The sequence below is a fragment of the Streptosporangium nondiastaticum genome, assembly GCF_003011965.1.
GTDB classification, from domain to species: Bacteria; Actinomycetota; Actinomycetes; order Streptomycetales; family Streptomycetaceae; genus Streptomyces; species Streptomyces nondiastaticus.
This window is the reverse complement of sequence record NZ_PXWG01000051.1, coordinates 1-42,249: the sequence shown is the minus strand read 5'-3', so window position 1 is coordinate 42,249 and position 42,249 is coordinate 1. Positions and strand designations below refer to the sequence as shown.

At 70.2% G+C, this 42,249-nt stretch carries 34 protein-coding genes and 1 pseudogene; 22 read left to right on the top strand and 13 right to left on the bottom strand.

The genetic code is table 11. The features are described from left to right. Positions 1 to 635, bottom strand: a 635-nt coding sequence (locus tag B7P34_RS19460) for a helix-turn-helix transcriptional regulator (RefSeq protein ID WP_146166860.1), incomplete at its 3' end; no start/stop codon positions are given. Positions 636 to 847: 212 nt separating this feature from the next. Between B7P34_RS19460 and B7P34_RS19455 the strand changes: the two genes are divergently transcribed. Continuing rightward, positions 848 to 1,657: a VOC family protein gene (locus B7P34_RS19455; RefSeq protein WP_106678132.1), complete on the top strand. Its 810-nt coding sequence runs from the start codon at positions 848 to 850 to the stop codon at positions 1,655 to 1,657. Between the two features lie 307 nt (positions 1,658 to 1,964). Further along, positions 1,965 to 2,750, top strand: coding sequence for a hypothetical protein (locus B7P34_RS36785; RefSeq protein WP_146166858.1), 786 nt, complete (start codon positions 1,965 to 1,967; stop codon positions 2,748 to 2,750). Between the two features lie 52 nt (positions 2,751 to 2,802). Here the strand turns inward: B7P34_RS36785 and B7P34_RS19445 are convergent, their stop codons facing one another. Then, positions 2,803 to 3,468 carry a TetR/AcrR family transcriptional regulator gene (locus B7P34_RS19445; protein WP_223268007.1) on the bottom strand — a complete coding sequence of 222 codons (666 nt, stop codon included), beginning with the start codon at positions 3,466 to 3,468 and terminating at the stop codon, positions 2,803 to 2,805. A gap of 312 nt (positions 3,469 to 3,780) precedes the next feature. Between B7P34_RS19445 and B7P34_RS19440 the strand changes: the two genes are divergently transcribed. From B7P34_RS19440 to B7P34_RS19410, 7 genes are all read left to right on the top strand, one after another. Beyond that, entirely contained in the window at positions 3,781 to 5,109 is a 1,329-nt protein-coding gene (locus tag B7P34_RS19440) for an MFS transporter (protein WP_106678127.1), read from the top strand. 119 nt (positions 5,110 to 5,228) lie between these two features. Then, positions 5,229 to 5,552 carry a TfoX/Sxy family protein gene (locus B7P34_RS19435; RefSeq protein WP_106678125.1) on the top strand — a complete coding sequence of 108 codons (324 nt, stop codon included), beginning with the start codon at positions 5,229 to 5,231 and terminating at the stop codon, positions 5,550 to 5,552. Positions 5,553 to 5,701: 149 nt separating this feature from the next. Beyond that, the gene (locus B7P34_RS19430; protein ID WP_106678124.1) at positions 5,702 to 6,415 is read left to right on the top strand and encodes an NADPH-dependent F420 reductase; all 714 of its coding nucleotides are present in this window, start codon (positions 5,702 to 5,704) and stop codon (positions 6,413 to 6,415) included. Between the two features lie 445 nt (positions 6,416 to 6,860). After that, positions 6,861 to 7,076 (top strand): VOC family protein, encoded by a 216-nt coding sequence (locus tag B7P34_RS19425; RefSeq protein ID WP_353620255.1) that lies wholly within the window; start codon positions 6,861 to 6,863, stop codon positions 7,074 to 7,076. Positions 7,077 to 7,291: 215 nt separating this feature from the next. Next, the gene (locus B7P34_RS19420) at positions 7,292 to 7,687 is read left to right on the top strand and encodes a VOC family protein (protein WP_189382899.1); all 396 of its coding nucleotides are present in this window, start codon (positions 7,292 to 7,294) and stop codon (positions 7,685 to 7,687) included. A 17-nt stretch (positions 7,688 to 7,704) separates the two neighbouring features. After that, entirely contained in the window at positions 7,705 to 8,892 is a 1,188-nt protein-coding gene (locus tag B7P34_RS19415; protein WP_106678121.1) for a winged helix DNA-binding domain-containing protein, read from the top strand. A gap of 145 nt (positions 8,893 to 9,037) precedes the next feature. Then, on the top strand, positions 9,038 to 9,799 hold the full coding sequence (locus tag B7P34_RS19410) for an alpha/beta hydrolase-fold protein (protein ID WP_223268006.1): 762 nt from the start codon (positions 9,038 to 9,040) through the stop codon (positions 9,797 to 9,799). A 336-nt stretch (positions 9,800 to 10,135) separates the two neighbouring features. Here B7P34_RS19410 and B7P34_RS19405 read toward each other — a convergent pair whose 3' ends face one another. Beyond that, positions 10,136 to 11,026 carry a terpene synthase family protein gene (locus B7P34_RS19405; RefSeq protein ID WP_106678119.1) on the bottom strand — a complete coding sequence of 297 codons (891 nt, stop codon included), beginning with the start codon at positions 11,024 to 11,026 and terminating at the stop codon, positions 10,136 to 10,138. A 426-nt stretch (positions 11,027 to 11,452) separates the two neighbouring features. On the opposite strand from B7P34_RS19405, the gene B7P34_RS38690 reads away from it, so the two are divergent. From B7P34_RS38690 to B7P34_RS19395, 3 genes are all read left to right on the top strand, one after another. Continuing rightward, positions 11,453 to 12,076: a transposase gene (locus B7P34_RS38690; RefSeq protein WP_353620254.1), complete on the top strand. Its 624-nt coding sequence runs from the start codon at positions 11,453 to 11,455 to the stop codon at positions 12,074 to 12,076. Between the two features lie 3 nt (positions 12,077 to 12,079). After that, the gene (locus tag B7P34_RS38685; RefSeq protein WP_223268005.1) at positions 12,080 to 13,036 is read left to right on the top strand and encodes a transposase; all 957 of its coding nucleotides are present in this window, start codon (positions 12,080 to 12,082) and stop codon (positions 13,034 to 13,036) included. Between the two features lie 410 nt (positions 13,037 to 13,446). Continuing rightward, a complete protein-coding gene (locus B7P34_RS19395) occupies positions 13,447 to 13,701 on the top strand; it encodes a hypothetical protein (protein ID WP_146166856.1) in 255 nt (84 codons plus the stop codon). A 73-nt stretch (positions 13,702 to 13,774) separates the two neighbouring features. Here the strand turns inward: B7P34_RS19395 and B7P34_RS19390 are convergent, their stop codons facing one another. The 3 genes from B7P34_RS19390 to B7P34_RS38675 all read right to left on the bottom strand — a co-directional run bounded on the left by B7P34_RS19390 (position 13,775) and on the right by B7P34_RS38675 (position 18,270). Continuing rightward, positions 13,775 to 14,671, bottom strand: coding sequence for an alpha/beta hydrolase (locus B7P34_RS19390; protein WP_106678117.1), 897 nt, complete (start codon positions 14,669 to 14,671; stop codon positions 13,775 to 13,777). After that, positions 14,650 to 15,018: a transposase gene (locus tag B7P34_RS39750; RefSeq protein WP_435693972.1), complete on the bottom strand. Its 369-nt coding sequence runs from the start codon at positions 15,016 to 15,018 to the stop codon at positions 14,650 to 14,652. Before B7P34_RS39750 ends, B7P34_RS19390 begins: the two co-directional genes overlap by 22 nt. Before the next feature lie 234 nt (positions 15,019 to 15,252). Beyond that, positions 15,253 to 18,270, bottom strand: coding sequence for a hypothetical protein (locus tag B7P34_RS38675; RefSeq protein WP_223268003.1), 3,018 nt, complete (start codon positions 18,268 to 18,270; stop codon positions 15,253 to 15,255). A gap of 946 nt (positions 18,271 to 19,216) precedes the next feature. Between B7P34_RS38675 and B7P34_RS19375 the strand changes: the two genes are divergently transcribed. The 3 genes from B7P34_RS19375 to B7P34_RS19365 all read left to right on the top strand — a co-directional run bounded on the left by B7P34_RS19375 (position 19,217) and on the right by B7P34_RS19365 (position 20,500). Then, a complete protein-coding gene (locus B7P34_RS19375) occupies positions 19,217 to 19,588 on the top strand; it encodes an RNHCP domain-containing protein (protein ID WP_106678115.1) in 372 nt (123 codons plus the stop codon). Between the two features lie 26 nt (positions 19,589 to 19,614). Next, complete coding sequence (locus B7P34_RS19370) at positions 19,615 to 20,034, top strand: RNHCP domain-containing protein (protein ID WP_106678113.1); 420 nt, start codon at positions 19,615 to 19,617, stop codon at positions 20,032 to 20,034. A gap of 103 nt (positions 20,035 to 20,137) precedes the next feature. Next, positions 20,138 to 20,500, top strand: a complete 363-nt coding sequence (locus B7P34_RS19365) for a GNAT family N-acetyltransferase (RefSeq protein ID WP_106678111.1) — start codon at positions 20,138 to 20,140, stop codon at positions 20,498 to 20,500. Positions 20,501 to 20,589: 89 nt separating this feature from the next. Here the strand turns inward: B7P34_RS19365 and B7P34_RS19360 are convergent. From B7P34_RS19360 to B7P34_RS19335, 5 genes and pseudogenes are all read right to left on the bottom strand, one after another. After that, a pseudogene (locus B7P34_RS19360) lies at positions 20,590 to 20,924 on the bottom strand (transposase); the annotation flags it as partial. 810 nt (positions 20,925 to 21,734) lie between these two features. Beyond that, positions 21,735 to 22,097 (bottom strand): DUF4190 domain-containing protein, encoded by a 363-nt coding sequence (locus B7P34_RS19355; RefSeq protein ID WP_106678109.1) that lies wholly within the window; start codon positions 22,095 to 22,097, stop codon positions 21,735 to 21,737. A gap of 1,535 nt (positions 22,098 to 23,632) precedes the next feature. After that, positions 23,633 to 23,992: a hypothetical protein gene (locus tag B7P34_RS37550; RefSeq protein WP_189382897.1), complete on the bottom strand. Its 360-nt coding sequence runs from the start codon at positions 23,990 to 23,992 to the stop codon at positions 23,633 to 23,635. Positions 23,993 to 24,770: 778 nt separating this feature from the next. Then, positions 24,771 to 25,499, bottom strand: coding sequence for an SDR family oxidoreductase (locus tag B7P34_RS19340; protein WP_106678105.1), 729 nt, complete (start codon positions 25,497 to 25,499; stop codon positions 24,771 to 24,773). Between the two features lie 248 nt (positions 25,500 to 25,747). Then, complete coding sequence (locus B7P34_RS19335) at positions 25,748 to 26,500, bottom strand: response regulator transcription factor (RefSeq protein ID WP_106678103.1); 753 nt, start codon at positions 26,498 to 26,500, stop codon at positions 25,748 to 25,750. A 633-nt stretch (positions 26,501 to 27,133) separates the two neighbouring features. On the opposite strand from B7P34_RS19335, the gene B7P34_RS19330 reads away from it, so the two are divergent. The 6 genes from B7P34_RS19330 to B7P34_RS19305 all read left to right on the top strand — a co-directional run bounded on the left by B7P34_RS19330 (position 27,134) and on the right by B7P34_RS19305 (position 40,123). Beyond that, positions 27,134 to 30,313, top strand: a complete 3,180-nt coding sequence (locus B7P34_RS19330; protein WP_106678101.1) for a DUF6603 domain-containing protein — start codon at positions 27,134 to 27,136, stop codon at positions 30,311 to 30,313. A 20-nt stretch (positions 30,314 to 30,333) separates the two neighbouring features. After that, entirely contained in the window at positions 30,334 to 32,550 is a 2,217-nt protein-coding gene (locus B7P34_RS19325; protein ID WP_106678099.1) for a hypothetical protein, read from the top strand. An 11-nt stretch (positions 32,551 to 32,561) separates the two neighbouring features. After that, positions 32,562 to 36,200, top strand: a complete 3,639-nt coding sequence (locus B7P34_RS19320; protein ID WP_189382894.1) for a hypothetical protein — start codon at positions 32,562 to 32,564, stop codon at positions 36,198 to 36,200. Then, on the top strand, positions 36,197 to 37,318 hold the full coding sequence (locus B7P34_RS19315) for a hypothetical protein (protein ID WP_106678097.1): 1,122 nt from the start codon (positions 36,197 to 36,199) through the stop codon (positions 37,316 to 37,318). Before B7P34_RS19320 ends, B7P34_RS19315 begins: the two co-directional genes overlap by 4 nt. Before the next feature lie 67 nt (positions 37,319 to 37,385). Continuing rightward, positions 37,386 to 38,981, top strand: coding sequence for a cell surface protein (locus tag B7P34_RS19310; protein ID WP_106678095.1), 1,596 nt, complete (start codon positions 37,386 to 37,388; stop codon positions 38,979 to 38,981). Between the two features lie 8 nt (positions 38,982 to 38,989). Then, positions 38,990 to 40,123, top strand: a complete 1,134-nt coding sequence (locus tag B7P34_RS19305; protein WP_106678093.1) for a hypothetical protein — start codon at positions 38,990 to 38,992, stop codon at positions 40,121 to 40,123. Positions 40,124 to 40,248: 125 nt separating this feature from the next. Here the strand turns inward: B7P34_RS19305 and B7P34_RS19300 are convergent, their stop codons facing one another. Together B7P34_RS19300 and B7P34_RS19295 are read right to left on the bottom strand one after the other, a co-directional pair. Continuing rightward, entirely contained in the window at positions 40,249 to 40,785 is a 537-nt protein-coding gene (locus B7P34_RS19300) for a hypothetical protein (protein WP_106678091.1), read from the bottom strand. 148 nt (positions 40,786 to 40,933) lie between these two features. Further along, the gene (locus B7P34_RS19295) at positions 40,934 to 41,614 is read right to left on the bottom strand and encodes a TetR/AcrR family transcriptional regulator C-terminal domain-containing protein (RefSeq protein ID WP_223268002.1); all 681 of its coding nucleotides are present in this window, start codon (positions 41,612 to 41,614) and stop codon (positions 40,934 to 40,936) included. Between the two features lie 80 nt (positions 41,615 to 41,694). Between B7P34_RS19295 and B7P34_RS19290 the strand changes: the two genes are divergently transcribed. Beyond that, positions 41,695 to 42,123: an ester cyclase gene (locus tag B7P34_RS19290; RefSeq protein WP_106678089.1), complete on the top strand. Its 429-nt coding sequence runs from the start codon at positions 41,695 to 41,697 to the stop codon at positions 42,121 to 42,123. The last annotated feature ends 126 nt before the right edge of the window (positions 42,124 to 42,249 follow it).

Below are 42,249 nucleotides of genomic sequence, written 5' to 3'. Positions count from 1 at the left end.
GGTGGGGTGCGGTGGCCGGTGGGGGCCGGGCCGGTGAGGCGGTCGACGCGGAAGAGCCGCCATGCGCCGGGCTCGGTGTCGTAAGCGACGAGGTACCACAGGGGGTCGGCGGCGACCAGGGTATGGGGTTCTACGCGGCACTGTCCCGTCTCGCCGCTGCCGGTGCGGTAGGTGAAGGTGAGGATCTCGTGGTCGCGGCAGGCGGCGGCCAGGACGGCGAGGGTGGACGGGTCGGCTCTCGGACCGGTGCTCCAGGGCACCGGAAGCGGGGCGGTGGTGGCCTGGATCGCCGTGACCTGGTGGCGCAGCCGGTGGGGAAGTACCTGTTCGAGTTTGGCCAGGGCGCGCAGGGCGGTCTCCTCGATCCCGGCGACGCCGGCGGCGGTGCGCAGGGCGACGGCGATGGCGACGGCTTCCTCGTCGTCGAGCAGGAGCGGGGGGGGGAGGAGGAGGTCGGTGCCGGGGGCCAGGCGGTAGCCGCCGGCGGTGCCGGTGGTGCCCTCGACGGGGTAGCCCAGCTCGCGCAGCCGGTCGATGTCGCGGCGGATGGTGCGCAGGGTGACGCCGAGGCGGTCGGCGGGTTCGGCGCCGGACAAGGTGCGGCGGGTCTGGAGGAGGGAGAGCAGGCGCAGCATGGCCGGGCAGGGCCTGCGTCATGGCGTGTCCTCGGTCATGCCCTTCAGGCTGCCAGTCCATGGTGACGCGAGATGTCCTAAAGGGGCCCTACGGTCGACACCAGAGCGGAACAAACCGCTCCGGCGCCCCGAGCGCCCTCCGGCCCGAGCACCCGCACACGGTGGTGCTGCGGCCTCTCTCCTCATCTGGCCCCCGTTGGAAGGAAAGCGTCATGGGCATGATGGATCCCGGCAGTGTGGTCTGGTTCGAGGTCGACACCACCGACCCGCAGGCCGTCAAGGACTTCTACGGCTCGCTCCTGGGCTGGACCTTCCAGACCGTCCCCACCCCCGACGGCCGCACCTACACCCTCATCAGCGCTGACGGTGCCCCTCTGCCGATGGGCGGTTTCTGGGAACCCGCCCCCGGCGTGGGGGAGGGCTTCGTCCTGGCCGTCCGGTCCGCCGATGTGGACGCCGACATCGCCCGCCTCAAGGACCACGGTGCCGACGTGGTTTCTGCGGCCGGCCCGGCTGCCGACGGTGGCCGCAGCGCACGCCTGACCGACCCGCGCGGCACCCACTTCTCCATCTGGCAGTCCCCCACCCAGCCCCCCGCAGCCGACGCCCAGCCGGACGCCGCTCCCGGCGCGCCGGTGCCCGGTTCCCTGGGCTGGTTCGAGATCGGCACCGCCGACATCGAGACGTCGAAGACCTTCTACGCCAACGCCTTCGGCTGGACCTACATCCACGACACGGGCGTGGCCTCCCGGACATACTTCGCCGCCGTCACCCCCGGCGACACGATGGGCAGCGGCGGCCTGGCCGACACCGGCACCTCCGATGGCGCCCGGGACTACGCCGCCCCGCAGTTCCTCACCCCCGACGTCCCCGCCGCCGTCGCCAGGGCCACACAGCTCGGCGCCACCGTGGAGTCGGGCCCGGAGACCACCGCCTACGGCCTGACCCACGCCCGCCTGACCGACCCCCGCGGCAACCGCTTCCTCCTCTTCACCCCGCCCCCCATGCCCCCGCAGGGCTGACCACCCGCTCACCACACTCCCAGTGGTACGGCGTTCCCCGGCCATGACCGTGTGACGAACTCTCAGGGGGCCTGCATCCGAAGCCGGATGACAGGCCCCTCTGCCGCCGGAACACCGGGAGGTGCTTCCCGGGCCGGCCGGGTGGATGTGTTCGTCACCCCGCAGACACATGACAAGACCATCGGATGAATGATGGGGATCGGGTGCAACCTAGCTCAGCGACAGCGAGTTCTGAGGCAGTCGCTGGTGCTGTCCTGTTGGGAGTCTGGAATTGCCCCTCGCCCGATCCGTAGCCCTTTCCGCCGTCGTGGCCGCTTCGACCGTGCTGCTGGGCGCATCGCCTGCCGCCGCCGGCGGCATCGTGGTCTTCGACTCACCCTCCACCGATAACACGTGCACCGCCCACCAGACCGGAGCGCACAGCACCACGCGGACAGCGCCTGGCACCGCCACAGGCAACGGCCTGGGGGTTCCCGTCGGCACGCTGCTCAATCACTGTGGCGGCGCGGATATTCGCTGCCCAAAGCTACCGGTTGACTTCACTTCCCCTCAGCTGCCCGTGAACCCCAAGCCGCTCACCGATGCACTCCGGACGGCCACAAAGGAAGCCATCTATACCTATGTAAGGCAGCAAGTTCGTGCTGCGCGGGCTACAGAGTCTGGGGCTTCGGCCGAACTCGCGGCGCAGGTACAGCGGGCCGTTCAGCGGTTGATTGCCGGCCAAAGCTCCCTGGGTACACCAGGGACCGAGACCGCTCCCCTTGATGCGCAACAGATCCTGAGTGCTGTTCAAGACGTCTTGAGTGAGCCGAGCGTGGGCGGCGTATCCAATGACGCGAAGATCGAGCCCGATGACAGTGACTTTCAGGACGCCGCGGAAAGGATTACGGATGAGGCGCTGGATAAGATCGACATTGGTAAGTACACGCCCCGGATTCCTGCGCTCATGACCGAAGCCGATACAGCCTGCGGAAATATCGTCAAGCAAAAGGCTTTTCAGAAGCACGAGAAGGACGCGCATAGCAACAAAAAGCGGCTGTCCGCTTCAGACGCTTTTAGGCTAGTTGAGGGTTGGATGAAGAAGGTAGGTTGAGGGTCCGGGGCGCGGAGCTGAAGCTTTCGCGCCGTGGCAGCTCACGTCTTCCCTACTGTCGACCTGGACCTTGCGTGCAAGTGCTCAGGGGCTGTGTCGTGGTCGGGAGGCTGGGGTTGGGGGTGAGGATGCGGCGGAGGGTGTCTTCGACTTCGTCGCGGGTAGGGGGCTGGGCGCCGGCGAGGCCGGTGAGGGAGAGGCCGTTCATGGCGGCGGTGGCGGCGCGGGCGGTGGAGGGGTCGACGTAGCGCGCGAGCAGGCCGGTGGTGGCCTGGGTGAACTTGTCGACCAGCGGCCGCAGGGCGGGGCGGCGCAGGGCGGCGGTGTAGAGCTCGACTTCCACGATCTCGTCGGCGCCCCGGTCGGGGCCGAAGCTGCTGACGAGGGCGTCGGCCAGCAGGACGGTGAGCTGCTCCGGGGTGAGGGTGGGGCGCTGGGCGGCCCATTCCTGGAGTTCGCCGGCGTACTGGTCGTAGGTCTGCTGGAGCGCGGCCTGGATGAGCTCGTCCTTGCTCGCGAAGTGGTGCGTGGTCGCGCCCAGCGCCACGCCCGCCTCCTCGGCCACGACGCGGTGGCTCAGCCCCTCGATGCCGCGGGCGGCGATCACGCGCTGCGTGGCCTCGACGATCTCGGCGATGCGCCGCTGCGGGTCGCGGCGACGCCGCGCGGGCGGGCTGGCCGCCATGGTGATGCACCCCTCTGCGTTCTTCGAAGTCACTGCCGGACGTTCGTACGGTACCGCACGGCCAGTCCGGTGCGGCAAGCCGGACCGGGCTGAGCCCGCCGCCTCATACATGGTGCCCCCAGTCCGTGCCTCGTGAGCCCGTGCCGATGGCCGAGCGCTATGGTACGGTCGTTCTGTAACGAGCTGCAGTGCTGTGCGCTGCGCTTCCTTTCTTGCCTGCTGCCGCTGAGCGGTCGTGCGGGCCGCCGGTCCCGGTTGACCTGATTCCGCAGGTCACAGCTTTGGGGCTGATGCCGAAAATCCACCTTCGCCTCGCTTCGCGAGCCCTACAGAACATGTGTTCTCATGGCTGAGATAGATCCTTCTGCTGATACTTCCGCTCCTCCGCCGGGCGGTCGTCTGCGGGCGTTGCTGCCCGATGCGTCGCCGCTGCGTTCCTCGCGTGACTTCCGCCGTCTGTGGCTGGCCGGTTCGATCACGGCGTTCGGTACGTACCTGACGCTGGTCGCGGTGCCGATGCAGCTCAAGGAGCTGACCGGCTCCACGCTCGCCGTCGGCGCGGTGGGCGCGGTCGAGCTGGTGCCGATGATCGTGTTCGGGCTGTACGGGGGCGCGCTGGCCGATGCGGTGGACCGGCGGAAGCTGATCCTTTGGTGTGAGCTGGGGCTTTCGGTGCTGGTGGGCGTGCTGGCGGTGAACGCGATGCTGCCGTCCCCGATGGTGTGGCCGCTGTACGTCATCGCCGGCCTGGTGAGCACGCTGGCTTCGCTGCAGCGCCCGGCGCTGCACGCGATGGTGCCGCGCGTGGGCGCGCATGACCAGCTGATGGCGGCGGGCAATCTGGAGTCGGTGCGCTGGCAGGTCGCCGCGATCGCGGGCCCGGGGCTGGCCGGCGTGGTCGCCGCGTTCGCCGGGGTGCAGATCGCCTACGGTCTGGACGCGCTCACGTATGTGGTCTCCGCCGTGTTGATGCTGAAGCTGGCGCCCTGCCCGCCGGCCGAGGACGCGGAGAAGGCGTCCCTGCGCGGTGTCCTGGAAGGCGCCCGCTACGCATGGCAGCGCAAGGACCTGCTGGGCACCTACGTGATGGACGTCGCCGCGATGTTCTTCGCGCACCCCGAGGCGCTGTTCGTGTTCCTGGTCACCGAACTGGACACGCCGTGGGCCCTCGGCCTGCTGTGGTCGGCCAGTGCGGTGGGCTCGCTGCTGATGGGCCTGGCCTCCGGCTGGACCTCCCGCGTGCACCGGCACGGCCTGCTGGCCGTGTGCATGTCCGCCGCCTGGGGCGCCGCGATCGCCGCCGCCGGCATGGTCCACAACATCTGGCTCGTGCTGGCCGCCCTGGTCGTGGCCGGTGGGTTCGACATGCTCAGCGGCCTGTTCCGCACCACCATGTGGAACCAGACCATCCCCGACGAGCTGCGCGGCCGTCTGGCGGGCATCGAGATGCTCTCCTACATGGCCGGCCCCCAGCTCGGCCAGGTCCGCGCGGGCGGCATGGCGGGCATCGTCGGCATCCGCGGCGCGATCGCCTCCGGCGGCCTGGCCTGCGTCACTGCCGTCGGCCTCGTCGCCCTGGCCCTGCCCAAACTGCTCACCTACGACGCCCGCACCAGCGAGGACGCCCGGCGCGTGCGCGAGCAGCAGGCATGCGCGGCCGAGGCCACGGCCTGAGCGCGGCGGACCCGCTGACCGGCAGGTCCGCCGCCACCCGGGCGACACCCCCGGCCCCCGGTGCGCACAACGGGCACCTGGAACACATAAGAAACGACGAAGAAGGAGGTGTGCGGGACATGGCCTACGACGAGGTGCTGGCCCAGCGGGTCGTGGAGCGACTGGAACCGGAAGGGGTCGTCGCGAAGAAGATGTTCGGTTCGATCACCTGCCTGCTGGGCGGCAACACGGTGGTCAGCGTGTACGAGGACGGGCTGTGGCTGCGCGTCGGCCCGGACGGCATGGATGACGCCCTGGCCGAGCCGGGCGTCCGGCCCGCGGTCCACCGCGGCAAGCCGGCCGACGGCTGGGTCATGGTCGCGGGCGACGTCCTCGACGACGACGTCCTCGACCACTGGCTCGCCATCGCCATGGACGCCACCGGTGAACTCCCGCCCAAGTAGGCCGCACCCCCGGTCCATGCGCCTCGCGTGACCGGGGCCGGCTCCGGTCCGCGAGGCGCGGTAACCGCCTCCGTCAAAGGACACACCCTGTCCTGAAATCCCCCTACGGTGGACCCGTTCCACGCAGAGTAAACCGGGAGGTATCCCCCATGAAGATCGCTGTTCTCGGCACCGGTGGCGGCGCCCGCTGCCACATCGCCAAGCTCGCCGGACTCGGCCACGAGGTCCACGTCGGCACCCGCGACCCTGAGGCCACCCTGGCCCGCACCGAGCCCGACATGATGGGCACCCCGCCCTTCAAGGACTTCCTCGCCGAGCACCCCGGCATCACCCTGCACACCTTCGGCGAGGCGGCGGCAGCCTCCGACGGCCTGGTCATCAACGGCATCGACGGCCACAACGCGGTGGCCGCCCTGTCCGCCATCGCCGGCCGGCTCGCGGGCAAGACGCTCGCCGACTACGCCGTCCCGTACATCTACAACCCGGACATCGAGCGCCCCTGGCCCACCCCGTGGGGCGTGAACCCGATTCTCGACCCCTGCGACAGCGACAGCCTCGGCGAGCAGATCCAGCGCGCCCTGCCCGCCACGAAGGTCGTCAAGGCGTTCGTCACCCAGGAACAGGCCACCGTCGTCGACCCCAAGAGCATCGGCGGCGGGGATCACACCATGTTCGTCGCGGGCGAGGACTCCGGCGCCAAGCAGCAGGTCACCGACCTGCTGACGTCCTACGGCTGGAGCGATGTCCTCGACCTCGGCGGCATCGTCGCCGCCCGCGGCATGGAGATGTACGCGCACATGCACGGAGCCATCGGCTTCGCCCTGGGCTTCGGCACCCACTTCGGCATCAAGGTCGTCCGCTGACCGACCGTACCCGGTGCCGAGTGGCGGGCCGCCGGTCCCGCCCGGGCCGGCCGCTGCGCGTCCGCGGCTGACGGGCGGGACCGGCACCTGATCCCCGCCGCCTCCGGGCCGCACGCCCCCACAGCCGTGAGGAAGAAACCCATGGCTTTCGTTCCCTGCATCAGCGTGCAGGACATCGCTGCCGGCCTCGCTTTCTGCAAGAAGCCCGGCTCACCCCGGACCCACCCGCCCCCGAAGGAGGAACCGCCATGATGTGCCTGGCAGTGGAAGACCCGCTGGCCACCGCTGCCCTCTACCGCACTCTCGGCTTCGGCATCCAGGGCGACGCGGACACCCAGCCCCTCAACCCCGAACACCCTCTGCTGATCATCACCCATGACGGCAAACCCGCCCTGATGGTCCAGACGGACACCAGCCTGCGGGAACTGCTGCCCACCATCAGCCCATCAACGGTGCTTCCGGCATCCACTACTTCATGGCCGACGACTTCGACACCACTGCCGACCGCATCCGCCCCCATGTCACCGTCGTCCACGACACCATGACCAACTACGACCGCACCGGCCGGGAGTTCTTCTTCAGTGACCCGGACGGCTACCTCATCGGCATCTTCGGCCCGCACGACATCACCCTCTTCTGCCCCGCCGCCGACACGCCGTAGCAACCTGCACCCTGCCCAGCACCCCCATCCGGCCGCAGCCGTCAGACGCCCACGCACCGACACGGTCCACCGCCATGAAGACCGCAGCTCCGGGCGCCGGTGGCGGCGCTCGACGCCACCTCGCCACGCCGCCGAACCAGGTCACGATGCCATCGCCGGCAGCGCAGCCCCTCCCAGACCACCCCAGCCCCCACCGAGCTCCTGAAGGCACTGCCATGAGCAACGAGAACACCAACTCCCTGTCCGGCACGGTCATGTGCCACGCCATGTGGGCCCGCGACGGCCGCGCCCTGGCCGACTTCTACGCCACCGCCCTGGGCACCGCCGTCTCCCAGAGCTACCCCGACGAGCACGGCAACGAGGCCGCCTGCGCCTTCTCCGTGAACGGGGCGATGTACCTCTTCTACACCTCCCCCTCCTACCAGGCCCCCCACTGGCCCGAGGACGAACTGCCCTTCCACATGGACCTTGCCTTCCCCGACGTCACGACGGCGGAGAAGCGGCTGCTGGAGATGGGCGCCACCAAGCCCGGCCATCAGCCGGGCGGCGAGCAGTGGACGGTTCTCCTGGACCCCTCCGGCCAGCCCTTCTGCATCCACCAAACCCACTGAAAGCCCCCGCCCGCCACATGACCGCCCTGCCCCGCATCACCGCCGGCCAGCGCCGCGCCCGCCTCGTCCGCCGCCACCTCCTCGCACCGCCGGTGCGGGAGAAGGCGGTTGAGGCAGTGGCCGAGGCCCTGGTCGGCCTGCATGCCACCGACCCTGCCACCGTCTTCCTCGCCGCGGCCGCCCGCATGCACACCCCCACCGTCGCCGCCGTCGAGCACGCCCTCTACAACGCCCCCGACGGTGCCCCGGTGCTGGAGCGGATCCGGTGCATGCGCCGCACCATGTTCGTCCTCCCCGCCCGCCTGGCCCCCACCGCCTGGTCCGCCACCGTCCGCGACACCACCGGACACCGCACCGACACCCTGGCCAAAATCCGGGACACCCTCGGCTGGGACGAACGCCGCTACGCAGCCGCCGAGCAAGCCACGCTCGCAGCCCTCACCGAGCGTGGCGAGGCCACCGCCGCCCAACTCGCCGTCGACGTACCCGACCTGCGCGAGCAGATCGTCACCTTCCCCGGGAAACCGTACGAGTCCCGCCAGCGCATCAGCTCGACCGTCCTGGCCGTGCTCGCGGCCGAGGGCCGCATACGCCGCTCCCGCCCCGCCGGCTCGTGGACCTCGGCACAGTTCCGCTGGGCCCCGGCCCGGCCCCTGCCCCGCATACCCGTCGCGGAGGCGAAGACCACCCTGGCCCGCCACTACATCAAGGCATTCGGCCCGGTCACCGTCGACGACCTCAAGTGGTGGACGGGCTGGAACCTCACCGACACCCGCAAGGCCCTGGCCGCCACCGGTGCCCAGGCCGTCGAACTCGACGAAGGCACCGGCTACCTCCTCCTCGAAGACCTCGACAGCCTCGATGACGTTGAGGACTCTGAGCCGGCGGTCGCCCTGCTTCCCGGTCTCGACCCCACCGCGATGGGCTGGCGCCACCGCGGCTTCTACCTCGACCCCGAGCACACCAAAGCCCTCTTCGACCGCAACGGCAACATCGGCCCCACCCTCTGGTCAGGCGGCCGCATCATCGGCGCCTGGGCCCAGCACCCCGACGGCCACATCAACCACCACCTCCTCACCGACCCCGGCCGCGAAATCCGCACCACCATCGAGGCGGAGACCACCCGCCTGGCCACGTTCCTCGACGAAACCCGGGTCACCCCCTGCTACCGCACTCCCCTCGAACGCCACCTCGCCACGCACTGAGCCCTGCCGGATACGGACGGCCCCTTTCCCTCGTGCTGCCCGCTGTGGGGGGCGTCGCGTTCGGCCCTGCCCGGTCCGCACCGGTACCAGCCATGCGCAGGACGCGCCGCTCGATCCGTAACAACTCCCTTTCGGGAGATGCCTCATGCCGCTTTTCCCGCAATCTGACCGCTCGCCCGAGCCGCGGGGCCGTTCCCCGCGTGCCAGGCGGCGGTGGACCGCTGCGGTGGCCCGTCTCCCGAGGCCCGGCTGCAGCCGGCCAGGGCGACGCGGTTCCGGGAACGCTGATGCCCACCGGCCCCACACAACTGAGCCTGGAAAGCACGCTGGGCGACGGCACCAAGATCGCCAAGACCACGCTGCACGGGGCGAGGTCGGGCTTCACCGGCAAGGTGTGGGTGTGGTGGCCCGAACAGTACGACGAGGCGAAGTACGTCAGGAGCGGCTTCCCGGTGCTGATCGCCCTGCCCGGCGGGCCCGGGGCCGACGGCAACTACTGGATCGGCTCCAACCCAAACTCCAGTCCTCCATCGCCGCCTGGTCCCGCGAGGGCAGGAGCCTGCCGTTCATCGTCGTCATGCCCGTCCTCAATCCCGGCACCGACAAGCAGGAGGACCACCACGACGGCAGCGACATCCCCGGCCGGCCGAAGATGGGCACCTGGCTCACCGAGGACGTCCCCGACTTCGTCCGCGCCAACTTCCGCACCTTCACCTCCCGCGACGGCTGGGCCTTCATGGGCTCCTCCAGCGGCGGCTTCGCCGGCCTGAAGTCCGTCCTGAAGCACCCGGACAAGCTCAAGGCCGTCACGCCTCCGGCCCCGACATCGTCCCCGACTCCCCGCACTGGGCCGGACACGAAGCCGCCAAGCAGGCCAACAACCCCAACCAGCTCGCCCGGCAGCTGATCCACACCAAGGGCCCCGACGTCTGCCTCGCCTTCCAGTACGGCACCAGGGAACACCCCCTCACCACAGGCGGCGTCAAGGAATTCGTCCGCACCTACGGCAACCAAGGCCCCGTCCACACCACCGTGACCGAAATACCCGGAAGGCCGCCACAACGCCGCCGGCTACGTATGCGGCATGGGCACGGGCCCCATGGAATGGATCAGCCAGCACATGCAGGCCCCCATCGCCCAGCCATGACCCCGGCGAGCCGGACGCCCCTCTCTCCGCGAGTGACCGGTGTGAGAAGCTGTGTCACATCCTCTTTCCCCAGGTCACGTGGCTATGAAGCACAGATCAGGCACACCGGAGCGGGTACCGGCCTGATTCCCGGCAGAAGGCAAGATTGCCGCCCGCCCACAGGCCCAGGTGATCAGCCCACTCCAGCAGAAGACCTTCGGCAGTGGGCCCCTGGTGGGCCGCAGGCACCAGCGCAGCGCGGAACTCAAGGAACTGCCGGGCGCGGCCGGTGATCCGGTCGGCTGTGTCCTGGGCGGCGTGCTGCAGGCTGATCCGGTGATGATGGGCAAGCACTGCCAGGAGGTTGTTCGGTTCCCCCCGGGAGAGCTCCTTGGGAGCGGAGAACAGATCGTTTGTCCAGGCGATGACGTCGGCAGCGCAGTCAACCACGTCATGATGCAGGGTGCCGGCCAAGAAGTCGTCCGGCAGCTCGAAGCCGTGAGCGTACTCGACCAGGTCGAAGTGCCAGATGAGGGTCGAGGAGACGCGGCGCCAGGGGACGTACTCACCCAGCACGGGCGGCGGGCCGGAGCGTGCGCGGCGGAATCCGGCCTGGACGTTGGCCTGTTCCCACTCGGCAAGGTGGGCGCGGAAGCGTGAGCACCAGACCGGGCTCATGGGCTCCTCGATGACCTCCAGCAGCGGAGAGGCCGTGAGCGGGCGGAGCCGGGCAGCGCCCTCGTCGGCGTGGTCATCATCGAGGAACATCATCAGATCCAGACAGGCGAGCGTGTCCAGACGGCTACGGGGTGCGGTGGGATAGACCCAGGCGGCAAACCGGTCGCACAGTTGACGGTAGGCCCGGTCGGCTACCTGCGGTGTGGCATACAGGCCGGTACGGGCAGCCCACGCCCGCGCATGAGCGGCGGCCTCGGCAGCTTCGGAATGGAGCTGCTGGGAGAACGGCAGCACCAACGGCGGCAGAACAAACTGAACCCCGCTGTTCATAACAGGACCTCACCGCCCTGAGAACGTCCTCATCTCAGGACAGCACGGACCCAGGGGCTCATACCAGGTGTATCGGCAGCCAAACACCGCACAAGCTCTGCCTCGAAGCACGGACAAACTCCCTTCACACACCTTCGCGCCCCCCGAATCGAACGGCAACGAGACGCTCCACCACCTCTCAAAAACGCCGTGACCTGTGGAAAGGTGATGTGACACAGGTTCTTGACTCTGTCGGTGATCTTGGAGTTTCCCGGTGCCGCAGCGCGGCCAACGGGCATGCTCGGGTGGTTCTTGTCGACCGACGAAGCCGTCGAGGTACCTGTTGTCCCTGCGCCCCCGTTCCGGTGAGCATGTTCCGCCTCTGACCGCGCAGGTCGCGCGGGCAAGCAACCGAGCGGCACGACGGCGTTATGGGTACGGGATCGGCTGGGCGGGCTGTGGCGTGACGAGGACTTCGCCGACTGGTACCCCAGGGACGGACGTCCTGGTCTTTCGCCCGCTCAGCTGGCCACCGTCTGCGTGCTGCAGTTCCTGCTCGGCCTGTCGGACCGGCAGGCCGCCGAGGCGGTCCGCTGCCGCATCGACTTCAAGTACGCCATGGCCATGGAGCTGGACGATCCCGGCCTCCACCACAGCGTGCTCGCCGACTTCCGCGACCGTCTCGCTGAGGACGGCCGTGCCGACCGCCTCCTGGACCTCGCGCTGGCCCGGCTCAAGGAGGCTGGACTGGTGCGCGAGCGCACCACACAGCGCACCGACTCCACCCACGTCCTGGCCGCAGTACGTGACCTGACCCGCCTGGAGCTGGTCACCGAGGCGGTCCGCGCCGCACTCGAAGAGGTCGCCGGCACCTCCCCGCACCTGTTGGATGAGCTGGTCGATGAGGACTGGGGGCACCGCTACGGCCGGCCCGTCCGCCTGGGCAAGAACCCCACCAAGCCCATGACCAGGATCCTCGCCGCCGGAAACGACGCCGTCCGGCTCCTGGAACACCTCCACCGGCACGGAGCGGACCGCATACCAGGCCCTCGCGTCCAGGCCCTGCGGTAGATCATGGTGCAGAACTACCACCGTGACGCCGCAGGACACCTGCGCTGGCGCACCGCCGAGAAGGAAGGCGGGGCGGGACTGCCGCCGTCGTCGAGGGTGATCGTCTCGCCCTACGACACCTCGGCCCGCTATGCACGGCACGGGCACATCATCAGCTGGAAGGGGTTCGCCGCTCATCTGACCGATTCGTGCGCTCCCGACGGCCTCAACGTGATCACGTATGTCGCCACCACTGCGGCCACCACCCACGACAGCCAGGTCCTGCCCGGCATCCACACCCGCCTGGCGCGTCGCGGGCTGCTGCCCGCCGAGCACCTGGTCGACGCCGGCTACACCTCCCTGCCCCACCTGGAACAAGCCGCCCGTGAACACCAGGTCACCGTCTCCGGGCCGCTGAAGACCAACCCCACGCACCAGCACCGCCGAGGCGAGGGCTTCGCCCGGGACGACTTCCATATCGACTTCGATCGTCAGCAGGTCACCTGTCCCCAGGGGCAGGTCAGCGCGGGCTGGCACGGCCCCTACCCGACGTCCTCACCCACCGCGGCCCCGCTGATCGTGGCCAGGTTCACCAAGAGCCAGTGCCGCCCCTGCCCGGCCCGCGCCCAGTGCACCAGCACCGCCGACAGCGCCCGCACCGTGGGCTTTCCCTCTCGAGAACTCCGCGACCTGCAACTCCGCGTCCGCGCCGAGCAACAGACGCCCGAGTGGAAGGCCCGATACGCGGTCCGCTCCGGAGCGGAGGGCACGGGCAACGAGTTCGCCCACGGACACGGCATGCGATGCTGCCGCTACCGAGGCCAGGGAAAGGCCCACGTCCAGCACATCCTGACAGCCATCGCCGTCAACATCGAGCGCCTCAGCGGACTGCCACCAGCCGAGGAAACCCCCACCACCCGCCGACCGACTGCCTTCCAGCACTACCTCGACCAACGCGCGATCCCCTGGCCGAAGTCCTGACGAACCCTGGGCACCTGACCTCGGCAACTCCAAGATCACCGACAGAGTCAAGTGCCTGTTTCCGAACCCGCCCGCCGAGGTCAGCGGCGAGACAGGGGAGAGCAGACGAGAGCCAGCCGTTCGGGGAACGGTCACAGTGACGGTTCCCCGAACGGCATTTCTGGGCGCCTCGCGCCCCGTGGCCACCGGGCGACGAGGGGTGTGGCACGGGGGCGCGCCCGAGGTGTGGTGGGGGCGCGTAGGGTTCTGGGTGCTTCCGCCTCTCGGTGCGCAAGGGTGAAGCTCCCTGGGCGCCCCGGGTGGCTTCTGGAACCGTTGCGTTCATGACCAATACGCGCCTTCGAGGGACCAGCTTCGGCCGCCTGGCGCTGGCCACGGGTGCCGCCCTCGCCCTCTTTACTGCGTTGCCGATGAGCACCGCCCATGCGGACGCCAGCGGGACGTTCTACTACGAGTCGGCCACGGCCGGGTCTCAACAGATCGTGGCCCCGCCTCTGCATCAGTGCATGACCCTCTTCCACGCGACCGGCGCCTCGAACCAGACCAACGCCACTGCCACGGTGTACTACGACGGCAACTGCGCGAATGAGTGGGGCAGCCTCCAGCCCGGCCAGTACAGCAACAACTTCGGCGCCAAGCTCTACAGCGTCAGGTTCGGCTCTTAGCCGTCTTCCTGCGCCGGCGGGACCCGCCCCGGGCCCCGCCGGCGCGCCCCAAGCGACCCCGCCCCGGCGTCGCCTACGGGGCGAGCGCCGCCAGTGCGTCCGCCACCGGCGCGGGGTCGAGCGGGCCGATGTGGGGCGCGGCCGGGAAGTCGTGGACCCGGAAGCGGTTGCGGGGTGTGCGGGCATCCGCCTCAGCGATCATCCTGTCCTGGAGCTTCGTGGCGATCGTCCGATCCTTGCCGAAGCGGAGATAGGTGCGCGGCAGGCGCCCCCAGGTCTCCGTCCGGCCCACGGCCCGGCCCGCGTAGGCCGTGGTCGACTCGTCCGTCTGCATGCTGCCGAGGCGCTGCCGGAACACGTTGTCCGGATAGCCCGCGCACATCATCTCCCGCAGTGCCTCAAGGTAACTCGGGTCTCCCGCACGAGGGTTGAGGCGCATGACGCCGAGCAGGTCGGGGTCGCCGATGATCTGGCCGAGCGGGATGAGCGCGTCCGCGTTCTCCGGGGCCGCTGTGCACGCGTCGGGGGTCGGCAGGGCGGGGCTGGGGCAGAAAGCCGCCATGTAGCAGATGTGGTGGAGCATCTCGGGTACGGCGTCGCTCACGCGGCTGACCGTGGCACCCCCCAGGCTGTGGCCGGCCAGGACGACGGGTCCGTGCGCGGCCGCCCGGCGCACGACGCGCGTGACATGCCGCTCGTAGTCGTCCAGGCCCAGCGCCGCGACCGGCGAGGGCTCGGTGGCCATGGCGGCGAGGTCCTGCCGCTGGTACGACTCCGGCACAAAGGCCTGCGAGCCGTGCAGGGGGAGATCTACGGCGATGACGCGGTGGCCGCGGAGGCTCAGCTCCTGCGCGACGGGCAGCCAGTACGCTCCCGCGCTGTGCGTGCCGTGGACGAGTACGTAGGTGCACGGCCCGGTCCGGCCCCGCCTGCCGCCGCTCAACTCATTCAACTCATGCTGAAGTGCCATGGGTTGACGGTACGGGCGGCCGCCGTCCGCCAGGAATGGGGACAGCCTCCGGTTCCGGGGTGGCGGTGGACCCCCGGGATCCACCGGATTCCGGGGTCCCCCGGTCCTCCTCGGCGGCGGCGCGGCAGCGTCCGACGCCGTTCTACCGCGGCGAGCAGTACACCGCCGACGACCGTCGATGAGGCTGTGACTCCGGAGCGGCCCACGGTCTCGGCGGGGACGTCGCGCCAGGCGACGCCGGTGCGCAGCACGTACATGATGCCGGCGAGGGCGGCTCTGCCGGGGACGCGGAGTCGGCCGGGATGGCGGTGGCCTCGGCGGGGAGCGAGTGGCAGCAGCGGAGCCACCCGCTCCCACAGGTCGTCAGCGACAAGATCAGCACGCACGTGGACACCCTGCCGACCGGGCCCGGCGCGTGCAAGGCCCACGGGCTGCGCTCGTGCGGGAGCGCCCGATCGGCTGAAGACATGCGTGCCCGTGGGCCCTGGCTGTTCGGTCGGTGGGTGTTGTTGTTCGGGTGGGGCGGGCCCGGGTTGTGGTCCGGGCCCGCCTGGCGCGGGTGGTCGCGCCTTCGCTGCGGCTTAGGACTTGGCGGCCTCGGCGGCCTCGGCGGCCTGGTTGATCTCGCCGCCGCGGACGGTCGCGTTGTCGGTGGTGGACTTCTTGTCCGGTGTTCCCTTGCCGGCGGCCGTGAGTGCCTTGTCGGCCATTGCCTCCAGGTGTTTGGTGGCGGTCTCCATGGCTTTCTGGGCGCGTGAGCCGGCGGCCTGGTCGCCGGCGGCGGCGGCTTCGATGCCCTTGGTGAGGACCTGTCCCATGGTGTTGAGGCCGCTCATGTCGCGGAACAGGTTCGCGGTGGTGATGGCCTGTGCGGCCTGCATGCCGGTCGGGTCGGGCATGGCCACCAGCGGCGTGAAGCTCGCCTGGGTGGCGCCCAGGCCGGCCACCGACAGGTCGAGATCCTTCGCGCGCGATCCGGTGGCGACCGGCGCGATGTCGGGGGCCGTGATCTGGACCGGGGAGTCCTTCCAGTTCCAGAACCGGGTGAGATCGATCTTCTCGGCCGAGTTGGCCCGGCCGAGCACGGCCTCGGCGAACACACCGTTGGTGGCGATGGCGATCGTGGTGGTCACCGCCTTCACGAGCCCGGTGTCGCTCTGCTGGCGGGCCTTCTCCCACGCCTCGCGCTCCTGCTCGGTGGGGAAGTTCCACCGGAAGCCGAGGTAGTTGCCGGTGACGGCGACCGGCTTGGGGTCCAGCTGCATGCCCAGCGGAACCGCCGAGGCGGTCGAGCCCGCCGGGGTATAGGAGTAGTTGGCGAGGATGCGGCTGAGGGTCAGCTCGTCGGCGTTGGCCCACACGGCCTGGCTGTAGTGGCGGCGGTTGTCGTTGAGGTGGTCCAGCACCGCCTGCGGCACGCTCCCGCCGCGCACGTGGAAGCCGAGCGAGGAGACGTAGGTCCGGGTGCCGGATTTCACGGTCGCACCGAACAGCCCGCAGATCGCCGCACCGCCGGCGTCCTCGCTCAGGTCGGGCGCCGCGGTGGTGGTCTCGGCGACGCCGAAGTTGGCCACGCCCGAGGTCATCGTCAGGCGCAGCCCGGAGAGGCTGCCGCGGGCGGCGGTGCCGGACCAGGCGTCGTAGGAGAGCAGCTTGTCGACGGGGCCGAAGGCGTAGGAGGCGCGCTTGAGGACGCCGGAGCCGCCGGTGTCGCCGAAGCGGACGGTACGGCCGGGGAAGACCACCTGGATGCTGCGGACTCCGGCCTCGTCGTACCAGACGTCGATCTTGGAGGCGTAGGAGGAGTCGGCGTCCGAGGGGGAGTCGAAGGTCACCGGCGCTTCCCGCTGCGCCATCAGGATCCGAAGCAGGGAGCCGTCGGTCCGCAGGACCCAGTGGTCCCCGCTGGTGGACGAGACGATCTCGCCTATGCCGGTGATCGTCGCGAAGGGCTGCTTGGGGGTGGTCCAGGCTGTCGCGCCCGGCTCCACCACGAGGGCCTTGCCCTCGTTGGTGATGCCCCACAGCGTGCCGTCCGGACCGGCGGACAGGCGCTGCACGTTCGGCGCCGGGGTTCGCTCCAGCCAGCCGCCGCCGCTGCGCTCGTAGGTCTTCCCCTGCTGGCAATACCACACCCTGTCCTTGCCGACGACGGCGACATCATCGGCCGAGGCGTTCAGGCTCTGCCACTCGCCGTTCTGGGCGCGCTGATAGATCAGATGGCCCGGCCCGATTCCGACGTGGTAGGCCGTGCCGTCCGGGCCGCAGGCCAAGGCCACTCCTTGCCCGCCCTGCGGGTCCCTTCGCCAGGTGGTCCCGTCGAACAGCATGATCGCCTTGTCGGCCCTGAGCGCCCAGATGGTGTCCTTGCCCGGTGCGATGCGGATCAGGCCGGTGTCCAGCCCAGTGGTGGGCAGCGGGTTCCACTGCCGGGCCACCGGGTCGAACCGCAGCGGACTGCCGTCGGACTTGCGCACCCCGTACACGCCCATGGGAGAGGCGGCGATGTCCGACAGGTCCACCCCGTCGAAGTGCGCAACCTGCGGCGCCTCCGGTGCCGTGCACGCCTCCAGCTTGCGCACGGCGGTGTCGAACGGGTTCGTCTCACGGATCTTCTTCGCCCACTCGGCGGGCGCCACCGAGGCGAGGACCTCCTTGTACCGCTGCAATGTGGTCTTGCTGAAGGTGAGCTCCTGCAGCGGGATGAACAGACAGCGTTCCAGCTTCACCGGCTTGGTCGTCACGTTGTAGACCTGCACGACCTCGTAGTACTGCACCGACATCGCGTGCATGTGGTTGTAGTTGGTGACGACCCGGGTGAGGACCTTCTCCTTCTCCGACTGCGTCGTCTCCCGCACCACCGTCATGTTCCGGCTGCGGGCCGCGGTCGCCACCTGCTGGGTCCGCGCACTGATGCGCTGCGCCGTCTCGGCCGCCACCGACTTCACGCCCGTGGAACGCGAGACCGCGGTCGTAAAGCCCTCGTTGGACGAGTCACTCCAGGAGCCGCCGCCGCTGAAGAAGATGAGCGAGCCGCCCATGCTGCCGCCGGAGGAGGACGACCTGCTCGACTGGCTCCCCCGGGAGCTGCCGTGCTGCTCCTCGCGGGCGATCGCGTTGGCGACCTCGCTGATCGACCGGTCCTGGTCGGTGGTGCTGGACAGCCTGTCCGCCTCGGTCGTCGACCCGGTACCGGTGGCCCTGGTGCCGCGCTGCCAGTCGACGACCGCGACCCTGGTGCTCTCGCCGGGCGCGAGCGCCAGGCTGTGCAGCAGCCGGCCGAGCGTGACGCCCTCGGCCTTCCAGCTCTGCTCCGTCGTGACGATCATGCCCTCGGCCGGGCGGTCGTAGAACGGCAGGTTCTCCTCACCCAGATCGATGGCGCCGGTCAGCTTGCGCCCCGGCTTCGCCCCGGGGATGTCGGTGAGCACCACCGAGCGGTACCGGACGATCTCCGTCGGGTAGTTGCCGGTGGTCGGCAGCAGGTCCTTCGGCGTCGCGCCGTCGAGCATCGCCTTGTCCACCTCGCTCGCCGACGACGGATTCGCCGGGGTCGTCGCTGAAGCGGTGGCAGAATTTGTGCTGCTCGGGTTGGTCATCACAGTCCCGTCTGAGAAGAAGGCGGAGGACGATGCGGCCGCCAGGCACTGGAGCACCCAGCCATGGGCAAACGACGCCGTTTGGATTGCTCGAAAACTATCCATCCCCTTCACAACAGCGTTGCACTTTGGCGAACTTGGCCAGATTCAGCACTCGGGACAGAGGCCCTCTTGCGGGGTCCGCACCAGGAAGCCGGCCGCCGCAGCCGGCGCCGGCCTTCACCTGGAAGAACTCACACCCGCACAGGGCCCGCCAGCGGCAGGCCGCTGTACCGACCGGTGCCGCCGAAAACACCGGGGCGCGCAGTCCCCGCGCCGCGCAACGCCTTTGCTGTCCTGTACGACCAGCTATCCACCAGCCCCCACTTCGGTCCGAGGCGGCAGTACTGGCCGTGGGCCTGCGAGTCTCGTTCTGAAACGATCAGTTACTGATCGTTTCAGAACGAGATGCACGAGCGGCCTGCCGCGTCGTTGGCTGACCTGCGGCGACGCCGACGGCGCTCGCGTTCGGTCCGCATCTTCCGGCCTCTTTGCTGTCCGACCGTGCCGGCTCGTTGCGGCACACCATTCCGGGGGGGTGTCGCGGTGACCGCGCACCCGCTGGGCAGGGGCGGCGGGAACCGCACCGCCGGCCGCGGGCGGCGAATAATGCGTTGACGCCCCAGGGAGGCGTCCTGTTAGCCTCAAGAGGTCGTTCTGATTCGTTCTGGGCCTGTGTGCCCTGGAAAAGGGTGTTTGATGTCCCGGCCCGCGCCGAGTGCGCCTCGCTGTACCGCGTAACCGTCCGCCGCCTTCCGCCGCCCGTTTCTCCGGGCCGTTGCCGGACGTGTCCTCCGGTGCTCTGACCTGCCTGTCCGCCGTTCCGCGGCGATGTCGGGCTGCCTTCTGACGAGGCCACTCGGCCTGCTCTTGCTGTCCTGATCGACTTCCAGCAAGGAGCACCCGGGTGTCCAGCCACACCTCCACCAACATCAACACTCTCGGCGTCAGCACCTTCGCCTGCGCGTGGTGCGGGCTGACCGTGTCCGCGTACGCCGCCGACGGCGCCCCGCGCAACCACTGCCCGTCCTGCCTGCACTCCCAGCACGTCCTCGACCACGTCGAGGGCGGTCCGAGCGACTGCGAGGGCCGGATGTCCCCGATCGCCATCGCCGTACTCCGCACCGGTGACTGGATGGTGATCCACCGCTGCGTGCGCTGCGACGAGCTCACGTCCAACCCCGTGTGCACGGACGACAACCAGCTCATCCTGATGCGTATGGCGGTCCGCCCGCTGGCCCAACCTCCCTTCCCGCTCGAAGCGTTCGGAACCCTCTGACCGCTCGACAGGAAAGGAGCACCGCCATGTCACGCAACAACCACAGAGGTCGCGGGCGGCGCCGTCCGCAGCGACACAAGGACGTCCTGCACACCCAGGGCGGACACCGGGCGAACGACTTCCGGTGCGTCTCCTGCCGGCTCGACGTGTCCCTGGACGCTCCCGGCACCGCGCACCGCAACCACTGCCCGAACTGCCTGGCCAGCCTGCACGTCGACCGGAAGATCCCCGGCGACCGCGACGCGGACTGCCGCGGCCGGATGGAGGCGCTGGGCATGTCCGTCCGCACCGACGGCGAGTGGATGATCATCCACCAGTGCGCCTCCTGCGGCGAGCTCAGCGCCAACCGCATCGCCGGCGACGACAGCCCGCTCGCACTGGTCCGCCTCGCCCTCAGACCCCTCGCCGACCCCCAGCGCGCCGGCCGCGCCCTGCTCACCCTGTGACCCGGTCGCGCCTGCCGAGGGCGGGTCACACCCCGCAGCCGCGCCCCGCCCACGGCATCCCACTCACGAACATCACCACTACCGAAAAGGAACACCTCAGACAGTGAAGATCAGGACCGAGACCCCGCACGACACCGACCGCGTACGCGAGGTGATCACCGCCGCCTTCGGATCCCCCGAGGACGCCGGCCTTGTCGACGCCCTGCGCGCCGACGCGTGCTGGATCCCCGCGCTCGATACGGCCCGCGCCCTGGGTGAACACACCGTCATCGTCCTCGGACACCCCACCTACTACCCGCGGTTCGGCTTCGAACGCGCCGACGCACACGGGGTCACCTGTACCCTCAGCGCCGGCCCCGACGAGGCCAAGATGGTCCTCTCCCTCGACGGCAGCCCCATCCCGTCCGGTGACATGACCTTCGGCAAGCCCATGGCCGGCGCGATCAGCGCCTACCAGCCGGAGTAGCCGAGCGGCGAAGCCCCAGGTCGGCGACCTGGGGCTTCGCCATGAAGCGGACAAGCTCCCGAGCTGCGAGAACGCCGGCATGAATCCCTTCAGGACGAGCTTCGGAAGCGGCGGAGGCATATGAGGCTGCAGGCCAGAACGAGCAGGCCCTGATGGAGGTCAGCGCGTCGCTCGCAGCGGATGCGGAGCCGCTTGAACTGGTGCAGCCAGGCGAAGGCACGCTCGACCACCCAACGGACCTTGCCCAGTCCCGAACCGTGGGCTGCACCGCGTCGGGCGATCACGGGCTTGATGCCGCGCTTCCACAGCAGACGGCGGTACTTGTCGAAGTCGTAACCCGGTCGGCACACAGCCGACGGGGATTGCGACGAGGCCGCCCTCGTAGGCCCCGGATCGGCGGGACGGCGTCAAGCGGCGGCAAGATCGCCGAGCACAAGACCGGCAGCTCAACTCATCCTGAAACGGTCAGTTAGATCCCCCAGCGCTCGCGTGCCCGCCGTTCCTTCAATAAGGGCACTGTCGCTGAACCACACAGCGGTGTCCGTACGAACCGGGGTGCGCACGCACAGAGCTCAGCCGCCGTGCCACCAGGCCGAAATGGCCTCCGATCCGAGTGAGGTGGTCGGAGCCCGACTGGTGGGCAGGGAAGTCACTCGGGCCCCAAGAATCGGCTCGAAAAGTGCAGGTCTCTGGCGTAGGGTCCGTCGGGTGCCGCCCTTTACCACAGACCAGCATGCCGGTGCCTCAGATGCACAGACACAGCCGAACCTCCGCTTGACGTCCGATCCTGATGAGATCGGGCACCTGGTGTGCTGCCGGGCTCTTTCATGGCGCACCGCGTTCTGCGGCGCCGAGGACGACACCATCAACCTTGCCGTCGAAACACTCTGCACGATGTGCATAGAACAAGCTGAGAGCATGTGGCCCGGCTGGTGGGCGGACCCGGCAAGATTCTGCCCTGTCGATGGCCAGTCCTGCCCGGATGAGCACGACATAGACCAGCGCATCGCATGGGAATCCGGCCCTCCGACACCATGAGTACGCCGGGACGGCTCAGCCCTTCCTCCACGGTCTCTGCGCGCGGCTCCATCTCCTGCTTCCACGACGCGGTGAAGCAAAGGAAGTACGAGAGCTTGAAGATGGTGGTCGATCGGCTGCTGCTGCGCCAGCTCCGCCCCATCCCCGGCGTGGGCGCCATGAAAGCGCTGACGGATCCGTGTTTTCTCAGCCGTCCTCAGCGCACGGCGTCGGTGAGAAGGGCGAGTCCGGCGATCAGCCCGATGTACGCCAGCACGATGAGTAGGGCGCACAGGATGAGCAGCCAGCCGGTGATAATGCCTAGGAGTGCCAGTCCCCGGTCCCGACCGCCCAGACGCTTGCCTCGGAATCGACCGACGTGGCCCGTCGGAATGGCCACGATCCCGAGCAGGGCCATGAAGAACGTGTAGTACGACCCATAGAGCATCCACATCATGGGCGTCGCGAAGGCAGCCACGATCAGGCTGACGCCCAGTGCGGCTGACCAGGCGCTGATACGGGCGGGAACGTTGCGTTGCTCGGTCAGGGGCGCGGCTGTCCGCCCGATGTCGCTGGTCACTATGGATCATCCTCCGTTAGTTCGACGGACCACTCTACGAGGGCTCCGGACAGGCCTGAGCGCCCCCCGCTGGCCGGAGGTGCCCGCGTGCCCGTTCATAGCCGCAGCGCTGCGGTGACGGCCGTGGCGCAGGCCAGGGTGTCCTAGTGATAGCGGTCGACCGGGCTTTCGGGGCAGCGCTGGGGGAGACGTACAAGGCGGTGAGCTCACCTGCAGCAATCAGCCGGGCGAGCCACCCGGGGTGGTCCCGGACGTCGTGCGCAAGGGTGGTTGCGGAGGTTGATGAGGGCGAAACCTCCGCTCGCGGAACGGTCGACTGGCGTCCTGAACTGTTGTTATGTCGTATCGTTGGTATGCCGATGCTGACGGACTACACGGTCAGTCGCCGACGAGGGCCCCAGGACGCCTGTGGGGCCTCGCTCGTTCTCCCGCCGCGGCCGTGCGGGGGCGGCCGGTGACTGATGGCGGCCGCAGTGGATCTACCCGTCACGGCGAACGCGCCGGGCGGCCCTTACTTTTTGCGGCCTTGGCCGCCTCGTCCCCTGCTGCGGCTGTGGCGCGCTTGCCGTCCTGGAACTGCTGAAGCCGCTTCAGAGTGGCGGCGGCCCACCTTGGGAAGGCCCCGTCGGAAGGTGCCAGCAATGGTCGGGCTGCCGGGCATGGACGAACAGAGCAGGCACGGACAGCGCCAGGGGGATGGGCAGACCGCGGTAGCACGAGCAGGTATTTCCAGTCGAGGCGGCCTCGCGCAGTGTCTGCGGCCTGTTGGTCCGAGAGCCCCTTTCGACGAACCGCAGCAGGGGCACCAGCGCGAGCCGGGCTGGAGACCACGCCGGCTTCCCCCTCGATGGACAGAGCTCCGGCATGGGCCCAGCCCGAGCGGCGTGAATGGTCAAGCGGGAAGGGGTTGATCAGTGGCCCGGTGCCCTCTTCAAGATGGAAGCCGGACGAGACCCGCGGCACCGTCTCACTGTGAGCCCGGGCGGAGGCTGCATACTTCCGGCCCGGCGTGGGCTTGCCAGTAACCGGATGAGGACTTCCAGCAACTACAGGAACCGGAAGCACCGCAGCAGGTCCATGCCGTACGAGCGGATCGTCGACGGCAGCTTCGAGGCAGCCTGCAACTCAGCAAAGAACACCGTCACCGGAATGACGAGCCGCCCCGCAGGGTCCAGCAGCCGGTACGGCTCGGGCGGCTCCCCGGTCTCCTCCAGTCAGCCGACTTGCGGCACAACGAGCGTCGCCGGATTCCGGATCAGCCCACGTGCTTGATCTATGCATCAGCTAACTTGATGCCTCCGATAGGTTACTGACCTGCGGAAACTCAGGTTTTAGTTCAGCCAACACACCACTGCTGCCCGTCCCCGCATGCCGGACGAAGGCCGGCGGACAGCCGGAGAAGTAGCACCGCCTGACATCATGTTTTCCAGTCTGGGGTAAGTCCGGATGGCTTCTGACCTGTATCACAGCGTCGCGGAAACGTCCGCGACGCTGGTCTCGATGCACGAGGGTCACGGCAGAGGCCGAAGGGCCCGTCAGGCCATGCGTTCGCCGCCCAGGCGTCTGTTCCCCACATCGAGCAGAACATCTGCAATGGAGAAGTGTTCTTCCAAGGCGGTCCGCAATGCGGCCAGCGCGGTACGCATCTGGTCGAGCTGCTCGCGTGGCTTGCGTTCACGGAGGTAGCGGGTGACCTTGGCGTATTCCTCTGGCCCCCAAGAGGTGTCCAGCATGAGTGCCTCCTCGCGCCAGCGGGGGACCAGGCCCGCGACGACAGCCCGCTGCTCGCGGAGATTCCGGCGTGCGGAAACGATGTCCATCAGGGCTACAAGGTCTTCACGGGTGGGGGCAAGAGGCAAAGCTCCGCCACCCACAATGCGCTGCAGGATGCGCACGGCGTCCAGCTTGCCCAGTGCCAGCGCCTCAAGCTGGTTGTAGGCGTCGGTCTCGATGATCTCTGCACGGCTCCGTTATCGGCCAGCAGGTCGACGGTCCGGGAGAGGCTGACCTGCTGCCTCGCGAGCTTCTTGGCGATGCCTGGCCCTGGAGAATGGAAATAGGCATCATCTCCGTTACCCACGCCTGGCCCCGGGTACCTCACGTAGCGCTCCAGCTGCGAGATGATGTCGTCCCCCGCCACCAGCAGCTCGTTGAGCCGGACGTAGAGCAGGAACAGCTCTGCCCCCAATGCCCGTCGGCGTTTCTCCTCTCGCACCGTCTTGATCCGAGGCAATCCCTGGGTCAGAGAAGCGGGCTTCCAGACCGCGGCCCACTCGAGCATTGAGTCGTCGAGCGATGGGTCCTGGTCGGCGGTCTCCCAGTACAGCATCGTCTCGTACAGCCGTCGTCCCAGCAGATGGACCCCGACTCCTCGAATCTCGTCGGTGACGAAGCGAAAGACCTGCTCATCGGGTGCGGTCAGTCGAAGTCACCGTCTGGCCCGACGATGTAGCCGTCAAGGGAGACACCCATCGAACAGGTCACGCCGCGCATCAGAAGTCCTCCTCATGAACGGGTTCGACACTGCGACCACTGGCCGTCGCAGGACTCATCGCGGCTCGCGGGATCCTCTGGGCCGAGCCGGTCCCCGTCCCCATGAGGGTGGGGGAGGGGCACTCGTCGGCTATCTGGATCTATGACTGGCCGAGCGGGAAGGCGGAGGGTGAGAGGGGTTCAGGAGAGCCAGTCGGTGTAGTGAGTGGGGGCGAGGTGAGCGTCCATATCGGTGAGGACGTCTCCCTTGACGGCGGCGAACATGCCGGCGGCTGGGTCGGTGACGACGGTGCGGTTGTCGCCCTTGTGGGACAGGGTGATCCTGCCCAGCTCGTCCAAGGGGAAGACTTCGGGGCCGGCGACGTTGTGAATGCCGTTCAGCGGGGCGCCCGCGGCGACCTCTGCCACTGCTTTGGCGACGTCTTCGGAGGCGATCGGCTGGATCGGCGTCGCGGGCAGCCGGACGGTGTCGCCGTCGGCCGTCCAGGACAGGACGGCGTCCATGAACTCCATGAACTGCGTCGCACGGACGATCGAGTACGGGACCGGTCCAGCCGTGAGGATGTCCTCCTGGAGCGCCTTGGCCCGGTAGTAGTCCAGCTCCGGCACCTGGTCCACGCCGACGATCGAGAGAATGACGAAGTGCCGGATTCCACCCTTCCGGCCCGCGGCCAGAAGATTGTCCATCGAGGTCTGGAAGAAGGTCAGGGAGGCTTCGTCGAAGGTCGGGGAGTTCGTCAGATTGACGAGGACGTCGGCCCCCGCCACCGCCTCGTTCAGTCCCTGGCCGCTGATGACGTCGACTCCGGTGGACTGCGAGTGCGGTACCGCCTCATGCCCGGCGGCGTTCAGATCCTTCACGACCTGCGATCCGATCAGTCCGGTGCCGCCGATGACCGCGAACTTCATCACATGCCCTTTCGCCGGGAGACATATCTGAAACTTGGCACATGGTCACTATGCCCAGGCGTTTGATATGAGGCCAGAACCGGCCGTACGGGAAGCCGCCTGTAGGACAGAAGCCGCCTGCAGGACATTCGTGCCTCAGGCCGTGATCCGGCGAGTCGCCTGAGATGACGGCGCGCAAATCGGCAGTGACCGCCGTCGGGCCGGTTGCTGTTCCCTCTCCCCGGCCGGTGCCGCGCATCACCTCGCCCTCACGGCACCAGCCCCGACTGTTTCGCCAGCAGTACGGTGGACACCCGGTTGTTGGTACCGAGTTTCCGGTAGATCTTCTCCAGGTGACGGTTGACGGTATGCGGGGAGATGAGCAGACGACGGGCTATGCCCTCGGCCGTCAGGCCTTCCGCCAGCAGCCCCAGCACCGTCAGCTCGCGTGGTGTCAGGTCATGCCCGGCGGGAACAGGAAGCGGCGCGGCGCTGCGGAGGCGGCGGAGCTCGCGGGCGTGGCTGTCGACGGTGAGGACCAGTGGCTGAATGCGGGTTGCCAAAGCGAGGTCGCGTTCGGTGAATTCGACGTCCCGCCCCAGGATGAGGGCGCGCAACGCCTGCGGGACACCGGGGGTGGGCAGGCAGAGCTTCTCCCCGCCCCCGTGATAGCGGGCTGAGTCGTACCACTCGGAATGCCGCCATCTCTCGCTGACGTGACTCAGGATAAACGGGCTTGTGACGCCCGATGCCACGTGGAGTGCCATGGGGTGCTGGTCCGGGGTGCGATTGCGTTCGGTGAATTCCAAGGCAAGGGGGCCGTGGGATTCCGGTGCCCAGGCTTCCGTCCGAAGAACGCGCTCAGCGGTGTACAGGCCGGAGAACGTCACCGCGGTGCAGTCGAAGGCTTCTCGTAAATGGCTGGTGATCAATGGCCACGCCGACTCCGGGTCGGCGTTCCCGAGGACTGCGACCACGAGGTCCAGCATGTGCTCGTAGTCCCGCACGCGAAGCTGTGCCATGAAAGGAGTCTGGGAGGTGCCTCCTCAGGGCACAAGGGGACGCGCGGCGCCACGGAGCCCTCGCGGGTTTCACCTCCCGGGGGCTCCGGCCGGCCGACCTGGGCTGCGACGGCCCGCAGACGGCGGCTTGCGCCTTCGTTTCGCTGAAGGTCTTGCGGCGGTGCACGCCGCCCTGTGCTGAAGAGCTGAAGAAGCAGCGAGTACGTCAGTGGGAGGCGAGCCCCGTACGGCTCGCCGTGTCGCGCCCCTGGCAGCGGAACCGGCCCGGAACCGGCCCGGAACCGGCACCGGGCCAGCTGGTCGGTCGGCAGGCAGGCCCAGGACCAGGCCGAAGCCCTCATCCTGGTCCAAGCGTGCCCGCGGCGCTCGCCGGTCGGTCTCAGCCGGTGGCTCGTACCCGCCCGGCACTATCGCGTCGTCCGTCGGCACCGTCGGGACACCCGCCGACTGCGGCCACCCCTGGGCATCGCGTGCGTGCGCAGGGCATATGGCAGGGGAATGCGCAGATTCTCCCATGGCTGGAAAAATCTGCTACCGCAGGGAATCGTGGCCTATGCCTGACGTGGTGACGTTGCGTGCATGCCATGATTCCGCACGGTGTCGAAGTCGTTCCACCAAGGCCGGGGAGAACTCATGGCGCTCTCGCTCAAAGACCTGCTCGACCTCTTCCCCGACGAAGGCCGGGACTTCGTCCTGTCGCAGGACCTCATCGGGGACATCCCCGGCGTCGGCCCGCTCTTCGAGACATGGCTGTCATCGGCCGACCTCACCGTGAACGCGGCGGTGCCCAACCGCGGCGAGGTGACCGTCGCGGGCACGCTGTCCTTCACCGTGGTCGAGGGACCCTGCCCCGTGGAGGTCTCGTTCACCGTCGACGCGCTCCAGCTGGTCACCGGGCTGATGCTGGACTTCACGCTCCCGGCGACCGAGGAGGACTCGGGGGAGGAGGACCCGTTCGCCCCGCACCTCCAACTCTCGGCGGGGGCACAAGGGTTCTCCGCCGCCCTCGTGATCGCCTTCACCGGTGCCGGGGGCGATCCCAAGACGATGACGTTCACCGCCTCCTACGAGGGCGGGGCCCTCATCGGCGACTGGTCCTCCGACGACGGGCTGTCCTGGGACGACATCGCCCACGCCCTGGGCACCGCCCCCGCCGACCTGCCGCCCGCCCTCGTCCCGGTCCTCAAGCAGGTCGCGTTCGCCTACGAGAAGAAGAAGCGGGCGTTCGTCCTCTCGGCCGCCACCGAGTACGTGCAACTCGCCTTCGCCTCCCTCCCGCAGAAGGCCGGCACGGGCTCGCCCGGCCCCCGGTTACGCATGGTCCTCTTACAGGGCAAGTACGAGGCGGGCCTGGCCGACCTGCCGTCCGTCGGCGAGTACGCCCCGATCGACGACGACCTCGTCTTCGCCGGACTCCAGGCCTTCCACCTCTCCGCGGCGATGAAGGTCCGCAAGGTCAAGGCCCTCAACGACCTGATGAGCAGCGCGGGCGTCCAGCTCGGCCTGCCCACCCGTACCCTGACCGCCGGGGCGTCGCTGGCCGTCACCGCCGCCACCGCCTTCTCGGAGAAGAACTACGGCCTGGTGTACCCGCTGCGGCGCAAGCCCGGGCCCGCCCCCACCCCGCCCCCGCGCGCGGAGCTCACCGCCAAGGCGGACGAGGACGACGTCCCCGCGCAGGCGAGCATCCCCCTGGACGCCGCCTTCGGGCCCCTCCGCCTCTCCGAGATCGCGCTGTCCTACAGCGACGGCACGGCCCGGGTCACCATCGACGCCACCGTCGACGCGGGCGGCATCGAACTCAGCGCGTCCAAGCTGGGATTCGCGATCAGGCTCGCCGACGGCGCCTGGGACTTCCGGGCCACCCTCGAAGGGCTCGGCCTCTCCTACGACCGGCCCCCCGTCCGGATCGGCGGCGCGTTCCTCGTCAAGGAAGCCCAGTCGCCCTACGACATGCTGTTCGCCGGCATGGCCGTCATCGAGGCCAAAGTGGTGAGCGTCAAGGTCCTCGGCGCCTACGCCCGTGCCGAAGGCGGCTACCCGTCGCTCTTCCTCTACGGGGTCCTGGCGGGCCGCAACGGCCTGGGACCGCCTCCGTTCCAAGTGCGCGGCATCGCCGCCGGCTTCGGCTACAACAGCTCGGTCCGGGTGCCGGCCCCGGCCGAGACGCCCGCCTTCCCCTTCGTCGCCGAGCTGGGCGCCGGCACGGAACGGCCCCCGCTGGAGGTCCTGGACGACCTCCTCGACGGCTCCGGCGACCGCCTGCCGTGGCTGAGTCCCGCGCAGGGGCAGATCTGGTTCGCGCTCGGCATCGACTTCACCGTCTTCCGCCTCGTCGACGGCAAGGTCCTCGCCCTGGTCGAGTTCGGGGACGACTTCACCGTCGCCGTCCTCGGCCTGGCCACCGCCTCCTTCCCCGTACGCCGCGACTCCGGCGCAGCCATCGCCCGGATCCAGCTCGCCATGCAGGCCCTGTACACCTCCCGCGACCACATGCTCGCCCTCGCGGCGGAGCTCACCCCGGAGTCCTACGTCCTGGACCCCGAGTGCCGGCTGACGGGCGGCCTCGCGTACCGGACCTGGTTCGGCGGTCCCCACGAAGGCGACTTCGTCTTCTGCCTCGGCGGCTACGCACCCGGCTACGACCGGCCCGACCACTACCCGGACGTGCCGCGCCTCGGTTACACCTGGGGCATCTCCAATTGCGTCACGGTCCGCGGCGAGGCGTACACCGCCCTCACCCCCTCGGCCTTCATGGTCGGCGGCAGGCTGGAGGTGTCCTTCCACGCCGGCATCGTCGAAGCCTGGCTCACCGCCCGGCTTGAGGCCCTCATCCAGTGGAAGCCCTTCTACTTCCGGTTCGGCATCGGCGTCCGCATCGGCTTCGCCGTCGACCTGTGGCTCTTCACCGTCCGCGGCGAGGTGGGCGTCGACCTCGACCTGTGGGGCCCGCCCGTCGGCGGCATCGCCACCGTCCACCTGTGGTGCATCAGCTTCGACGTGTCCTTCGGGGCGGACCCGGACACTCGTATCAAGGACGTGAGCTGGACCGAGTTCCAGGAACAGCTCCCCGCTCGCGACGAGATGCTGCGCATCACCCCGATCACCGGCATCCTGCCCGAGGAGGAGGCCGTCAAGTCCCGCCGCCGGGCGAACGGCGACGACCGCTGGGTCGTCTCCGCCGACGGCTTCTCCTTCTCCACCGCCACACCGGTGCCCGCCTCCAAGGCCACCGTCACGACGAAGGAGTTCGACGGGCCGGCCCTCGACATCCGGCCCATGGACGCGACGGGGCTGGCCTCCGAGCATATGCTGACCGTAGAGCTGGGGGACGACCCGGGCTTCGACCCCGTCCAGCGCCGCTGGACGATCGAGCCGGTCACCACCAACGTGCCGCAGGCCCTGTGGGGCACGGGCGAACCCACCGTCGCGGACACCGGGTCGTCCGCCCTGCTGCCGGACCGGATCATCGGTCTCAGCGTCACCGTGCCCGGCCCCGAGGACGGTCCGACCCCCGGCGAGATGACCGACGTCTCGCTCGGCTTCGAAGACCTCGATCCCAGCCACGCCCTGCCGATCACCCCGGCCGACCCGCCCACGGGCCCTGAGCCCCGGGCCTGGCAGGAGGGCCAGGACCCCACCAGCATCGGCGCGATCGCCACCGGCATCGCCGGTCCGGCCGCGCCCGCCCGGGACGCCCTCTACGCCGAGCTCGCCGGCCTCGGCGTGGCCCCGCCCTCGCACGACAGCCTGGACGGCTTCGCCGAGCTCGCCGCCGCGGGCGCCTTCACCGCCGAACCCCTGACGATCTGAACCGCGCGAGGGAAGCCACCATGACGCAGCCCGCCGCTGCCGGGGACACCCCCCGGTTCAGCGTCCACTTCCACGACAACCACATCCCGGCCGCACCCGGCGGCCTCTACACCATCACGCTCGATCACACCGTCTCCGGCGACAAGGTGGGCTCGGACAACCTGCCCGCCGCCCGGCAGCAGTTCGAGATCCGCTCGCCGCAGTTCACCCTCGACGACTCCTTCGTCCACGCCCTCCACCCCGCCCCCGCGGCGAGCGGCGCCTTCGAGTACGTCCTGCCGCACATCACCCTCAGTCGGCTGATCCTCCCCTGGGAACGCGCCCTCGACCCGGCGGAACCCGGCCTGCCCTGGCTGGCCCTGCTCCTCTTCGCCGAAGAAGAACTCCCCGACGACCCCAAGGCCCAAGGACACGTCCGCACCCGCACCGTCCGCGAGCTCCTCACCACCACCGGCGACGTCCTCGCCCCCGACATCACCCTCGACGCCGAGGTCCCGCCCGAGCTCCACGACAGCTCCTGCGCCACCATCGACGTGCCCGCCGACATCTTCGCCGCCCTCGTCCCCCGCCGCACCGACCTCACCCACCTCTGTCACGTCCGCAAGGTCACCGACCGGCACGCCGCCCGCGTCCGCCGCGGCGGGGAGGAACTGGAAGCCGGCGACTACGCCGTCGTCGTCGGCAACCGCTTCCCCCGCACCGCCGGACGCTACGCCGCCCACCTCGTCTCCCTGGAGGGCTTCGCCGCCCACCTCGACGGCACCCGGCCCGGCCCGTCCGTGGTCCGCATGGTGTCCCTGCGCGCCTGGTCCTTCGAGGCCGCCCCCGACGCCAACGCCCACTTCGCCACGCTGATCCGGCACATGGCCGACGACCCGGCGGGCCTCGGACTGCGCCTGCGCCCCCAGGCGACGGCAACCGCAGCCGCGAACCCCGCCACCGAACGCCTGGACCTCGGTTACGTCCCGGTCGACCACGCCCTGCCCTCGGGGGAACACTCCTTCGCCTGGTACCGGGGACCCTTCACCCCAGGCATCGCCCAAACCGTGCCCGTCCCCGGCAGCGGCCACTACCAGCACGCCGACGAGGCGCTCATCTACCTCACCGACACCGGGGTCTTCGACGTCAGCTACGCGTCCGCCTTCACCCTCGGCCGGGCCCTCGCCCTGTCCGACGCCACCCTGGCCGCCACCGTCTCCGCCTTCCGCGCCCGCTCGCGCCGCCTCGCCCACCGGGCGCTCACGAGGGGCCGCACGGGCCCCCACCCGGCCCGCGACCGTTTCCACGAACTGATCGAGGACGGCCTCAGCGCCCGCCTGCACACCGCCGCCACCACCCCGACCGCAACAGGCAGCACGGCCGCCACCCCCGCACCACGCCGGGCCGCCACCGGAGTACCACGCCCCCGTACCGCCGCGGCCCTGCACGACCACCTGCGCACCGGCGCGACACGCGCACTGCTGCGCACCGCCCTCGCCGCGCCGCTGGCCCCGCTGGCGGGCGCACTCGACCAAGTGGCGCTCCTGGCAGCGACGCCGTTCGGCCACCTCGTGCCCGACGCCCGCATGCTGCCGCCCGAGAGCCTGCGCTTCTTCCACGTCGACGCCCAGTGGTGCGCGGCCCTGCGCGACGGCGTGCTCAGCACCGGCATCGGCACCTCCCTCGACGCGGCCGTCAACGACATCGCACGCGAGACGCTGGACCCGCCGCGCCGGCTGTCGGGCCTCCTGATGCGCTCCGCCCTGGTCAAGGGCTGGCCCGACGTCGTCATCGAGCCGCAGCGCACGGGCCCCGCAGGCACCGACCCGCAGCTCCTGGACATCGTCCACCGCGTGATCATCGGCCCCGACCTCCTGCTGTGCCTCGTCGACGGGGTACCCGACCAAGTGGTCTTCCGCGAGCCGCACGAAGGCATCCACTTCGGCATCGACGAGGGCGACCGCATCGGCCTGCGCCGCCTCACCGACCCCGTCGGGGACTCGCTGCGCCAGGCGTTCCCGCCCGAGGGCGAGGCCGGCATGAGCCGCTTCCTGCGCCCGGCCGGGGAGGGCGGCACACCCGAGATCCTCGACGTCGGCACCGGCACCGACGCGCTGGTCCCGGCCATGACCGCCGCACTCCGGGCCGCCGGACAGCTCGACCCGGACGCGCCCCTCGGCCCCGGCGCGCTCGCCGTCGAGCTCGTCAACGCCCCGCAACGCATCGCCTTCACCCCGGACCCCGCCGGCCAGAGTTAAGGACCAGCAGCATGACCTCCCCGTCACCCCTGATCGTTCCCGTCCAGGTGGACGCGCTCCTGGTCAACAAGCGCGTGCGCGACAACGAGACCTGGCGCCGCTGGTACGCCGACTTCGAGCGGCTGGAGGACCGGCGGCCGCCCGAGCCCGACCCGTTCCAGAGCGCCTCCGCCAAGCCGGGCCAGGGGATCCACCTCCAGTGGCTGCTGCCCGACGCGCTGCGGCGCGGCCGGCAGGATGGCCCGGCCGGCCGGGTGACGTTCCCCTACGTTCCCAACCGCTGGCTCGTCGTCCGCTACAGCCGCCCCGCCGGGCAGCCCGGGGCGGCTCCCGCCGTCGCCGGCTGGGTCGTCGAGAGCGACTACCTCAGCGACGAGGACGCCACGACCCCGTTCCTCGACCCGTGGGCCACGAAGCTGACGCCCGCCTGGATCGGCCGCTCCCACGACCTCGCCGACGGCCCCTTGCCCGAACAACGGTCCGCCCGTGCCCCCTTCCTCACCGCGGCGGGCCCGGGACTGCCGACCTTCGCGACGTACCAGCCCTACCACGAGGACGTCTTCTCCCTCCACGACCCGCTCGCCGACCTCGACGGTCCCGCCCTGCTCAGCTACCTCGTCGTCGGCTGGTACTCCGACCGGACCTGGGACATCCTGGCCGCGCCGCCCGGCGGCGACATCCGGGCCCTGCTGGAGTCCCTCCGCTGGGCCACCACCGACAGCGCCTTCCGCCCGGCGCGGTCCCTGTACGCGGGCTCCGCCCTGGGCCTGTCCTGGGACGCCGACGGAGATCGTCCGAAGTCCGACAAGCCCGAGGGCACCGCCGGCATCGACGTCGCCGTCGGGCACATCGCCACCGACGCCGAGACCGCCCTGCACCCGGCCGCCCTGAACGACCCCGAGGCGGCGCTGCTGTGGGAGGCGTTCTCGTACGACCTCTTCGAGGTCCTCGACGAGGACGGGGACACCGCCCTCGACCAGGCCCTGCGCCGCACCTGGTTCGGCGCGGACCAGGGCGGCTACACCTGGCGCATCGTCGACCGCCCGCAGCCCGACGGCAGCCGGGCGCCGGATCTCACCCCGCGGCAGACGGCCGACGAGCAGGCGTGGCTGGACGAGCTCAACGCCACGCAGGCCGAGCACGACGCCGCCTCCCGCGCCCTCGCCCACGACCAGCGCCGCCTCTACGGCCTGTGGTGGCTGCGCGGCCGGCCCACCCGGCCGGACGGCTGGGACAGGGCGTGCGACGCCCAGTTCGACGTCACCGACCAGGACTCCGCCGCCGGGAAGGTCCGGGCCGGACTCGACGCCCTCTTCGGCGACGGCGGCCTGCGCTCGCGCATCCCGTGGGGCGACACCGCCAAGGAACTCGCCGACGACGTCGCCGCCTACGCCGAGGACAAGGGGCTCGCGCCGGGCCGCGAGCTCCAGCGCGTCGCCGAACCCGCCTTCCACAGCACCCCGGACCCCTCCGTCATCGTCCGCGGCGCCAAGCTCGACCGCCCCCTGACCGACGAAGCGGACCTGGCCTGCCGCACCGCCGCCGAGACGGTGACGGCCGTGCGCGTCGGCGGCGATATGGCGCAGCCGCCCGCGGAACCGCCCGCCCCCGACCTCACCGGCCTGCCCGAGACCGCGGCCGTGGCCGCCCTCCTCGGCGAGTTCTTCCTCCTCGACCTCGCGGCCGTCTCCCCGGGCGACGATCCGGAGAAGACGGCACTGAACGAAGCGCTCGCCCACGCCGACACCCACGTCACCGGCACCCTCGCCCGCTTCACGCGGCAGTGGCGCCAGCCCTGGTCCCCGCTGCACCTCATCTGGAAGCTCAACTGCTACCCGACCCCCTACCGCACCGGCGACCAGGACAACTGGCGGTTCGACGGCACCCGCTACCGCTGGCGGGGCGACAACGCCCAGGACCCGGGCACCCTCACCGGACGGGCCCTGCTCAACCCCCTCCCCGGCTTCAACACCCGCGCCCGCCTCGCCCAGCACACCGCCGGCCACCCCCACGGGCCCGTGGAGAAGCTGCGCGAACTACGCGCCAAGGCCGGGGACTGGGACCTGCTCTCCCAGCGCATCGACGGCGTCAACGACTGGCTCGCCCAGCACACCGTCTCCACGAACATCGTCCCCACCGACCACCTCGCGGCCCTCGTCGACAACAGCAGCTCCCGCGTTTCCCTCAGCGAGATCCCTGACCCCGGACCGGCCTCCGGAACCGGCCGGGAGTTCCGGCCCGTCCGCGCGGCCCAGCTCGCCTTCGAGCAGTTGCACGTCGTCGACCGCTTCGGCCGCTCCCTGGCCGTCATCAGCCCCGACAACGTGCTCCAGTTCCCCCTCCAGCGGGCCGACAGCGTCACCCCCGAGATCACGGTGATCCCCGAGAACCCGTACCGCTTCGCCGAACTGCCCCCGCGCCTGCTCCAGCCCACCCGGCTGCGCTTCGACTTCGTCTCCACCCGGGACGACCACCACCGCGTCGACGTCGACGCCGGCCCCGGCGAGGCCCGGGGCGAGACGCCCGTCTGCGGCTGGCTCGTGGCCAACCACCTCTCCCGGTCGCTGCTCGTGCACGCCCCGGACGGCACGGCCCTCGGCGAGATCCGCACCGTGCTGAACACCACCCACCAGCAGGTCGCCGACTGGGACCCGCTGCCCGGCTCGCCCTACCCCGACCCCCGTCCGGACACCCCGTCCGGACAGGCCTTCGCCGCGGACCTGCCCCACCTGCACGGCTTCGTCACCGAGCTCCTGACCGCCGGTCCCGACGCCTTCGCCGAACTGCTCACCGCCGTCGACCACAGCATGTCCGCCACCGCGAGCGCCGAGGAGGACGACAGCCTGGCCGCCCTGGTGGGCCGTCCCGTGGCACTGCTGCGCGCCCGGCTCAAGTTCGAGCTCGACGGACCGCCGATGACCGCCTCGTCCTGGGACGACGTCGTCGCCCCGCCGGCCCCGGAGTTCACCGACTACCCGTGGAACGTCCGGCTGGGCGCGGCGGACCTGCTCAGCGACGGGCTCGTGGGATTCTTCCTCGGCACCGACTACACCCGCCTGCACACGGTCGCCGAACCGCCCGCCGGTACCCGGGGGCCGGGATACGCGGTCCCCATCGACGGTCACGAGATCGCCGTCCCCGCGCGGCCCCCCGTCCCGCCCGGCCGGGCCGCGGACGAGACCGCCGCCTGGGTCACGCTCCTCGCCGACCCCTGGGCCGCCGTCCACGCCGTCACCGACATCCTCCCCGTAGGACGGCTCCTGCTGCCGCCGACCTGGGTACGCGGACCCCTCGGACGCATGAAGCTGGCGTTCCGCATGGGGCCGCTCCTCGCCGGCAGCCGTGTGACCGCCGACGAGCAGGGCGCGACTCCTGCCGAACACCTGGTCATGCCCGGCCCGTCCGGCCGGCGCGGCACCTGGCAGTGGGCCCAGCCGACGGCCGCCCCCGCAGGCTGGACCTCCTACCCCCTCACCACGCCTGATGCCGCGCTGGCCCTCACGGACACCACCGCCGCTGCCCGGCACGGCTTCCTCCAGCTGTCCGGCGCGCTCGGTGACCCCGACGACCCCGACGGCCCCGGTGACACCGCACAACGGTCACCCGTCCAAGGCCCGGCGGCCCCCCAGTCCCCCCGGAGCGCGTCATGACCACCGCACTCGCCTACACCGTCCACACCAGCCCCGCACTGCTGCACGTCAGCGCGGACGGCCGTACCGACGGCCGGGCCGACGACCGCGCCACGCTGCGGATCACCGCGACCAATCCCGGCCCCGCTTCCGTCACCTGCGACACGATCACCATCACGATCCCGGCGGGCAAGGAGCCCCACGCCCTGACGGCCACCCCCGAGACGATCACGGCACGCGTGGCGGGCACCACCGGCTGGCACACCGAGCACCGCGGCGGGGGAGTGTTCCACGTACGGCCCACCGAACCCGGCACCGAACTCAAGCCGGGCGAACGGATCGTGATCACCTTCGCGGACGTCGTGGTCAACGAGGCGGCCGGCACGGCCACCCTCGGCATCGGCGAGACGACCGGTTCCGCCGGCGGAGCGCTGCGCGAGCGCGCCGGCGGCGGCAGGAAACTGGTCAAGGCACCCGCCGGCGCCATGCTGGAGGACTTCCGGCCCGACCGCACCATCGTGCCCAACGGCGAGACCGTCACCCTGACCTGGAAGTGCGTCGACGGACCGGACTACGAACTCTTCTACGGCGATCAGCGCGAAGTCGTGAACGGATACATCACCGACGGCAACGGCGAGTGGACGTCGCCGCCCCTGCACACGGCCACCGCCTTCATGCTGCTGGGCTCCACGGAGGAGGCCGGATCACCCGTCACCTACGGTCTGACCACCGCCGTGACCGTCGACGTGCCCGACCTGGAGGTCGGCAGCCTCGACGCCAACGGCGTCGTCCGGCTGTTCGGCCGGCCCCAGGAGGTCGCCGGCGGCACCACGAGCGGGACGTGGACGTACGCGGCCGACACCGACGGTGTGATCACCGGCTACATCAAGACCAACCAGAGCGGCGCGCCCGCCACCCTGAACGTCTTCGTCACGCCTCCGGACCTCAAACGGCAGAAGTTCGCCACCCAGTCCTGGGACGTCCGCGGCGGCACCGAGAACCAGGAGGCGAGCGTGCTGGTCCCGGTCCCGCGGGGCTCGACGGTGAGCGTGGTGCAGAAGACCGACGGCGGGGCCTTCACCGCCGCCCTGACGTGGTTCCCCTTCGGGACGGGACCGCTGCGCCCGATCGAGCAGTGAACAGCACCGCTCCGTCCACGACCGTCACGACCGTTTCACCGGCCCGGCATTCAGGAGAACCACAGCGATGAGCGAGACCCCCGGCACGACCGACCTCACCCCCGCGGGCATCAACGCGGCGTTCAGCGTCCCCGACTCGGGCGGTGCTCCGGCCGCCGTCTACATGCTCCGGGGCGGCTGGGCCGTCCACTACGACGCGGCGTCGACGGCTCCGCCGCAGCGCGGGAACACGCTCCGCGAGCTCTGGCCCCAGCTCCCGTCCGCCTACCTCGGCGGCGTCGACGCCACGTGCTCCACCGACACGCAGCGCGTCTACTTCTTCAAGGGCTCGACGTGCGTGCTCTACGACATCGCGAAGAACGAACCGGTGGGCGGCTCGGCCCCGGTGCAGATCGGCGACAAGTTCCCCGGCCTGGGCAAGGACGCACCCGACTTCACCCAGGGCGTGGACGCGGGCATGGCGGCGTCCGACGGCACGGTGTACCTGTTCCGCGGCGGCAGGTTCGTCAACTACGACCTGCAGACGGACGAGGTCCTGGAACAGGGCACGCTGGAGGAAGGCTGGGCGAACGCCGACTACCCCGACTCCGGGGTCTACGGCGGCGTCGCGGCCGCGTTCAACCACCCCGCCACCCGCAACGGCTACCTGATCGCCCCGGACGGCAAGCGTTACGCGGAGTGCGACACCGACCCCGACGCCCACCGCGTCACGTCCGGTACGAAGGCGCTGCGCGACCGCTGGCCCTACCGCACCTTCGTCGGCGTCGTCGACGACACCGCGGGCATCCTGTGGGTGTTCGACGCCGCCACGGGCCAGAAGATCCGGCAGACACAGGTCGGCTCCTACCCCGGCGGCGTCGCGATCTCCCCCGACGGGTTCCTCGCCCTGACGCCCATCAAGGCCACCAGCGGTACGAACGGCAGCCTCACCCTCGTCGACATCACCTCCGGCGCCCCGAAATCCGTGCCGCTGCAGGACCAGTGGCCGTACCGGGTGGCCGTCGCGCCCGACGGGTCAGCCGCCTGCGTCGCCACGGTCTTCGGCACGGCCGTCCACGTGGTTGACCCAACCAGCGGCGCCGTCCGCTCCGTCGAGATCGGCGAGGAGGCCTCCTGCGTCGTGGCCGCGCCCGACAGCAGCTGCTTCTACGTCAGCTGCCGGTCGGCCGGTGACGTGGCGGTCGTGGACCCGGTGACGGCGACGGTGACGCGCCGGTTCGACGGCGGATCGAAGCCGACGGAGCTCGCCCTGACCCCCGACGGCTCCGTGCTGGGCATCACCAACCCCTCCTCCGGCAGCAGCTTCGTGATGATCGCCCGGACGGTCGGCGGCGGGCAGCCCATCCCCGTCGGGGTCGGGCGGGACTTGATGGCGGTCGCCGCCTCGCCCGACTCGCAGCAGCTGTACTCCGTCGACCTGGACTCCAAGGTGAAGGTCATCGACATCCCGAGCGCGACCCACGTGGGCGACATCGCCGGCCTGCCGGACCGCCGGCTGTCGTCGGTCGCCGTGTCACCGGACGGACAGCACCTCTTCGTCACCGGCTACCTGGGCACGTCGGTGCAGAAACTGCCGGTCGGCGGCGGGGACCCGGTCGAATTCCCGCTGGGACTGACGCTGACCCAGTACGCGTACGTCACCGTCGCCCCCGCGTGGGGGTGAGCACGGCCATGACACCCCGACGCCTCGACGGCACCGGCACCTGCGTGCTCACCTACGACGTGGTGAGCCGGCCCAGTCCCATCCAGGTCTCTCAGGGATCGACGCCGAGCAAGGCGACCCTGTGGATCACCGTCACCAACCACCAGCAGAGCGCCGTCCACGTCGAATCGGTCCGGTTCACCTTTCCCGTGGGCACCGGGCCCGGCGACCTCAGTAACAATCCCGGCAGTGCGGATCCGCAGCAGGACGACGACGACAACAAAAAGTGGCGGTTCGAACTGGACGAGGACAACCCGGGATCGGCGGTGCTGACGCCCAAGCGTTCCGCGACCCTGCCGCCCGGAGGGCAACTGGACCTGGGGCTGGCCCACATCGAGATCAACGCGGCGGTCGGCACGAGCAAGCTGACCGTCGAGGAGCACATTAAGGACGCCCCGGACCCCGGGACCGGGGAATGGCCCCTGGCCAAGGTCCCCGCAGGCTTCACCACCGGCGACTTCCGGCCCGAGACGATCCTCGTCGGCAGCGGCACCCCGGCGGAGCTGACCTGGCGGGGCGATTCCCGGCCCGGGGCGACCTACACGATGCTGCACGACGGCGCACCGTGCGACGTCACCGAAGTCCGCTACTGGAAGTCCCCGCCCCTGCACCGCGACACCGCGTTCACGCTCGTGGTGGAGGTGACGGAGGGCGAAGACGCCGCCGAGTACGCGATGAGCACCATGGTCACGGTCGCCCGCCCCGACCTCGTCGTCAACGACCTCACCGTCACCGGGCACACCGTCCTCACCCGCATCTCCTCCGCCTTCGACCTCGGAGAGGCGACTGCACTCACCTACACCGCAGAGACCGACGGCTTCCTCGTCGGGCACGTCCGTGCCGACCAGGAGGTGCCCGACACCGAGGACCCGCCTCCCACACTGACGGTCACGGTCGCCCCGTCCGGGCGTACCGGCCACGTCACGAGCATCCAGTCCCGCCAGGCGGAACGGGCCCCCGGCGACCCCGGAAGCCGGCTCACCGCAGTCGTCCTCAAAGGCTCCACAGTCACCGTCGCACGCGCCGGCACCACCCCGAGCACGCACACCCTGACCTGGCTTCCCTTCGGCACCGGCGAGCTGAGGGAGGCTACTGGCGGGTGACGGCTCTGCGCAGGCGGGCGGCAAACGCCGGCCAAGCACGGTTCCCGGGCCGGCAGGGCCGGCCAGGGCCCCGGTGACGTGTCCATCGCGTCCCCGGGGCCCGGCTGCCCGGTTGCCGGGACCGGCTATCGCTTGGCCTGGCCCAGGCCGTCGCTCCGGTGGAGCCACAGGGTCGCGCCCGGGTCGACGTAGGGAGCGCGGGTGCGGGTGGTGTCGTGTCCGCACCGCAGGCTGACGGTTGTCGGGCCCGTGCTGGAGAAGGCGCCCTGGGCGGCGACCGTGGCCGCGTACACCCCGCTGCCCGCGCCCGTGGCGGCGTTGCCGATCATGCTGGTCGCTCCGCCGACAGGAGTCTCGCCCGCATACAGAGTGCAGCGGGTGTAGTCGCTCGGTTCCCAGCTGACCAGCGTCGCGTTGGAGGACAGCACCCACGAACCTGCGGGAACCGTCTCCGAGATCACCGTCGTGGGCGCCCCGCCCGTGGTGCTGAGCAGCACCCCGGACGAGGTCTGTCTGACCACGTCTTGCGAGGTCGTGAGGTGCCGTTCGGCGACGACGGAGGTGCGGTTCGTGCCCGCCGACGCGGACGAGGCCGTCAGGAGGCTGCCGGCCACGAGGCCGCCGATGCCCAGCACCGTCATCAGCTGGGAGGACTTCTTCATCGTTCCTGTTCCCTTCGCTCGGAGCGGGTGCTCGTCGTGGGTGCCTTGCACGCCACAGGATGCTGGAGCGGGGGGTGGAGGGACAGGAGGAGTCCGGCCGATCGCCGGAGGCGGCATTTCGCAACGGGAGAGGCTGACGCCTTGCGGTTCAGTCCGGGGCTGTTGTCGGCCGGTTCTTTGTACGAGTGGAGGGCCGGCGGCGCTGGAGGCCGTCGAGGAGGGCGTCGAGGGCGAGGTCGAAGCGAGCCTGGTGGTCCCGGGGGGTGCCGAGTCCTTCGGCGACGGCGGTGGCCAGTACGGGGAAGGCCGCGAGGCCGGGTGTGTCCTCGGTGCTCTGTCCGGGGTGGCCGGGGGTGTCTGCGGCCTCGGCGAGGCAGTGTCCGGTCACCAGCGTCGCGACGGAGTTGATGATGTGCAGTGCGTCGAGGGGTGGGATTCCGGCGCGTCCGAGTGCTGCCGCGGTGTCCTCCACCGCCTGCAGCGCAGCGGCCGAGCGCGCGGGTCGTGTGGCGATGAGCGGAATCACCCCGGGGTGGCGCAGCAGCTCGGCCCGGAAGGCGACGGCGAAGTCCCGCAGCCGCCCGGGCCATTGGCCGGCCGGTGAGTCGTTGTCCGGGCGTACCGCTGAGGTGACCAGTTCGACCAGGCCGTCCAGCAGAGCCGCTTTGTTCGGCAGGTAGTGGTAGAGCGACATCGCCTCGACGCCGAGCTCCGCGCCGAGCCGGCGCATGGACAGCTTGTCGATGCCGTCGCGGTCGGCGACGTCAAGGGCTGCGCGCAGCACCTTCTCCCGCGTCAGTCCTGTTCGTTTACCGGTCGGCTCCATCATGCGCTCCCTTGACTTTCCTTACGCCGTAAGGCGATAGTAACGGGCAACGCAGACTTACACCGTAAGGAAGGGGGGTCGGGGTGGACACCCGACAGAACAAGGCGCTGGTCAACAGCTTCTTCGCCGTACTCAACGAGGGCCGGCTCGAGGACCTCGGTGACTACCTGGCGGCCGATGTCGTCGACCACAACAAGGTCATTCACGGTGAGCCGGACGAGCCCGGCGCCGCTTTCGCCGCCATCGCCACGCAACTCCAGGCGCTGAAGCCCTACCGCGCCACGGTCGAGGAGCTCATCGCCGAGGGCGAGAAGGTCGTCGCCCGGATCACCCAGAGCGGCACCAGCTCCGGCACGCACCCGCGGATGCCCGTGCCCACCGGCCGCTCCTTCGAGAACGAGGCGATCTTCGTCTTCACCGTCGCCGACGGCCTCATCCGCGACATGCGCTGCGTCTCGGACCGACTCGGCCTCTTCCTCCAGCTCGGCTGGGACTGGCCCACCGCCGACTGAACAGCCGGGGCGTGCAGCCGCCGGCCGGCTCCTGCGTGATCGCCGCGGTCGTCTTGCCGCCGGACTGACCCGGTTCTGAGCCGAATCGAACCGGCGGAGGGGGCGGGACCGATCCGGATCGGTCCC

Excerpts from the sequence above, each read along its gene's own strand:
- B7P34_RS19455 (WP_106678132.1), top strand. The coding sequence starts at position 848 with ATGGGCATGATGGATCCCGGCAGTGTGGTCTGGTTCGAGGTCGACACC.
- B7P34_RS19440 (WP_106678127.1), top strand. The coding sequence starts at position 3,781 with ATGGCTGAGATAGATCCTTCTGCTGATACTTCCGCTCCTCCGCCGGGC.
- B7P34_RS19435 (WP_106678125.1), top strand. The coding sequence starts at position 5,229 with ATGGCCTACGACGAGGTGCTGGCCCAGCGGGTCGTGGAGCGACTGGAA.
- B7P34_RS19430 (WP_106678124.1), top strand. The coding sequence starts at position 5,702 with ATGAAGATCGCTGTTCTCGGCACCGGTGGCGGCGCCCGCTGCCACATC.
- B7P34_RS19420 (WP_189382899.1), top strand. The coding sequence starts at position 7,292 with ATGAGCAACGAGAACACCAACTCCCTGTCCGGCACGGTCATGTGCCAC.
- B7P34_RS19415 (WP_106678121.1), top strand. The coding sequence starts at position 7,705 with ATGACCGCCCTGCCCCGCATCACCGCCGGCCAGCGCCGCGCCCGCCTC.
- B7P34_RS19410 (WP_223268006.1), top strand. The coding sequence starts at position 9,038 with ATGCCGCTTTTCCCGCAATCTGACCGCTCGCCCGAGCCGCGGGGCCGT.
- B7P34_RS19405 (WP_106678119.1), bottom strand. The coding sequence starts at position 11,026 with ATGAACAGCGGGGTTCAGTTTGTTCTGCCGCCGTTGGTGCTGCCGTTC.
- B7P34_RS38685 (WP_223268005.1), top strand. The coding sequence starts at position 12,080 with ATGGTGCAGAACTACCACCGTGACGCCGCAGGACACCTGCGCTGGCGC.
- B7P34_RS19395 (WP_146166856.1), top strand. The coding sequence starts at position 13,447 with ATGAGCACCGCCCATGCGGACGCCAGCGGGACGTTCTACTACGAGTCG.
- B7P34_RS19390 (WP_106678117.1), bottom strand. The coding sequence starts at position 14,671 with ATGGCACTTCAGCATGAGTTGAATGAGTTGAGCGGCGGCAGGCGGGGC.
- B7P34_RS38675 (WP_223268003.1), bottom strand. The coding sequence starts at position 18,270 with ATGACCAACCCGAGCAGCACAAATTCTGCCACCGCTTCAGCGACGACC.
- B7P34_RS19370 (WP_106678113.1), top strand. The coding sequence starts at position 19,615 with ATGTCACGCAACAACCACAGAGGTCGCGGGCGGCGCCGTCCGCAGCGA.
- B7P34_RS19340 (WP_106678105.1), bottom strand. The coding sequence starts at position 25,499 with ATGAAGTTCGCGGTCATCGGCGGCACCGGACTGATCGGATCGCAGGTC.
- B7P34_RS19335 (WP_106678103.1), bottom strand. The coding sequence starts at position 26,500 with ATGGCACAGCTTCGCGTGCGGGACTACGAGCACATGCTGGACCTCGTG.
- B7P34_RS19330 (WP_106678101.1), top strand. The coding sequence starts at position 27,134 with ATGGCGCTCTCGCTCAAAGACCTGCTCGACCTCTTCCCCGACGAAGGC.
- B7P34_RS19325 (WP_106678099.1), top strand. The coding sequence starts at position 30,334 with ATGACGCAGCCCGCCGCTGCCGGGGACACCCCCCGGTTCAGCGTCCAC.
- B7P34_RS19320 (WP_189382894.1), top strand. The coding sequence starts at position 32,562 with ATGACCTCCCCGTCACCCCTGATCGTTCCCGTCCAGGTGGACGCGCTC.
- B7P34_RS19315 (WP_106678097.1), top strand. The coding sequence starts at position 36,197 with ATGACCACCGCACTCGCCTACACCGTCCACACCAGCCCCGCACTGCTG.
- B7P34_RS19310 (WP_106678095.1), top strand. The coding sequence starts at position 37,386 with ATGAGCGAGACCCCCGGCACGACCGACCTCACCCCCGCGGGCATCAAC.
- B7P34_RS19305 (WP_106678093.1), top strand. The coding sequence starts at position 38,990 with ATGACACCCCGACGCCTCGACGGCACCGGCACCTGCGTGCTCACCTAC.
- B7P34_RS19300 (WP_106678091.1), bottom strand. The coding sequence starts at position 40,785 with ATGAAGAAGTCCTCCCAGCTGATGACGGTGCTGGGCATCGGCGGCCTC.
- B7P34_RS19295 (WP_223268002.1), bottom strand. The coding sequence starts at position 41,614 with ATGATGGAGCCGACCGGTAAACGAACAGGACTGACGCGGGAGAAGGTG.